Below are 54,561 nucleotides of genomic sequence, written 5' to 3' on the forward strand. Positions count from 1 at the left end.
AAATTTACTCCGTTGGAGTTTGAAACTTGCTCCAAAAGCTTAAGGCGGTGTGATATGAGCTTGTTAAAATTTACTCCGTTGGAGTTTGAAACAATGTCTGATGTCGTGCAGCCTAATTCTAGGTAGAGTTAAAATTTACTCCGTTGGAGTTTGAAACTCATTTGTGCGATATTAAAAACGACGACGAGAACGTCGTTAAAATTTACTCCGTTGGAGTTTGAAACTTTCGTCCGATATGATGGCTTTGTTTGGTCCCATTGGTTAAAATTTACTCCGTTGGAGTTTGAAACGCCCCTAAAACGGTATCGTTTCGTCGTTGTCGTATTGTTAAAATTTACTCCGTTGGAGTTTGAAACTCTATCATCGCAGTAGCCCACTCTGCGCCTCTCCACGTTAAAATTTACTCCGTTGGAGTTTGAAACTCATATCGAGAAATTAGGGAATTTGGTCTGCGAAGCGAGTTAAAATTTACTCCGTTGGAGTTTGAAACGATAAACCTCATCGTGATTGTGTTCCTTTGGCGCATGTTAAAATTTACTCCGTTGGAGTTTGAAACCTAAGTGGGAATTAAACGGTTTTGTTTTTGATAAAGGTTAAAATTTACTCCGTTGGAGTTTGAAACGCAAAGATAGCAGAAATTAAGGGCGATATCGCTAAAAGTTAAAATTTACTCCGTTGGAGTTTGAAACTTTTAAAATCTTGTATGATACCCACCTAGAAACACCCGGTTAAAATTTACTCCGTTGGAGTTTGAAACAATCTTCCGTAGTTGCTTGAGCTCTCACGACTTAGAGTTAAAATTTACTCCGTTGGAGCTTGAAACAGGCCAAAGAAGATCCGGTTCTCGTTTGGTGGGTCGTTAAAATTTACTCCGTTGGAGTTTGAAACTGGCTTGAAATAACAAAAGATACATAAGTATAAGGGTTAAAATTTACTCCGTTGGAGTTTGAAACCCCAGCCGTCCCACTCTTGCAAGCCAAACCCGCCGTGTTAAAATTTACTCCGTTGGAGTTTGAAACCTCGTGAAACACGATGCTAGGCAGGCTCTCGGGCTGTTAAAATTTACTCCGTTGGAGTTTGAAACATCTAATAGACGAAGTCAAAGAGCTGCCTGAAAAAGGTTAAAATTTACTCCGTTGGAGTTTGAAACCGCATTGGGGTTTAGATTAAAGGACGAGAAATGAATAGTTAAAATTTACTCCGTTGGAGTTTGAAACAAGACATGGGGGCAAGGCCAGCGGGGACAACGCTAGGTTAAAATTTACTCCGTTGGAGTTTGAAACTAATTTAGGAGCGACTATGGAAGAACTAGAGGCGAAGTTAAAATTTACTCCGTTGGAGTTTGAAACATTTTGTAATAATTCAAATGTGGTTTTAGAATTATTGTTAAAATTTACTCCGTTGGAGTTTGAAACAATAAGATTTCTCGTGGTCTTGGTTCTCTTGAAAGGGTTAAAATTTACTCCGTTGGAGTTTGAAACTTTCAGGGTAACCATTAAACCCCCTTTAAACCCCCAGTTAAAATTTACTCCGTTGGAGTTTGAAACCGTAGCTATGCCGGTAAGAGGTATAGACGTGCGAGAAGTTAAAATTTACTCCGTTGGAGTTTGAAACTAGCGAATACGTCCAAAGGACGGGAAAAGGCGAGAGTTAAAATTTACTCCGTTGGAGTTTGAAACTCGTATCCCCAGCTCGCCGCGCTAAGGACGCCGCCGTTAAAATTTACTCCGTTGGAGTTTGAAACAGTGATAACGAGCTTAGAGCGTGGGCAGAATATTTGGTTAAAATTTACTCCGTTGGAGTTTGAAACAATAAGATACGTTTGGTAGGTTGCAAAAATTGCCTTGGTTAAAATTTACTCCGTTGGAGTTTGAAACTCTTGCCTCATACCTACGACGTCCATCAACTTCCAGCGTTAAAATTTACTCCGTTGGAGTTTGAAACACGGGGGATAACTAGCAACGAACGAAAAAACTAAGTTAAAATTTACTCCGTTGGAATTTGAAACCGATGCTTTTCATCTGCTCTAGCGTATTCGTAGCCGTTAAAATTTACTCCGTTGGAGTTTGAAACGCATTGCGGTTACAAAAAGTTCTACGGCAGGATGAATGTTAAAATTTACTCCGTTGGAGTTTGAAACCTACATATCTTACGCGTTCTACCAGAGTCATTACACGTTAAAATTTACTCCGTTGGAGTTTGAAACAATTCAGCTATCTGCTTTGCGGTCTTTTCACGCATAGTTAAAATTTACTCCGTTGGAGTTTGAAACTACTCAAAGCTTGCGAAGTCGCGCCTAGATTTGCGTATAAATTTACTCCGTTGGAGTTTTGATGCAATCAATTTTTGCGGCTTAGTATGCTGTGCGATTGATTATAGACGGGCGACGAAATATAAAGTTGCAATAAATAATTTATGATTTTCTGTTAACTTAGCTAACAGCCTACTGACTGATTGTTTACGAGAAATTTTTCTGGCTTGCGATTTTTAAAGAATTTGACGACGTCAAATGCGATTTTGGCAGCCAAAAGCGCCAAAAAAACGTGTCTAAAAGCATAAAATTTGCCTAAATATTTATGCTTTTTCATGAGCTTTAGAGCGAGCGTTTTTATCGCTTCTATCGGCTTTTTGATTGCCTCGCCGATCATTTTGTCCTTTATCTCGTGGACGACGAGAGCGGTGATGGTTTTTAGGTATTTTTTAGTTTTGGGGGCGGGTAAATTTTGCGTCTTGGTTTCGCCGTAAACGCCATCAATCCAAGCTTCAAAATTTTGCCAAGCGTTTTTGCTTTTTAAGAGTTTTTCGCCGGCTTTGCTCATCTCGTAAATCCCGCGAGAGGTCTTTAAAATGATCCTTTTTTCTTGCGGCAAACCTTGAATTTTGGGGCTATTTGCTATGACGCCTAAAAGCGCGTCCGTTTTGTTTTGGCTCGCACCCGTTTTGCGCAATAAAAACTCCGCTATCTCCTTACGACTCGCTTTTTTTCTCTCATTTACAAACTGTGCCAATAAAAATAGTCCTTGATAATCCATCGCAAAAAACTCTCATTATTATATTAAAATGAGAATTATACTTAAAATATCTCAAAATAAAATAAAAGCCAGTATCATTTTAATTTTGGCGCGTTGAGCGATAAATCAAAATTTGAGCTTTTTACGACATTTTTCGGCATAAAACAAATGGCTTGAATTTCAAATTTGGGATTAATCTACATAAAAACGACGGTATCTACGGTAAAATTTACCAAATCGCGCAGAGTTCTAGTGCAGTCGGCGTGCTTTGGTAAATTTACAAAAGATAGCAAAATTTACAGACTAATTATACGTACAAAAGGGCGAAATTTAGTTGCCCGTCAGTCTAAATTTGAAGCTTGGGCTTTAGCAAATCAAACAAATTTAAGCCCAAAGTAGTCAGAAATTGGTGCCAAATTTAGCTAGCGAGCAAATCCAAATTTGAGATGGCAAAGGATATATCGCTAAATTTTAGCCATCAAAATTTACTGCGAAAGCAATTTTAAATTCAGCGTCAAATTTATTTTGCTGGTGAGCTTTTTAAGGCAAATTTAACTAACGAAAAACTCTTGCGCAGCCTGCTTGCCCTCAAATGGCTTCACGCAAATCTCGCGCTCGCCGATCCTGGCTCGCACCGCCGTATCTTTATCGGCTCTAGTGTAGGCAAGCGCCAGCCGCACGGCAAACTCGAGGTCGGCCTCGTTAAATTTAGCCTCCACGAGACTAGTCGCGCCCACGACGCCCTCGTCAAATTTGATCTGCGTAAATTTCGGATTATTTAGGGCTAGCAGTTTGGCGTTGTCGTTTTCGTCGCGGCCGATGACCATTTTTGTGCCGTTTGCCAGGCGCAGATGCCGCCCGATACGCAGCAGCTGCATATCTGCGCTAGTCATATCCGGGTCGAATTTGATGAAATCTTTGATTTTGTTTGAAAAGCTCTCGATCGTGAGCAAGCACCCGCCGCCGGGCGTCTCAAATTCGCTAAAGCCGAATTCCTTGGCAAGCGCGAGCTGCCTTTTGCGGTCGCGTCCGCTAATGCCTAGCAGCTTGCTGCGATCGACCCAGCCTTCGCGCTCGGGCTTTGTGGGTTTCATCAACTGCGCGGACATCGGGCGCAAGATGAGATCATCCTCGTCGCCAGCTGCGTTTTTGACCTGCGCCATCGCGTCGCGCCTCTGGCTCATCGGACGCTGGCCTATCACCTCGCCCGTAGCGATAAAGCTAGCGCCCTCCGCGCTCATCATCGCAAGCGCCGTTTTAAACATATATCCGTGGCAGTCGATGCAGGGGTTAAAGTGCTTGCCGTAGCCGTGCTTTGGCGTAAAAAGCACCTCGCGCAGGTATTCGTTTCTGATATCTACGATCTTAAACTCGGCTCCGGCTTCGTTCGCGCGTCGGCGTAAAATTTCCGCCTTTTTCTCGTCGCCGCTAAAGCCGATGTCGATATGGATCGCCGTAACTTCGATGCCCTGGCTGGTTAGAAGCTTGATAGAGATCATACTATCAAGCCCGCCGCTAAATAAAACTAATGCTTTCATTTTTTAAGTTCCTTTAAAATTTCGTTGATTTTTTTTAGTATCGGTTGCTTTTTTTCTAGCGAGATTTGCGACGCCGAATACTTTTTGTATAAATTTTTGTAAAATCTTGTTTTAAAAAATTTTAGGTTTTGTAAAATTTCCTCCTCGTTTTTAAACGCCTCGTATTTTTCAAATATTATCTCGCGCACGGACGGATCGTTCGCGTTCGCTCCCGCTGCGATCGCCTCGTAGACTGCCCTGTGGCGCGCGAAATAATCGGGCTTTAAATTTTCTAAAATAAATTTTTTTAGACTCTCGTTTTCTATCATCGTTTTTAAAATTTGGATTTCTAGCGGGTCTTTGCGTCCCAAGTTTGCGCGGAAATTTTGCGTTTCGTAGCCCTGCGCGTTTTGCTCCGTCCCGCCGTAGCCTTGTCGCATCGGCGAATTTGATCCGCGAGAAAGCCAAAACGACCCCTCGGCTATCTTTAAAATTTTAGCCACGAGCGGGACGTAGGAGTTTGCGACGATGGGTTTTAGGCTCGCGGTAAAGGCCTGGATCGCTTCTAGCGCTTTTTGCTTTTGCACGGGACGCGAGAGATCAAAGCCGCTAGCTAGATGCCTGATGTAAAATTCGCCGATCTCCGTGCCGCTTTCAAAAATTTGCCGCAGATACTCTATCTTGCCCGCTACCACCATATCGGCCGGATCTGCGCCGCCCTCAATAATGACGACGCTGCCGTCGATTTCGTTTTGCGCGAGCAGCAGGGCGGACTTTGTCGCGGCGTTTATGCCTGCATCGTCGCCGTCAAAGCACAAAATCACGCTAATCTCGCCGCGCTTTAAAAGCGGCAAGTGCTTGGTCGTAAGCGCAGTTCCAAGCACTGCTACGACGTTACCAAAGCCCGCCTTGTGCAGCATGATAACGTCCATGTAGCCTTCGGTGATGATGATCTGATTTTTGGTGAAAATTTCGCGCTTTGCCAGGTGGTAGCCGTAAAAAAGCGTTGATTTGTCAAAAACTGCGGACTGGGGCGAATTTACGTATTTAGCGGGATTGCCGCTGATCGTGCGTCCGCCAAATCCCACGAGCCGTCCGGCGTGCGTGTAGATAGGAAAGGTAATGCGGTTTATAAAACTCGCGTAAATGCCGTTTTCGTTTTGCTTTACGATACCGACTTCTAGGGCTTCTTTGGGTTCGATTTGCTCGTTTTGCAGTAGCCTTATCGTCTGTGCGCTCTCAGGCGCGAAACCCAGCTCAAATTTATCTATCAGCTCGTCTGTGATACCGCGCGAGTAGAGATACTCGACGGCTGCGGGGGTTTTATAAAGCAGCGAGCGGTAAAAGGCATTCGCGTTTTCTAGGATGTGCTTGTTTTCTTTCGCCGGTTCGCCGCCGCGCACGTAGTTTAGCGTGAAATTTTGCAGTCCTGCGATCTTTTCGACGGCTTCGGGGTAGCTTAGCTTTTCGTAGTCCATCACGAATTTGATCGCGTCGCCGCCGGCTTTGCACGAAAAGCAGTGAAATATCCCTCGCGACGGGCTCACGCTCATGCTCGGGTTTTTATCGTCGTGAAACGGGCAGACGCACACGAAGTTCGCGCCGCTTTTTTTCAGCGGCAGATAGTGCCCGACGACATCGACGATATCGGTTTGCGCCTTTAGTCTTTCTATTGATTTTGGATCGATCATAAGCGAGATTATACAATCGTTTTGCTATAATTGGCGTTAAATTTGACTTTAGAAAGCGGCATTTTGGATATATTTTTTATCGAATTTAGAGACCCGATTTTCGGTCTCGTGGTGCTAGTCGCCGCGGTGCTCGTGATCGCCGTTTTTAGCTATGCGTGGGGCGTTTTTAAGAGTAAAGACGAAAAGGCGGAGATCGCGGGGTTTTTGAAAAAATTTGGCAAATCTCAGGGTCTTAGCGACGAAAACAAGCAGCTTTTGATAAACTCGGGCGCAGATACGGCTACGATGTGTTTTTTGGCGGGGACGTTTTCAAAAAGCGGGTATTTTGAAAAGGCTATCAACGTCTATGCCGTGGCTTTAGAGCGGGCTAAAAACCGCGCGGCGAAGGAGCAAATTTTCACCGATCTTGGGCAGACTTATTTTAAGGCGGGCTTTTTGGAGCGCGCAAAGAGCGTGTTTTTAGAGGCGCTAAAAATCTCTCCGCGAAATCAAATCGCGCTAAAATCGCTAACGATAATTTTCGAAAAACTAAAAGACTATGAGGGCGCGTTGCAGGCTCTGGACGCGCTGCAGGAGCTTGGTAGCGACGTGAGAGCGCAGACGGCGTATATCAAGGCGCTGCAAATTTTAGCGGATAAAAGCAAAGACGAGGCCGCTAAAATCGGCGAAATTTTAGCGCTAAAAGATGAATTTGCGCTAGTGCGGCGTATGGCGATGGAGAGGTTAAATTTAAGCGGCTCGGCTCTTAAAGATTTTGCCGATTTCCCGCCGCTTGAGGATGTTTTGGACTTGGTTTATTATCAAAACTCGCCCGTAAATTTAACCGATCCCGAGTATAAGAGCCTGTTTTTCGTAAAAGGCATGAGCGAAGAGGACGGCGCGCCGCTGGGCTTTGAGCTAGAGGTTTTAAAGAAGCTAAAAGCGGCAAACTACGACAAAGCCGCGCTTAGCTTTAACTACGTTTGCAAGAGCTGCAAAAACGCTTTTCCGATGCATTTTTATCGCTGTCCGATGTGTAGCGAGCTAGGCAGCGTGCAAATTTTGCCTCACATCACGGAAAAATCCGATGAAAACAGTATGCCTTTTTAGCGACGGCTCGTGTCTGGATAACCCGGGCCCCGGCGGCTGGGCGTACATCCTAGAGTACGGAGAGCACAAAAAAACGGCAAGCGGCGGGCAGGCGCACACGACGAACAATCAAATGGAACTGCGAGCGGCGATCGAGGGGCTAAAAGCGCTAAATCAGCCCTGCCGCGTAAAGCTCTACACCGATAGCTCATACGTCGCAAACGCCGTAAATGCGTGGCTAGAGGGCTGGGTGAAGAAAAACTTTAAAAACGTAAAAAACGTCCCGCTGTGGCAGGAATATCTGGCCGCTAGCGAGCCGCACGAGGTCGAAGCGATCTGGGTCAAAGGCCACGCCGGGCACCCGCAAAACGAACTTTGCGACGAGATGGCGCGCGAACAAGCCGTAAAGATAAAAAATAGCTTAAAAGGCGAATAATGCGAAATTTGGAAGAGAAATTAGGTTATAAATTTAAAGACGAAAAGCTGCTAAAAACCGCGCTCACGCATAAAAGCGTAAAAGGCGGCGCAAACAACGAGAGGCTCGAGTTTCTGGGCGATGCGGTGATGGATCTGGTGATCGGGGATTATCTTTTTCACAAATTTTCGCGCCTAAGCGAAGGCGATCTAAGCAAACTACGCGCCGCGCTCGTAAATGAAAAAAGCTTTGCCGAGCTCGCCAAATATCTAAATTTGGGCCAGCTCATCAACATCTCGCCGGCCGAGGAGCACAACGGCGGACGGGCAAAAGCATCGATCCTATCAGACGCATTTGAGGCGCTGATGGGCGCGATCTACTTAGAAAGCGGCTTTGACGTCGTTCGCGCGGCTAGCCTAAAGGCCTTTGAGAGATGCTACCCCGATATAAATTTCGACCGCATGGTAAAAGACTACAAAACCGCGCTACAAGAGCTCACTCAAGCGCGCTTTGCCGAGATACCAAAATACGTGCTGGTGGGCTCAAAAGGCCCCGATCACAAGAAGGAATTTGAGATCGCGCTGATGCTAAACGAGCGCGAAATCTCACGAGCAGCGGGCAAAAGTAAAAAAGAAGCCGAGCAAAAAGCCGCTAAAACCGCGCTTGAGATTTTAGGAGAGGGCAAGTGAATACCTTTGGACGCAAACTGACGCTAACGACGTTTGGCGAGAGTCACGGATCGGCGATCGGAGGCGTACTAGACGGTTTTCCTGCGGGCGTTCGTATTGATCTAAATTTTATCCAAAGCGAGCTTGATAAGCGAAAACCGGGAGGCTCGAAATTTGCCACGGCAAGGAGCGAAGGCGACCGCGTGGAGATTTTAAGCGGCGTGTTTGAAGGCGTGAGCACGGGCACCCCGATCGGTTTTATCATCAGAAACGAAAATCAAAAATCGGGCGATTATGAAAATTTACGCGAGCTCTTTCGCCCCGGGCATGCAGACTACGCCTACTACCGCAAATACGGCATCCGCGACCACCGAGGCGGCGGACGCAGCTCGGCTAGAGAGACGGCCGTGCGCGTGGCTGGCGGTGCGATAGCTCAAATTTTACTGGGCGAATTTGGCGTCAGCGTACAAAGCGGCGTGGCTAGCGTGGGCGAAATTTCCTGCGGCGAGCGGTTAGACTTTGATCTCGCGGCGCGCTCGGAGATATTTTCGCTAGGCAACGAAGAAGCGATGAAAGAGGAAATCCTAAAAGCCAAGCGTGATCACGACAGCGTCGGAGCTAGCGTCGTCACGGTTATCCGCGGCGCGCCGGCGGGACTTGGCGAGGGGTTATACTATAAATTTGACGCAATAATCGCGGCTGCGATGATGGGTATAAACGGCGTCAAAGCCGTAGAAATCGGCGAGGGCGTAAACGTGAGCAAGATGCGCGGCAGCGAAAATAACGACTCGATGGGCGCAAAATATGCGCACGTAAATTCGGGCATGGATAACTCTACTCTTGACGGTGCGGACGAGCGGTCAAATTTAAACGGCGGCAAATTTGACGAATTTAAAAGCGAGGCGGACGGCGCGGCTTGCCGTAGCTCAAATTCGGACGAAAAATTCGGCTTCGCCTCAAATCACGCGGGCGGAACGCTGGGCGGCATGACGAGCGGACAAGAGGTCGTGATAAAGACGCATTTTAAGCCGACTCCGTCGATATTTTTATCTCAGCCGACGCAAAACGTGCGCGGAGAGGATACTCTCTGCGAACTACGCGGACGGCATGATCCGTGTATCGGAGTACGCGGTAGCGTCGTAGCCACTGCGATGGCAAGGCTGGTAACAGCCGATATGCTGCTTTTAAATTTGAGTGCAAATCTAGCAAATTTAAAGAAAATTTACGGCTAACTCCAAGATAACCGTGCCCCAAACGAAGCGTAGCAAAACGGACGCTCCGTGCGTGAAATTTGCGATGATTTTTGCGCACGTTTGGGCAAGTCGGCTACAAATTTCGACTAAAAATACGTAAAATCACGCCGTGAAATTTATAAAAAATCGGACATTTTCGCGCGCGGCAAAGACGTTTGGCGAATTTATATTTATGATATAAACGGCGAGAAAAATGGCGTAACGGACATATTTGATATAAAAAACATCTCGCGTTGCTACTTAGAAAATTTACTCGCTGACGCTATAAAATATCTAAAATTTATGCAAGAAATCATAGAAAATAGAACGCGGCGAAGAGCTAGGAGTGCACAAATTTAGACTCTTTAACCCTAACGGCAAGAAAAAGTACATCCTTAAAAAGACTTGCCAGACGGACTACGAAGCGCGAAAATCCAAGCCTTGGCACGATATTTACGCGGACGAGTCGGTTGATGGCGTTTGCAATGAATTTTATAGATATCTAAAAACATCTCTCGCGAAATAAGCCAAATTTACTTCATTTTTGCGTTTAAATTTGCGGGGTTTTAATCAAAATTTAGAGTTTTACCGCTACGCCAAGCGGTGGTAGCCCTGAGGTCAACGGCATTGCGACAAGCGTGCGTAAATATCAAATTTACTCTTGTTTTCTTGTAAAATCAATTCGGCAACTAGGCCGTATCGCATAACTCGGTCACTCATAAGGTCGCCGATAAAACAGTTAAATTTAAAGACATTCCAGTTTTAGTTTTTTGACGTTTATGCGTAAAATTCGTATAATTTATCGTCGCGCAAATGTTCAATCTATTTTACGAAACAAGGCTACGCAAAGTCAAATTTACTCATCAAACAGCCCGCGTTCAAAGCTTTTCACGCGAAAGCTGCGCCTTTGAAGCGGCGAGTCGCCAAGCCTTGCTATCGCGTCTAGATGCGCTTTCGTGCCGTATCCTTTGTGTGCGGCGTATCCGTAGCCCGTATGCACGCCGTCCCACGCCGTCATTAGAGCGTCGCGGCTTACTTTGGCTAGGATGCTGGCCGCGCTTACCTGTGCCACTTTGCCGTCGGCTTTTATCATCGTTTTTATGCCGGTGCCGTAGTTTGCATTGCCGTCGTAGAGCAGCTCGCAGCCCGCAAAATGCGACTTAAACAGCCGCAGCGCGCGCCTAAGGCACTCGCTAAGACCTAGTTCGTCGATCTCTTTGTTTGAAAAATACGCGATGAGAAATTCCGAGTTTTTGACGATCTGGCCAAATAGCTCCTCGCGCCTCTTTTCAGTCAGTTTTTTTGAGTCGTTTAGCCCCGCTATCTCGCGCTTTAGCACGCACGCGGCTACTGCCAAAGGGCCCGCTAGCGCGCCGCGTCCCGCCTCGTCGATACCGCAGATTTGCGCGTCAAATTTGTTTTTCATCAGCATGCTTTCACGTATTTTTTGGAGTTTAGGTCGTCAAATTTCGGTTTGATTCGTATCAAATTTTGCCTTCCATTTGTTCAAATTTTTTGGCGGAAAAGCTGGCTAAAACAGTCCGAAATTTTGCTTTAAATTCTCTTTGATGGGCTCAAGCGGTAGCGATATTTCGCTTTTTTTACCGCTGGCCATGTCGTCAAAAAATGTAATGCCGCTTGGCGAGAGCGTAAAATTTTCGCTCGGCGTTATCTTTTCTTTTGCGAATATCGCCGCTAAATTTGCGTCGTTTAGATCCTTAAAAACGTCGCTTAAATTTATCTTTTTTAGGTTTTTTAGCCAGACGGTTTTGCAGACTTTTCCGCTTGCGCCTAGTTCGCAGACGCTTCTTATTTTGCTGTTTTGATACTCGAGATTATTTAGCGCGTTTGCGGCGCTGTTTGAGGGGTCTTTGAGCCATGCCGATTTAAAATTTTCAAGCTTTGCGGCGAGAGATTTTTTGTTATTTTGTGCAAATTTAGGCGAGTAAAAGTCACTCGCTACGGCTTCAAACCGCGCTGCGTCTCGCCCTATCTCTTGCAGCCCGAGCGCGGCAAAATCATAGCTCGCGACCTGCTTTATCACGACTTTTCGTGCCTTGCCTCTGATCGCTAATTTGCCCGTTAGTTCGCCGTTATCCGCTTTCACGCTTAGATTTAGCCACTCGGTGACCGCGTTTACGGCCGTTATATCGGCGCCCGATCTTTCGATGCTGCCTTTACTGAAGTCGTATCTAGCGCCCTCAAAAAATGCGTGACCTTGAAATTTGGGCGGTGAAACGACGCCCTTGTCGCTAAAATTTTCAAACTCGGCCTCAAGCTCGCTGATGTAGAGCTCAAATTTACTCCCGTCCGCTTCGCCTGCAAATTTATAAATTTTGCCCTCGTTTTCGTGTCTGATCTCATAGCCTAGCGCCAAAACGCAGGCTAAAAATATCGCCGCAACCGCTCTCATAACCGCTCCTTATATACCCAGTGCCCAGCGCGAAAACGGCGCGACCTCGCACTTTATACCCTCTATACTCGTCTCGCCCGAGTTTGCCACGCTGATTGCTTGTAGCCTATTTATACCTAAATTTTTTAAATTTGCGTGCAGTTTTTTAAATTTTAAAAAGACCAAATCCGCATCGCTAAAAGGCGAACAAATGATAGCAAGTTTCCTTTTTGGCAGGAAAAAATCAAGCTCTTTTGTATAAAAAATCTGCTCGTTAAATTTGGCCAGCTCGCAAAAAACCGTGTTGTTAAAATTTTTAGCGAAGTCCTTTTTTAGACTTAGTGCGCTTTTAGACGCAAAGTCGTTAAAATAAAGCCTCTTTGCGGCATTTGGCTCGTTAAATTTCTCTACCAGGCTAACCGCGCTCATATTTTCAAGCTCGCTAAGCGCGCCGTAGACGCTATCTTTTGAGATTTTGCGGGCGGATTTTAGCGTGCTAAAAATCTCAAAAACGCTCACGTTTTGCGCCTGAGCTTTCGCACACTCTTTTAGTACGGCCAGCTGCGTGGCTGATAGCGACGATTTTAGCGCAGTTTGTAGATTTGCCGCGACGTTTTCGGCGTCATAAAAGGCCGACGCAGGGCTTCTGCCATGAAGCAAAAAGTGGCTAAAAAGCGTTTCTGGATCGATCTTTTTCGAAAAAAAAGCGATAAATTCCTCGTAGTCTAAAAAATCCAAATTTAGCTCGCTAAATCCGCTTAAATTTACGTCCCTAAATCGTGAAGCGACGACAAAATTTGATAAATTTAGCTGCAAAATCGGCTCAAATTTTTCCTGAAATCTCTGCTCGAAATCATCTATCGCTAGAATTTTTATCTGCGGATTTTGGCGTAAAAACTCGGGCAAATTTGACAAAATATCATCCGCGTCTATACGAAGGTCACCTAAATTTACGTACAAAAACTCTTTGCTCTCAAATGCCGACAAAAAGCCAGCGATCAGCGAGGTTTTGCCGCTTCCTATACCGCCTTTTATCAGCGTTTTGGGTGCGACGATTTCAAATTTTCTATTTATAAATTTGATATTTTTGGGCGGGTTTTGATAAAGCGCGCTTAGGGTTTGCATTTTTAGCCTTTAAAATTTGGAAAATTATAGCGAAATTTCCTTGTAAAGAGGAAGCTAATTAAAATTTGACGCCAAAAAACAAGGGCAAATTTAACGATTTTTAAGGGGGGGGGGGTAGAATGCGTTAAATTTTTATTTGAAAGGCGGATATTATGAAAAAAATTACAGTTTTTGGTCTAATGTTAATAAGCGCTTTGGCGATAGATAATCCGATGGCAAATATACTAAAGGACTATGAAAACAAGTGTAATACCGGAGACGAGATGGCGTGCGGCGTGGCGGGCGGAGTTTATGATTTTGCCTTTGAGGTGTACGGGGTAAAGCAAGACTACGGCAAGGCGATGAAATTTTATAAAAAGGGCTGCGATAATGGAAACTACAGACCGTGTAATAATCTGGGCTCTATGTATGACAACGAAAAGGGCGTAAAGCAAGACTACAAAAAAGCATTTGAGTTATATACTAAGTCTTGCGACATCGGAAACGACGCGCTCGGTTGTAGAAATCTTGGATTTTTGTATATCAATAAGCATGTTTCAGGCATAAATGAGAAGCAAGCGTTTTTGGAGGGATTTGGGCGTGTTAAAAAAGTTGCGACATCACGCCGGATTTTACTGCTTGCAGCTTTTTGGGCGATGTATATTTAAAAATAAATGAGAAAAACGACGCAATGAAATATTATCAAAGAGCATGCGCTGCCGGGGCTACCGACAATGTTGTTCAATCTTTTGAAGGAGGCGTTAAACTTTGGCAACTAACCTGCGCAATGTACGAGCTTTTAAAACAAGGCTCAAGGTGATTTTTAAAATTTGGACATGACTTTAAACTGTCCAAATTTATCCCAAACCAAATTTAAATATTTCGCCTCAAATTTTCAGCCAAATTTACAAAATCTTCCTTATAAAAAGGAAATAATTTTATTAAATTTCACGAAATTTGTTCAAAATATTGACTTTAAAAAGCCATTTGGATAAAATCCGAGTCTCTTACACAAGTAAGAAGTGTCGTATGTTTGCGACAAGTTCTATTCAAAGGAAAGAAACATGGAAAGAATCAGGCTTAAGCTTAAAGCTTATGACCATAGAGTTCTCGACCGCACAGTTGCAGCCATAGTAGAAGCTGTCAAACGAACGGGCGCCGACGTCAGAGGTCCGGTGCCGATGCCTACGAAGATCAAACGCTACACGGTCTTAAAATCACCACACATCAACAAAGACTCACGCGAGCAGTTTGAAATGAGAATTCACGCTAGAATGCTAGATATCGTAGCGGCTACGCCCGATACCGTCGACTCGCTAACAAAGCTTGACTTAGCCCCTGAGGTTAACGTCGAAGTCCGCGCGATGGGTAAATAAAGGCGAGGTGAAAGATGGAATATATCGTAGAAAAAATAGGCATGAGCAGAACGGTAAACAACCCGAGCATCCCTGTTACGCTTCTAAAGGTCGTAAACGCTAAAGTTTGCGAAGTGAGCGAATGCGGTAGCGCGATAGTAGCTTATGCTAAAGGTAAAGCAAAAAATAAAGCCATAGAGGGTCAGCAAAAAAAATATAGCCTAACGGCGGAATTTAATAAATTCGCAACCCTGCAAGTCGCCAATAAAGAGGCGGGCGATCTTGATTTTAGTCCGCTTAGCTCGGCTAAAATTTTAAAAGTTAGCTTCAGCTCAAAAGGTAAAGGCTATCAAGGCGTCGTGAAAAGACACGGCTTTGGCGGCGGTCCGAAAAGTCACGGTTCTCGCTTCCACAAAAGACACGGCTCTATCGGTAACCGCGAGTGGCCGGGACGCGTTCAGCCTGGTATGAAGATGGCCGGACACACCGGAAACGAAAAAGTTACCGTTAAAAACGAGATCGTAAGCTTTGACGCCGAAAACGGAATTTTGGTTTTAAAAGGTAGCGTCGCTGGCTATAACGGCGCAATGGGCAGAATAAGGATAGTAAAATGAGTAAAGTTTGCGTATTAAACGAAAAATTTGAAAAAGCTAGCGAGCTTGACCTACCGGCTAATTACGCTGAGATCAACCCGCACAACCTATATCTTTACGTTAAGTCTTATTTGTCCGGTATGCGTTCAAATTCGGCTCACACCAAAACCAGGGCTTTTGTAAGCGGCGGCGGTAAAAAACCGTGGAGACAAAAAGGTCGCGGCGGCGCTAGAGCGGGTTCAACCAGAACTAACGTCTGGGTAGGCGGCGCAGTGGCGTTTGGTCCGAGCAACGAGCGAAACTATTTTCAAAAGGTCAATAAAAAGCAAAAAAGATTGGCGCTTGAGTTCGCGCTAAACGAAAAAGCTAACGCGGGTAAAATTTTCGCGGTAGATAGTATAGAGATTGCAAGCGGCAAGACTAAAGACGCGGCTAAAATAATCAGCGCGTTAAATTTGAGAGACGCTTTGGTCGTAAAAGATCTGCTTGACGACAACACACTATTGGCGTTTAGAAATCTATCAAACTGCTATCTAATCGATGCGAGCGAGATAAACGCTTACTTAGTGGCGACTTACGGTGCCGTCGTTATCGAGAAGGCCGCACTTGAAACTATAATAAAAGAGGGCTGAAATGGCAGATATAACTGATATCAAAACGATTTTATATACGGAAAAAACTCTCGGTCTTCAAGAGCAAGGCGTGGTCGTTATACAAACTTCGCCTAAGATGACTAAAAATAGGCTGAAAGAAATTTTGAAAGAATATTTTGGGGTAACGCCGCTTCGCGTAAATTCGCTTAGAATCGACGGAAAAGTTAAGCGTTTCAAAGGAAGAGAAGGACAACGCAACGAGATAAAGAAATTTTACGTTCAGTTGCCTGAAGGCTCAAGCCTAGAAAACACGGAGGCGTAAGATGGCGATAAAAACCTATAAACCTTATACACCTAGCCGCAGATTTATGACGGGCCTATCGAGCGAGGATATCACTGCTAAACCTAGCGTGAGAAGCCTGCTTGTAAAGATCCCTGTAAGCGGCGGTAGAAATAGCAATGGTAGAATAACTTCTAGACATAAAGAAGGCGGAGCGAAGAAGCTTTATAGAATCATCGACTTTAAACGCCGCAAATTCGGTATCGAAGGTAAAGTTGAAGCTATCGAGTACGATCCGAACAGAAACTGCCGCATCGCGCTTATCGCTTATAAAGACGGCGAAAAACGCTACATCATCAGACCAAACGGACTAAACGTTGGCGATATCGTAGCAGCAGCCGAAGCAGGTCTAGACATAAAACCTGGCAACGCGATGAAACTAAGAAACATCCCGGTTGGTACTATCGTGCACAACGTGGAGCTAAAACCTGGCAAGGGCGCTCAGATGGCTCGTTCAGCCGGCGGTTACGCTCAGCTAATGGGTAAAGAGGAAAAATATGTAATGCTTCGCTTGCCAAGCGGCGAGATGAGACAAGTACTCGCAGAGTGCATGGCTAGTATCGGCGTAGTAGGTAACGAAGACTGGGCGAACGTAACTATCGGTAAAGCCGGACGTAATCGCCACAGAGGTATCCGTCCTCAAACTCGCGGTTCTGCGATGAACCCAGTAGATCACCCACACGGCGGTGGTGAGGGCAAGAAAAACTCTGGCCGTCATCCTGTTACTCCATGGGGTAAACCGACTAAAGGTGCTAAGACTCGCCGCAAAAAGGCTAGCGATAAGCTTATAATTTCAAGAAGGAAAGGTAAATAGAGATGGCAAGATCACTCAAAAAAGGACCTTTTGTCGATGAGCATGTAATGAAAAAAGTCGTTGCCGCTAAAAAAGCTAACGACAACAAGCCGATAAAAACATGGTCTAGACGCAGCACGATAGTGCCTGAAATGATAGGCCTAACGTTTAACGTTCATAACGGCAAGAGTTTCATTCCAGTATACGTTACGGAAAACCACATCGGATATAAACTAGGCGAATTTGCTCCTACGCGCACATTTAAGGGTCACAAAGGCTCAGTGCAAAAGAAAATCGGTAAGTAAGGGGATAAGATGAGCAAATCAATTATTAAATTCGTAAGATTATCTCCGACTAAAGCCAGACTAATCGCAAGAGAAGTACAAGGCATGAACGCCGAATTTGCACTAGCTAGCCTTAGCTTTATGCCAAACCGCGGCGCCAAATTTATCGCTACGGCTATCAGCTCGGCTGTAGCTAACGGCGGATTCGAGCCTGAAGAGGTTATCGTGACAAGCTGCCGCGTGGATGCGGGCCCAGTATTAAAAAGATTTAGACCGCGAGCGAGAGGAAGCGCAAGCAGAATCCGCAAACCGACTTCTCATATCTTAGTAGAAGTATCTAAACCTGAAAAGAAGGAAGCGTAATATGGGTCAGAAAGTAAATCCGATAGGTCTAAGACTAGGAATAAACCGCAACTGGGAGTCAAGATGGTTTCCTGCTAAAGGAACTTTGGCTGAAAATATCGGCGAAGACTACAAAATTCGCGCTTTCTTGAAAAAGAAACTTTACTACGCGGGCGTTTCTCAAATTTTGATCGAGAGAACCGCTAAGAAAATTCGCGTAACCGTCGTAGCAGCTCGCCCTGGTATTATCATCGGCAAAAAGGGCTCTGACGTAGAGAAGCTTAAAGAGGATATCCAAAAGCTGATCAATAAAGAGGTAAACGTAAATATCAAAGAAGAAAGAAAAGCTCAAGCTTCGGCTCAGCTAGCTGCGGAAAACGTAGCAATGCAGCTTGAAAAACGCGTTGCATTTAGACGCGCGATGAAAAAAGTTATCCAAGGCGCTCAAAAATCAGGCGCTAAAGGTATCAAAATTTCAGTTGCAGGACGTCTTGGCGGCGCTGAGATCGCTAGAACCGAGTGGTACTTAGAGGGTCGCGTTCCGCTTCACACCCTAAGAGCTAAGATCGATTACGGCGTTGCCGAAGCGCATACGACTTATGGAAACATAGGTATAAAAGTGTGGATATTTAAAGGCGAGGTTCTTCAAAAAGGCGTTCAACCTGAAAAGAACGAAGAAGAAAAAGCCGATAAAAAACCGCGCAGAGCAAGAAGAGGTAAATAATCATGTTGATGCCAAAACGAACTAAATTTCGCAAACAGATGAAAGGCAGAAACCGCGGTAAAGCTACTCGCGGCGCCGATCTTGCTATGGGCGAGATCGGAATAAAAGCCATAGAAGCAGGCCGTGTAAATTCGCGCCAGATCGAAGCGGCTCGTGTGGCTCTAACCCGCCACGTAAAACGCCAGGCTAAAACTTGGATCAGAGTTTTCCCAGATAAGCCGTTAACCAAAAAGCCTCTACAAACTCGTATGGGTAAAGGTAAAGCCGGAGTCGAAGAGTGGGTTATGAATATAAAACCAGGTCGTATAATAGTCGAAATGGCTGGTGTAGATGAGGAATTAGCGCGTGAAGCTCTAACTCTAGCTATCCACAAACTTCCGTTTAAGACTAAAATCGTAACGCGAGAGAGTGAAAATGAAATATACTGATATTAAAGACAAAAGCGTTGCAGAACTTAACGCGTTATTGAAAGAGAAAAAGGTGCTTTTATTTACTTTAAGACAAAAGCTAAAAACTATGCAGCTAAGCAACCCTAACGAGATTAGCGCCGTCCGCAAGGAAATAGCGCAAATCAACACTGCAATTAGCGCTTCAAAGTAAGGGGTGAGAAATGGCATTAAAAAGAGAAATTCAAGGTGTCGTTTTACAAAAGGCCGGCGATAAGACGGCTACGATTTTGGTTGAGAGACGCGTTATGCACCCAAGATACCACAAATTCGTAAAACGCTTTAAAAAATATATGATTCACGACGAAAAGAACGAGACAAAAGCGGGCGATACGGTCGTGGCTATCGAATGCAGACCGCTAAGCGCGAGAAAATCTTTCCGCTTAAAGACTATTTTAGCGACGGGGGTTGAGTAATGATACAATCTTTTACGAGGCTTACGGTCGCCGACAACAGCGGCGCGAAAGAGCTAATGTGTATTAAAGTTTTGGGCGGCAGCAAGAGAAGATACGCGACGCTTGGCGACGTTATCATCTGCTCAGTCAAAAAGGCGCTTCCAAACGGTAAGATTAAAAAGGGTCAAGTGGTAAAAGCGGTCGTCGTTAGAACTAAAAAAGAGGTTCAAAGAGATAACGGCTCTCTAATCCGCTTTGACGAAAACGCAGCCGTCATCCTAGATAACAAACGCGAGCCTATCGGTACTCGTATCTTTGGACCGGTCGGCCGTGAGGTTAGATACGCTAACTTTATGAAAATCGTTTCGCTTGCTCCGGAGGTGTTATAATGGCTAACGTTAAATTTAAAGTAAAAAAAGGCGATACCGTTAAGATCATCGCAGGCGACGACAAAGGTAAAACAGGTAAAATTTTATCCGTCCTAGCCAAAAAAGGACAAGTCATCGTCGAGGGCTGCAAGGTAGCTAAAAAAGCTATAAAACCTAGCGAAAAGACCCCAAACGGCGGCTTTATCAATAAAGAGATGCCTATTGATATCTCAAACGTTGCAAAAGTTGAGGGCTGAAAATGAATAGATTAAAAGCTAAATATAACGAGGTCGTAAAGCCTGCTTTGGCTAAAGAATTCGACATCAAAAATCCTATGCTAATCCCTGCGATCGAAAAGATTGTGATAAGCGTAGGCGCTGGCGAATCTGCTAAAGATCAAAAGCAACTTCAAAACATTGCTGATACTATTTCGCTAATCGCCGGACAAAAAGCCGTAGTTACCGATGCTAAAAAATCGGTTGCCGGCTTTAAAGTGCGCGAGGGTTTCCCTGTCGGCGTAAAAGTAACGCTTAGAAAAGAGAATATGTTTGCGTTTTTAGACAAACTAATCTCTATCGCGCTACCGAGAGTTAAGGACTTTAGAGGTCTTCCGAAAGACGGTTTTGATGGACGCGGAAACTATAACTTCGGCCTTAACGAGCAGCTAATGTTCCCAGAGGTTGAGTATGATAAGATTTTACGCACTCACGGTATGAATATAGTTATAGTCACGACGACAAACAGCGACAAAGAGGCATTCAAATTGCTTGAGCTATTTGGTTTGCCGTTTGCGAAAGGAAAGTAATATGGCGAAAAAATCAATGATAGCAAAGGCTGCCAGAAAGCCTAAATTTACGGTTCGCGGCTATACGAGATGCCAAATTTGCGGACGTCCGCATTCGGTTTATAAAGATTTTGGAATTTGCCGCGTATGCCTAAGAAAAATGGCTAACGAGGGACTAATCCCGGGTCTAAAAAAAGCAAGCTGGTAAGGAAGAGAAATGTTAAACGACTTAATTTCAGACGGACTAACTCGCATTAGAAACGCCGCAATGAGAAGACTCGAGACTACGAAGCTTCTTCATTCAAACGTCGTCGAGGCTACTTTATCTATCCTTGCGGCTAAAGGCTATATCGAGAGCTACAACGTCGTAGAAGAAGATAAAAAGAAATTTATAAACGTAGTTCTAAAATACGACGAGCACGGTAGAAGCGTGATTAACGAGCTTAAGCGCGTATCAAGCCCGGGTCGCCGCGTTTATAAGGGAAAAGACGAGATCAAGAAATTTAAAAACGGCTACGGAACGATCATCGTTAGCACCAGCAAGGGCGTTTTAAGTAACGAAGACGCTCACAAAGCTGGCGTAGGCGGCGAAATCCTCTGCTCTGTGTGGTAATTGTCTAAAACGCTACGGGTAGCGTTTTAGATTACCTTAAAAAGAAGCTTGAAGCGGTGAGCTTGCTGGATTTACAGCAGGGCATCGTTTTTGAATCTTTGAAATGAAATTTGACTAGGCATCTTTTCGTAGTTTATTAAAATTTACGAAAAACTTCCGCCGTCAAATTTATAAAATTTAAAATTGGAAGCTCAAATTTAAGAGAGTTCCCAAATTTAGCTCGGCTTGCAAATTTATCCAAATTTTGCCAAAGCTAAATTTAAAAAACGACGATGTCAAATTTGACGGCAAATTTTAGGAAGTAGATCCCAAAAAAAGTAAGTCAAATTTGACGAGAAAATTAAAGTGTTTGAGGCGGTTTTTTATCGCTTCGATTCATTTCTATTTTTATGGTATTGCGGTATCCATTCGTAAAAGTAGACATACCCTAGACAAGTAAAAAGGAAAAAAATGTCACGTATAGGAAAACAGCCGATAGCTATTCCAAGCGGAGTAGAAGTCAGCGTAGAAGGCAACGTCCTTAAATTTAAAAAAGGCGCTCATTTAAAAGAGCTTGACACAAAAGGGCACGTAGACGTTAAAGTCGAAGATGCTCACATAGTATTTTCTCCAAAGAGCGACGAGAGACAAGATAGAGCCTACTGGGGCACTTATAGAGCGCTTGCAAACAATATCGTCATCGGCATCACAAAAGGTTTTGTTCGCCAGCTTGAGATAAACGGCGTCGGTTACAAAGCCGCAGCTAAAGGCCAAGTACTTGAGCTTACTTTAGGATTTTCTCACCCGATAAATCACGAAGTGCCAAAAGGCGTTGAAATCAGCGTAGAGAAAAATATCATAACTATCAAAGGCGACGATAAGCAAGTGGTCGGTCAGATCGCAGCTCAAGTCAGAGCGTACAGACCGCCTGAACCATATAAGGGCAAAGGCGTTAAATACGTAGAAGAGCGCATCATCCGCAAAGCCGGTAAGACATCTAAGAAGTAAGGGATAGATAATGACAGCAAATGTATTAAAAAGAAAACTCGCTCTTAGAATCAAGAGAAAAAGAAGAATCAGAGCCAAAATTTCCGGCACTGCGGTATTGCCTAGAATTTCTATCTTCAAATCAAACAGAACTCTTTACGTTCAAGCTATCGACGACGTAGCAGCCGTAACTCTAGCGGCAGCCGACGGCAGAAAACTAGGCGTAAAAGCAAACAAAGAAGGCGCCGTAACTTTGGCTAAAGAATTTGCAAAAACTCTAAAAGCTAAAAAAATAGAAACGGCATTATTCGACAGAAACGGCTATTTGTATCACGGTGTTATAGCGGCTTTTGCAGACGCATTACGTGAAAACGGTATCAAACTATAAGGAAAATCGCTATGGAAAAATATAACAGAGAAGAATTCGAAGAAGTAATGGTTGATATCGGCCGCGTTACAAAGGTCGTAAAAGGCGGTCGTAGATTTAGATTTACGGCTCTTGTCGTAGTAGGAAACAGAAACGGCCTAGTAGGCTTTGGCTTCGGTAAAGCAAAAGAGGTTCCGGACGCTATGAGAAAAGCCGTCGACGACGCGTTTAAAAACATCATCGAGGTAAAAAGAAAAGGCTCGACTATACCTCACGACGTAGAGGTTAAATTTAACGCTAGCCGCGTTTTACTTCGCCCTGCTAGCGAAGGTACGGGCGTGATCGCGGGCGGTAGCGCTCGTCCTATTCTAGAGCTTGCGGGCATCAAGGACATCCTAACAAAATCGCTTGGCTCAAACAACTCGGCAAACGTCGTTCGCGCTACTTTAAAAGCGCTAAGCATGCTTAAAGGCTAAGGAGAAGATATGGGACTAGAAAATTTAAAACCTGCCGAGGGCTCGACTAGACAAATCAAAAGACTAGGTCGCGGTCAAGGTAGCGGTCAAGGTAAAACCGCGGGCAAAGGACACAAAGGTCAAAGAGCTAGAAAAGGCTACAACGAGAAAAGAGGCTTCGAGGGCGGTCAGCAGCCGCTCCAAAGACGCCTTCCGAAAGTAGGCTTCGCTTCTAAATTTGAAAAACCTTACGTAATCAACGTAGAAAAAATCGTTGCGGTAAAAGAGCTAAGCGAGATCACTATCGCTACTATCGCTACCGTACATAAAATTTCAAGCAGCGTCAAGAAAATCAAATTGATCGGAGTGAGCGCGAAAGATTTGGCTTCGAAAATCAAAGACGAGAACGTAACCGTTAGCGGACGTGCGTAATGAATAAGACATTGACCAACAAGATTTTAATCACGTTGGCATTTTTATTTGCTTACAGGATACTGGCATACGTGCCGGTTCCTGGCGTAAACGTCAATGTTATTAAAGAGTTCTTCGATTCGAATTCCGCAAACGCGCTTGGACTATTTAATATGTTCAGCGGTAAGGCGGCAGAGCGCCTCAGCATCATCTCTCTAGGCATTATGCCATACATCACAGCATCGATTATTATGGAGCTTTTAGCGGCTACTTTCCCAAATTTGGGCAAGATGAAAAAAGACCGCGACGGCATGCAAAAATATATGCAGATTATCCGTTATGCCACTATCGGTATCACGCTTGTTCAAGCAGTTGGTGTTAGTATGGGGCTTCAGAGTCTTCACGGTAGAGGCGGAGAGGACGCAATAATGATAGATATGAATTTATTTATCGCGATTGCGGCAGCTTCGATGCTAACAGGAACTATGCTTTTGATGTGGATAGGCGAGCAGATCACTCAGCGAGGTATCGGCAACGGCATCAGCCTTATTATCTTCGCTGGTATCGTTAGCGGCATACCTTCAGCCATCGGCGGAACGGTAAATTTGGTAAATACGGGCGAGATGAACTTCCTCGTGGTTATCGGAATTTTGCTTGTTATCTTGGTCACGGTAGGCATAGTTATCTACGTCGAGATGGGCGAGAGACGCGTACCGGTGAGCTATTCGCGTAAGGTAGTGATGGAAAATCAAAACAAACGCATCATGAACTATATACCTATTAAGGTAAATTTAAGCGGCGTTATTCCCCCGATTTTCGCCAGTGCGATTTTGATGTTCCCAAGCACCATTTTGCAGGCCAGTACAAATCCTTACATCCAAGCTATTCACGATTTTTTAAATCCAAATAGCTATTTTTTCAACTTTTTAACATTCTTGCTGGTTGTATTTTTTGCATATTTTTACGCTTCGATCGCGTTTAACGCAAAAGATATCAGCGAAAATTTAAAAAGACAGGGCGGATTTATCCCGGGTATTAGACCGGGCGAGGGCACTGCAGGCTATCTAAACGAAGTCGCATCGAGGCTAACTTTTAGCGGAGCGATTTATCTTGGACTTATCTCGACTCTGCCTTGGGTGCTCGTTAAATTTATGGGCGTTCCGTTTTATTTCGGCGGTACGTCGGTACTGATCGTAGTTTCTGTCGCGCTTGATACGATGCGAAGGATAGAAGCTCAAATTTATATGAATAAATATCAAACTCTAAGTGCGGTAGGCTTGTAATGGCTATAACCATCATGCAGCCAAACGACATAGAGAAGATGCGAGCGGCGAATAAAATCGTCGCTCAAACCCTCGACTACGTAGAAAGCGTGATCAAGCCCGGCATCTCACTGCTCGAAATAGATAAAATTTGCGAGGATATGATAAGGTCCGCAGGCGCAAAGCCGGCATTTAAGGGGCTTTACGGCTTTCCAAACGCCGCTTGTATCAGCGTAAACGAAGTAGTCATCCACGGAATCCCGAACGAATACAAACTGCAAGAAGGCGACATCGTAAGCGTCGATATCGGCTCAAATTTGAACGGATATTTCGGCGACTCGGCTAGGACCTGGGGCGTAGGTCAAATTTCGCGCGAGGACGAAAAACTAATCGCTTGCGCTAAAGATGCGTTATATTTTGCGATAGATACCGTAAAAGCGGGAATGCACTTTAAAGAGCTTAGTTTTGAAATCGAGAAATTTATAAGAGCTCGCGGATTTGTTCCGCTAACCGGATTTTGCGGTCACGGCATCGGCAGGCGCCCGCACGAAGATCCGCAGATTTTAAATTATTTAGAGGGCGGTAGCCCAAAATCGGGACCAAAAATCAAAAACGGAATGGTATTTTGCGTGGAGCCGATGATCTGCCAAAAAGACGGCACCCCCGTAATCGGTCACGACAAATGGAAAGTAACTAGCAAAGACGGGCTAAGAACCAGTCACTACGAGCACTGCATGGCAGTCGTAAACGGACGTGCGGAGATCTTAAGCCTAGCGTAAAATTTTAAAATTTACAAATCGTTCGCGCGACTTGTAAATTTTAAAATTTTAATTTGTGGTGAGTTAAAATTTTAAATCCAAATTTCTGCCAAACGGCGAAAGTAAATTTAACAAAAAGGAGTTAAGTGGCAAAAGACGACGTCATAGAGATCGACGGCAACGTCATCGAGGCGCTGCCAAACGCGACGTTTAAGGTCGAGCTCGACAACAAACACGTGATTTTGTGTCATATTGCGGGCAAGATGAGGATGCATTATATAAAAATAATGCCTGGAGACCGCGTAAAGGTGGAGCTAACGCCTTACAGTCTGGATAAGGGTAGGATAATTTACCGACATAAGTAAATTAAAAGCTAAATTTGGCTATACTCAGCCCTTTGCGACAAATTGCTGTATGAAGAATTGTTTTCAAAGCCCACCACTTGTTTTGAAAATAGTTGGTTTAAAATTTCGTTAAACCTGATGCAGCCTAAAAGTGGAATAAATTTTTAGGAGACTAGAATGAAAGTTCGTCCTTCTGTAAAGAAGATGTGTGACAAGTGCAAAATTGTCAAGCGCCAAGGCGTAGTTCGCATAATCTGCGAAAATCCAAAACATAAACAAAGACAAGGATAAAGCATGGCACGTATCGCAGGTGTGGATTTACCAAAGAAAAAGAGAATTGAATATGGTTTGACCTATATTTACGGTATCGGTCTTCACAAATCTCGTCAAATTTTGGACGCTACCAAAATTTCTTACGATAAAAGAGTAAGCGACCTAACCGAAGATGAAGCTGCGGCTATCCGCAAAGAGATCCAAGAGAACCACGTGGTTGAGGGTGACCTTAGAAAAAGCGTTGCTATGGATATCAAGGCTCTTATGGACTTAGGAAGCTACCGCGGTCTAAGACACAGAAAAGGTCTTCCGGTGCGCGGTCAAAAGACTAAAACAAACGCTAGAACTAGAAAAGGCAAGCGCAAAACAGTCGGCGCTGCGACTAAATAAGGATAAGCGATGGCAAAAAGAAAAGTAGTTAAAAAGAAAATTGTAAGAAAAAGTATAGCTAAAGGTATCGTTTATATAAGCGCGACTTTTAACAATACGATGGTAACGGTTACCGATGAGATGGGAAATGCTATCGCTTGGAGCAGTGCTGGCGGTCTAGGCTTTAAAGGAAGTAAAAAATCAACTCCTTACGCAGCCCAACAAGCAGTCGAAGACGCTCTAACTAAAGCAAAAGAGCACGGCATAAAAGAAGTAGGCATCAAAGTACAAGGTCCTGGCAGCGGCAGAGAGACCGCAGTCAAGAGCGTAGGCGCGGTAGAGGGCATAAAAGTAACGTTTTTAAAAGATATAACTCCGCTTCCGCATAATGGTTGCAGACCGCCGAAACGCCGCCGCGTATAATTAGAAAATTAGGAGAATTATTATGGCTAGATATAGAGGACCCGTTGAAAAATTAGAAAGAAGACTTGGCGTTAGTTTGGCGCTAAAAGGCGAGCGTCGCTTGGCAGGTAAAAGTGCGCTTGACAAAAGACCTTACGCTCCGGGACAACACGGACAAAGAAGAAGCAAGATAAGCGAATACGGATTACAGCTTCGCGAAAAACAAAAAGCTAAATTTATGTACGGCATTAGCGAAAAGCAATTCCGTCGCTTATTCCAAGAGGCTGCTCGTCGCGAAGGAAATACCGGTGCGCTTTTGGTGCAGCTTTTGGAACAAAGACTAGATAACGTAGTTTACAGAATGGGCTTTGCGACGACTCGCCGCTTTGCTCGCCAGCTAGTTACTCACGGACATATTTTGGTAAACGGCAAGAGAGTGGATATTCCTTCTTACAGAGTTCAAGCGGGTGCTAAAGTAGAGGTTATCGAAAAATCTAAAAACAATCCGCAAATCGTTCGCGCGATCGACCTTACGGCACAAACTGGCATCGTAGCTTGGGTTGACGTTGAAAAAGATAAAAAATTCGGAATTTTCACAAGAACTCCGGAAAGGGAAGAAGTCGTCATTCCTGTCGAGGAAAGATTCATAGTAGAGCTTTATTCGAAATAATAAGGGGTATAACGATGAGAAAAATTACCACATCAGCTTATATGCCTACCGAAATTTCAGTAGAGAGTATAAGCGAGAATGTCGCCAGAATAACCGCGTATCCGTTTGAGACGGGCTATGCTGTTACTTTGGCTCATCCGCTAAGACGACTTTTATATAGTAGTACGGTTGGATTTGCGGCTACGGGCGTCAAGATAGAAGGCGTATCTCACGAATTTGATTCAATGAGAGGCATGCTCGAGGACGTAGCGCAGTTTATTATAAATTTAAAAAACATCCGTTTTAAGCTAAAAAACGAGTCTGAGCGCGAAGTGGTTGAGTATTCGTTTAAAGGTCCAAAAGAGATAAAAGCGGGCGATCTAAAAAACGATGTTGTAGATGTCGTAAATCCAGATGCTTATCTTGCGACCATAAACGAAGATGCGGAGCTTAAATTTTCCATAATCATTCAAAAAGGTATCGGATACGTCCCAAGTGAAGAAATAAGAGACAATACCGAAGAGGGCTACATAGCTCTCGACGCTTTCTTTACGCCTGTTAAAAAAGCTGTTTATGAGCTGGAAAATGTCCTGGTTGAGGATAACCCTGACTACGAGAAGATTATTTTCACAGTTACGACGGACGGACAAGTGGGCGCGATTGAGGCGTTTAAACACGCGATCGAGGCGATGTATCAGCAGATGTCGGTGTTTAAAGGTGTTTTAAATATCGATGTTTCTGCAGGCTTAAACGCTCAAACTTCAGGCAGCGAGCATGCGAAGTTATTACAAAGCGTAGAAGAGTTAAATTTGAGCGCTAGAAGCTTCAACTGCCTTGATAAAGCTGAGATTAGATTTATCGGCGAGCTTGCTTTGATGGATGAAAACGAGCTAAAAGAGCTTAAAAATTTAGGTAAAAAATCTCTCGACGAGATCAAAGCCGTTATGCAAGAGATCGGATATCCGGTCGGCGGCGACCTAGGCGGCGGCAAAGAGCAACTCAAGAAAAAAATCGCCGACCTAAAATCACAAATGAGTGCAAAAGAGTAAAAGGAAGATAAATGAGACACGGTCACGGATACAGAAAACTAGGTAGGACGTCGGCTCACCGTTCGGCTCTACTTAAAAATTTAGCTATCGCTATCATCAAAAGCGAAAAGATAGAGACGACCTTGCCTAAGGCAAAAGAGTTGAGAAGTTATATCGAAAAGCTAATCACTAGAGCTAGAAAAGGCGACAGCAACGCCCACAGAGCAGTTTTTGCAAGCTTGCAAGATAAAGAAACTACGAATAAACTAGTAACCGAGCTAGCTCCAAAATTCGTAGGCAAAAACGGTGGATATACGCGCATCGTTAAGACTCGCGTTCGCCGAGGCGATGCTGCTGAGATGGCTTATATCGAGCTAATCAAAGAATAATTTTTAGAGAGCTTTGGCTCTCTTTTTCTTTTTAAATTTACATATTTTAGTTACCTCAAAGTCCCTTTAGTCTTTCATCTCAATTATTTTTATTTGTCCATCTGTTGCATTGTTCGCAATTTTGCATATAGGCGGAAAATAATAAAATTTGTAGCTAGTTTTATTCTGATTTCTGTCGCAGTTTGAGGTGCAAATTTGCTTTCAAAAGATTTGCTTGTACGATAGACGCTTGCCATATAAAATTTATGCATGTCTGCAAACAACATTTGGAATATTAATTACAGGTATTTCGAGTTTTGAATTACAGATTACGCCCCTGCTACTACCGTACGTTTTCATCCTTAAAGAGCTGCTAGTATCTTTTATATTTGACTTATCAACATATAGAATCGCCTCAAATTCCAAATTTATCCAAGTCAAAAATAGCGGCCAAAACGCCAAACTCATAGCGTATTTAAAATTTTATCTGCTATAATATCTCAAAAATTTAAAAAGGTTAAAAATGATCCCATTTACCGACGAAGAGCTTTTAAAGCCCGTAAAAGCCAGCCTGCAAAAGGTTTTGCCTATGCTTGAAAACGACGGCGGAGGCATGGAGCTGCTAGGCATTAAAAACGGCAAAATTTACGTCCGCCTCACCGGCCACTGCCACGGCTGCGCGGCTAGCACTACTACGCTAAAATATGGTATCGAACGCCAGTTACGTACGGACATCCACCCGGAACTTAGCGTCGTAAACATCCCTATCGGCGAGGAAGTTAAATTTGATTGATTACAAAAAGGCGGGGCTAAAAGCGTTTAACAAGGGCGATTTTGACGCCGCTGCGAGCTATTTCTCGCTCGCCTACGACAAGAAGCCCGACAAAAAGCTGCTTTTCCTTATCATGCTTTGTTCGCTCGCCAAGACTCGCCGCGACGAGGCGATGACGCTTTTTGAGATATTTAAGCTAAAAGATAAGCTCGGTATGAGCCCCGATGAGCTAGAGGAAATTTTAGGCGCACTTGAGGCGAAATTTAGTGACGACGAGAGTCTTGAGGAGCAAAATGCGATCAGCTACGCCGATTTTATGGACGCTGTTAGGCGAGGCGGATTTAAAAGTACTTTTGAGGACATCATGTTTTCCACGCGCGTGATGATCGATAACCGCGACGATTTTCTCGAGTTTTTACAAAATCTTATCAAAAACGGCTTCATCGAAATGGGGCTAAACTACATCGAGACCGCAGCCGTGATGTTTGCCGGCGACGAACGGCTAAGCGCACTGGCTCGCGAAATCAACGAAAAGGTCGAAAGTGAAAATTTACGTTAAAGAAGGCTTCATCACCGACAACTCAAACGAATGCGAAGCGGGTTGCTATTTCGTAAAGACGGCGATGAACGCCAAATTTGAAGCCGCCGCCGAGGCGAAGGGTGCTAAAATCATAAACTTGAGTGAATGCAAGCATCTGCTAGGCATCGACGAGGGTATCAAAATCATCGGCATCACGGGCACGAACGGCAAGACCACGACCGCGGCGGTTATCTGCGCTACGCTGTTAAATTTAGGCTACGGATGCGGTCTGTGCGGCACTCGCGGCGCTTTTATAAACAATGAACGCATCGACGATAAGGCGCTAACGACGAGCGAAATTTTACGCACGCTTAGCTACCTCAAAGCCGCTAGCGAGCGGGGCTGTGAGTACTTCGTGATGGAGGCCAGCTCGCACGCCATCGCGCAAAAACGTATCGAGAGTCTGGAATTCGCGATGAAAATTTTTACGAATTTGACCCAGGACCACCTTGACTACCATGGCACGTTTGAGGAGTACGCGCGGGTAAAGAGCGAGTTTTTCGCGGATGACGCACCAAAGCTTATAAATATAGACGACCAGGGTGGAATCAAATTTAACCCCGCAAACGCCCTAACTTATGCGCTTCATGCGGGCGCGGACTTTGCGCCAGGCGAGTATTCGCTAGAAGGCGGCATACACGCGGCGCTAAAAACTCCGCGCGGGCAAGTGGCGCTAAGCTCAAATTTGCACGGCGAATTTAACCTCTATAACTTAATCGCAGCCGTCTCTTGCGTAGCGACGCTGACGGATAGGCCGCTAGAGCAGATCGCGCACGCGGCGTCGAAATTTGACGGCGTCGAGGGGCGCATGGAGGTCGTTAGTCGCGAGCCGCTCGTGATCGTGGACTTTGCGCACACGCCAGACGGCATCGAAAAGGTGCTAAACGCGCTGCGTCATCGCAAGATCGTCGCGGTTTTTGGCGCCGGCGGCGATAGAGACCGCACCAAACGCCCAAAAATGGGCGCAACCGCGCAAAAATACGCGCACAGACTCGTCGTCACCAGCGACAATCCCCGCAGCGAGGAGCCTGAAAGCATCATCGCTGAGATCTGCGGCGGCCTAGATATGAACGAGGGCGTAAAATGTATCGCAAACCGCAAAGATGCGATAAAATACGCGCTTGAAAGCCTCGCGCGGGATGAAATTTTGGTGATTTTGGGCAAAGGCGACGAAACCTACCAAGAGATCAAAGGCGTAAAGTATCCGTTTAGCGACAAAGATGTCGTGCGCGAACTTTTGGACACTCACGCCTAAATTTATATATAAAACGGCACCAGACAACGGTAAATTTGAGTAAAATTTGCCTTTGTTTGTGTCTAAATTTCTATTTTACTGCCGAGCGGCGTCAAATTTGCCGCTCATCTAAACGCTGCTAATTTCAAATTTAATCACAAATTTAACTCCGAATTTTGTCGCGTTAAGCAAGCAAAAACGAATCGCTGCGGCTAAATTTATAGTATAATTTTCTCAAAAAGCACAAAGGACGACCGATGAAAATCGAAATTTTATCAAGCAAAATCCACCGCGCGCGCGTGACGGACGCCAACCTAAACTACGTAGGCTCAGTCACGATCGGACCCGAGCTCATCGAGGCTGCGGGGCTTTGCGAGTACCAAAAAGTCGAAATCCTAAACGTCAATAACGGCGAGCGCTTCGCTACATACGTGATCCGCGGCGAGAAAAAGGGCGAGATCTGCCTAAACGGCGCGGCTGCGCGCAAAGTCTGCGTCGACGACGTCGTTATCATCGTGGCCTATGCTCAGATGAGCGCCAAAAAAGCGAGAGATTTCGAGCCAAAAATCGTGCAGGTAAACGCGAAAAACGAGATCGTAAAATAACATATAGCCAAATTTGGCGCTTCTTGCACAGAACCGTTTAAATTTACGTTTTGTGACGCCTGGTCAAATTTGCGGTAAAATTTAGGCTAGTGCGGGCGCGACGGTTATTTGCAAGCAGACAAAAGGCGAATCGCCAAATATCAATTTATTTAAATTTGCTAGCGTTTAGCGTTAAATTTGACTCGGTTGGCAAAATTTGGCAAAAATGGGTAAAATTTTGCGCCTGAATTTAAAAGGATTCGCAAAATGATAGCGATTTATTTTAGCTCCACGGGCAACACGAAGCATTGCGTGGAGAGATTTATAGAGCGTCTGGGCAGCGATATCCCCGCGGTTTCGATCGAGGACGAGGCCTGCGGCGAGCTACTAAAGCACCACGATGACGTGATCCTCGCCTATCCCGTTTACTTTAGCGACCTGCCGCAGATCGTGCGCGAGTTCATTTGCGAGAACAGCGCGAATTTCCGCGGCAAAAACGTCTTTATCATCGCTACGATGGAGATTTTTAGCGGCGACGGAGCGGGCTGCGCGGCTAGGATCCTAAGGCGAGCGAGCGCGAAGATAACGGGCGGCACACACATCAGAATGCCCGCGTTTATCCTCGACGTGGCGATTTTTAGCTATTCGGCGCAGAAAAACGAGCGCCTGATCAAGGAGGCGAACGCCAAGCTGCAGCGCGCCTCGGAGGCATTTGCCGCGGGTAAGCCGCCGCAAGAGGGGTTGGGCGTGCTATGCCGTATCGCGGGGCTTTTGGGACAGCGGCTCTGGATGAAGATTTGGGACAAAACGCCATTTGCCAGGCGCAAACCGAGCCTCGATACGTCGCGCTGCAGCGGATGCGGCGAGTGCGCGAGATCCTGCCCGATGCAAAATATAAAAATCGCGCACTGTAAGGTGAGATTCGGCGAGCGCTGCACGATTTGTTACAGATGCGTAAACAAGTGCAGGCAAAAGGCGATAACGATCCTCGGCAAGGCGGTAAATCTAGAAAAATCGGTCGCGGCGGAGTTTAAAGATATCTGACGTGCGTTCGTTCCGGTGGCTCCAGCTTTCGATAGTTTATTTTGTCTCGCTTTACGTGTGGCTTTTAAATTTGCCGAAATGATCTAAATTTAGCGCCCGCCGCGCCCGCACTACCTTAAATGCTCTTTTAGCTCTGCGATTTGCCGCTTAACTTCGTCTATTATCTGCGGCAAATTTCTCAAATTTGCAAAAAAGTCCACCCTAGAAAACTACGCAGGCACGCTTGCGGTAAATCAAAACAGATCAAAACTAGCGCAGTTCATTTAAAGCAAAATTTCATAGTCAAATTTGACGGCTTTTCGGGCTCAAATTTGCTCACTCGCGCCCGTATCCGCCGCAAATTTCAAGGCGGGAACGAAACTTGCATTGCAGGCTTTAAATAAAGTAAATTTAGCTTAAATTGGCTAAAATAACGCGAAATTTGAAAGGATGTTTATGTTTGAGGGGATAGATTTTTCAAAAATGGGGCAGATGCTCGAGGAGGCGCAAAAAAAAGCGCAAGAAATCGAGCAGGAGAGTCAAAAGCGCGAATTTAGCGTAAAAAGCGGCGGCGGGCTCATCAGCGTCAGGGCAAACGGCAAGGGCGAGGTGCTCGATATCAGCATCGATGATAGCTTACTAGAGGACAAGGAGAGCTTGCAGATTTTGCTCATCAGCGCCGTAAACGACGTGCTAAAGATGATCGAGGACGACCGCAAGAACGCCGCGTCAAGGATGCTAGGCGGGTTTGCCGGCATGGGGCTATGGCAATGAAATGCGTAGCTATCTCGCGCCGTTTGGACGCGGTTTTTGGGCTCGCGCGGTTAAATTTCGGCGGCGCTTTGGATAGTACGACTGCAAATTTGAACTCAAATTTAGCTCGCAAATTTTGCTCTCCCGTTTTTGCGGTTTTTGTGATTTGCGCATTTGCCGCGTCGCTTAGAGCCGAGCCGCGCCCGACGCAGGATGATTTTAACGCCTGCTTCGAGAAAAACCTGCCTGCCATGGTAAACATCGCGGGTAACGGCGGCATCGCGATTGCGCCAAATCTAATCGCCGTGCCAAAAGGCGAAACTCCCGTGAAAAACTACGTCAAATTTGACCCGTATCTTGGCCTCTATCTGGTTGCCTCGGACGCCAAACTCGAGCCTGTAAAGATGTCTGACGATAACGCGACGAAAAAAAGCGACTGGGTCAGCGTCACGCGCGATCTAAACGCGACCGTTTACGGCCACGTAAAGGCGCAGGCGCAGGCGCTAGGCGAGCTGGACGTGCTCACGTTTGACGTAAACGGCACGGGTGCCGTGCTAAGTCCGTGCTGCAAGCTACGCGGTATCGCCGTGGGTGGGGACAAATTCGTCCCGAGCCGCTATCTAAGGCACTTTGCGGCGTATAAAGACGTTTACTACGGCGACGTCGGAGCGGTTTTTGAGGAGCGAGACGGCAAACTCTACGTAAAAGGAGTCGATCCGCTCGGACGCGGCGCAGCGCTAATGGTGGGTGATGAAATTTTGAGCGTAAACGGCGAGAAATTTGAGAGTTTGCGCGAGCTAAACGAGAGGATTTTGTTCGCCAAAAAGGGCGAGCGGCTCAAATTTGAGATCAAGCGCGGCGACGAGGTTTTGAGATTTGGCGTGGCGGTCTCTGACGATGCGGCGAAAAAAGAGCAAAAAGCGCCGACGAAAGCGGATAAAAAGGCCGCCGCTAGCGACGCAAAATCGCAGTCAACGCCGCAAAGTAGCGATACTGCGAGCGTGCAAAAGCTCTACGGCATTACCTTTGACGAGAAGCTAATAGTAAAAAGCGTGGACGCAAGCTCGGGTGCGGCCAAATTTGGCGTCAGAGTCGGCGACAAGCTGATACAAGTGGGGCAAAAGGCGGTCTCAAGCCGCAAAGAAGCGCTCGGTCTGCTCGCTAAAGGCGGAGGTCAAAATTTGCTCTTTAGACGCAACGGCTTTGACTTTTTTTACAACGCGCGGTAGTTTCGGGCGGCAAATTTAACGCCTTTGTGGGCTAAATTTGATAAATTTAGCCTGCGCCCGCCCAGTCGGCAAAAATAAAACGGAGAATAGATGCAAAATCAAAATTTAGCGGTAAAATCAAAATTCAGTGGCAACGGTCAAATTTGCGTTCAAAACGCAGAAAAGGCGTTAAATTTGAGCGAGTCGCGGGCGCTGCCGAAGGATCAAATTTTAGCTCGTAGTTCGCGCGCGAGCTCGTCCCAAAATCGCTCTCAAATTTTAAACTCGACCAAAGCCAAAACTAGCTCCGAAAATCCGACTCAAAGCCCGAAAAACCGATCAAATTTGATCTCGTTAAATGCGGCAAAAGGCTCGTGTTTTACCTCGGGCGCAAATTTACAGCCCGGCATAAATCAAACGGCTCTGAGCGCCGCCGATCAAGACGCGCTTTTGGCCGAGTTTAAGGCGTTTTTGAATGCGCATTTACCGAGCAACCCTAGCTTTCATCCGTGTTTTGACGAGGCGCTCTCATACACGCTAAAATCGGGCGGCAAGCACTTTCGCGCTATGCTGGTCGCAGGCGTCGTAGCGGCGGTGCGTCCCGAGCGCAAAGAGTCAGCGTTTCACGTCGCGCTGGCATTTGAGACAATGCACAGCTACTCGCTCATCCACGACGATCTGCCTGCGATGGACGACTCGGATCTGCGCCGCGGACAGCCTAGTTTGCACGTCAAATTTGACGAAGTGACGGCGATCCTGGCTGGCGACGCGCTAAACACCCACGCCTTTTATCAGATAGCAAAAGCCCCGCTGGATGCGGACGCGCGCATAAAATGCGTCGAGATCCTGAGTCGCAACGCCGGTATCTACGGCATGGCGCTTGGGCAGGCGGTGGATTGCTATTTCGAAAATCAAAAGCTAGGGCTTGAAGAGCTAAAATTTTTGCACATCCATAAGACCGCGCGCCTCATCGCGGCGAGCTTGCAGGCAGGCTGCGTTGTGGCGGGGCTAGATGAGGCGGAGGCTGCGCGTATCTACGACATCGGGCTTGATCTGGGGCTGGCGTTTCAGATCGCAGACGACATCATCGACGCGACGCAAAGCGCCGAAACGGCGGGCAAGCCGACGCATAACGACGGCGCTAAAAACTCCTTTACCAACCTTCTTGGCGTGGAGGGCGCGGTGCAGGCTAAAAACGAGCTCATCGCAAAGATAGAGCGCGAGCTAGGCGGCGTGCATGCGGGCATACGCGCTATCGTGACGGGCCTCATTGACAAGCATTTGCGGTAAATTCGGCTTAAATTTGCGTTTTAGGCGGTTAAATTTGAGCAGTTAAATTTGCCGTCAAATTTCGCAAATTTTATATTTAACTACAAAACTCTATCCGCTCGGTATAAATAAACCATCTCGCAAACCATGCCGATGCCGCCGTAAATTCGGCAAAATTCGGCTCTCTTTTTATGCTATAATCTTTTAAATTTACCAAAAGGAGAGATAATGAAAAAAATAGCCTTATCGCTTGCGCTTTTGTGTGCGGCGGCGTTTGCCAAAGAGTACGACTACATGCTAGCTAGCACCGCGCAAAAAACTTTTGAGGAGCCGACTTCTAGCTACGAAACCAAACAAAGCTACGACGCCAAAGCTCGCCGCCTAGAGCTGGTGAGCAGCTCCGAGCTCGCAGACGGCCTAAAGGGCAAACACAAAGAGATCAGCTACTATAACAAAGCCGGCGAGATGACGAAATTTGAAGCCTATAGCTATGATTTTACCGCGAAAAAATGGATCAAAGTAACCGAATACAAAGCCGATTATAAAAAAGGCGTTCTCACGCAGGAGTCTAGTTCGTTTATCAGAGGCGTGCCGGAAAATGCTAGCAAAATCATCACAAAGTACCTAAAAAACGCTAGCGAGGAGATCAGATACGAGCTGGTAAAAGGCAAGTGGCAAAAAGCCGCGCTAACCAAAACCGTCGAGAACGCATACGGCGATAACGAGCTCATCGTGCTTAGCGTCTGGGACGGCAAAAGATGGCAGCCTAAGTCAAAAACGCAGCTGCTCTACGGCGCGGACGGACAGACGCGCGGCTATGAGAGCTGGGATTACGAAAACGGCGCGTGGCAAAACCGCGAAAGAAGCACTGTTGCGGGAGACGTTAGGGGCAAATACGAGCAGGTAAGAAGCGTATTTGAGGGCGGCGCGTGGCACTATGACGAGATGTCAAAGCATGACTACGACGCCTCTAGCGGCAAAGACGTGACGATAAATCTCATCTGGAACGCCGAACAAAACGCATGGGAAAACAACAGCAAAAGCGTCTCGGTCGTAGGGGGCGCGGGCTTTGAAACGGCGGCTTTTTTGTGGGATAAAGAGCGCAAAGAGTGGAAGCAGGAGTACTCCAACCGCAGCATCTACGACAAGACTGGCGAGCGCTTGCTAACGCAGCGATACGACACGATCGACGGCAGCGAGAAGTTCGTCTACGGCTACAACGAACGCGGCGATAACGTGAGCGTGGATATCTACGAGCTAGCTAGCGACGAAAACGGCAAAAGATGGGTGCAAAATAAGCGCCTGGAGACGACCTTTGATCCGCATATACTAGCCGATGACGTCGGACACGGCGGCTCGCTGATGTCCTTTGAGATGCCTAGCAGATACGCGGTGACTAGCTTTAAGCAGTTTGTCGCGGCGGACGGTAAATTTAAGCTCGCTTCAGAGCAGACGTGGAAATATAAAAGGGTCAAATGATCTTTTACTAGCGGCCCAACTGCGGTAAATTTGACGCTTTGGATTTGGTCAAATTTAACAAGCGCCCGAGCGTCAAATTTAGCTCGTTAAATTTTGCTTTCGCATCAAATTTGACGCCGTTTGGGCGGCTAAATTTAAAAAGGAGCGAATGTGAGATTTTTTTGGAAAGCGGCGGCGATGGCTGTGATTTGGGCCTTGCCGCTAGCTGCGTCGGGCGAAATTTGCCTAAAAAAGACGAGCTACAAGACGGAGGGCGACGCCGTGCCGCACTACAAATACGAAACGAGCCAAGCTTACGACGCGAAGGCTCGACTACTAGAAAAAATCTACGACGAAATCAGCGATGAGGGCAGGCGCAGGACGAAAAGTATTGTCAAATTTGACGAAAGAGGCGAGCGCGAGATAGGCAGCACAGAGTACGATTGGGACTTTGGCGCCGAAAAATGGCGCAAAGCAGGGTTCTCAAAAACAGAGAGGACAAAGGACGGCGCGTTTGTTTATATTGATACTCGCGGTCAAAACGGCAAACTAAACCAAGGTCAAAAAACCATCGAAAAGCGAACGGGCGCGACGGAAATCTCTCAAAATTTCACTCTAAAAAACGGCAAATGGACGCCGACGTATCTAATCAAAAGACTTTATGACGAAAACCATAAAACTACGCTCGTAGCGACCTTTGAGTGGAATACCAAAGCAAAAAAATGGACTCCGTACGAAAAATTGATATACCGCTATAAAGGCGACGTCTACGCTAGCTCCGAGGGCTATAAATGGCGCGGCAAATGGGTGCCGCAGACGAAGCATTCGGCCTTTACGGCTGCGGACGGAATGCGCACTGAGATAAATTTTACGTGGAGCCAGGACGCGTGGCAGCCGCAGGAGAGGACGGTGCAAAAAATAGAGCCAGAGTTTAGGCGTTTTACCGATCTTAGATGCCGCTGGGACGCCGCAAAGAGCGAGTGGAACGGCTGCTACAAAAACGTGCGCGAGGAGACCGAGCAAGGTCGGCTAAAGTACTCCGCTTCGTCGTTTTGGCAGGGGGAGTCGCAGCGCTGGGGGGTTGTGTTTGAAAACGAGCTTAGCTACGACGCGCGTGGCAACCTGATAAAAAATCGCGAGATGTCTGATGGCGAGCGGCGCGAGTACGTCTACGCCTACGACGAGGCGGGAAATAACGTATCTTCGGCGCTTCGCGAGCCCGATGAGAGCGGCAAATGGCGCGAAACGCAAAAGACGGTAAATGTATTTGAACGTGAAATTTTAGCACGCGACGTCATGGACCGCGGCTTCATCGGCGACTACGTGGCCGCGGGCGAAAACGCGATCAAAAGCAGCAAGCAGTATTTTTTAGACGGCGATGAGTTTAAGCTAAACGAGACGCTCGAGTGGTTTTACGAAAAATGCGAGCCGTCTCGTGAATGAGCCGTGTATCGTTCAAATTTCGCGCGGCGACGTGATGATATTTGGCTGCGAGGCGGATTTTGGCGTCTAAATTTGACGAGCGGCGGAGTATGGTTTTAAATAAAATTTAGGAGAAAACGTGAAAAAATTGGATGAAATTTTACTCTCTTTCGATGAAAATACGCAAAAGGTTTTGGTTTTAGGATGCGCAAAACACCCCGTTTGGGACGATGCGAACGAGGTTTTCGCGCTAGCTACAAGGCAAATTTTAGATAAAAGCCTAGGGCTGCAAAAGGGCGTGGATTATAGCAAAACGCCTAAATTTTATGGCGCCCGACCGCTTGCGTTTATCGGCGTGCATGCGCAGATGATCGGGCGAAAAAGCATAGGATTTTTGCTCACGAGTCGGCATCTTTTGGTTAAATTTGACGCGTCGGCTGTAAACGTAGACGAGGTAGCCGCGGCGTTTAGGCTGGGCGAGCATTCGCCTGACGAGCTGGAAAATCTCGCGTGGCAAGAGCTAGAAAAATGCAAATTTGAAATCGAGGACGAGATGAAAGCGGCGATGAAAAGGGCGCTAAAAGCGGTCTTGCAGGCGGTTTTCGAGGAGGGCGTTAAAGCCGAGGAGCGCACGATCGCGGATAAAATTTTGGAGCTTGAGCTGGGCGAAGCGCTAAAAACGCCGCTTGACGAGACGAAGTTACTATCAAAATCGCTTAGCGTCTTTAAGCCCGTCTCGCCGATGCTTCACAGCCTTGACCGCTCGCTTTTTGGTAAGCCTTACGGCGTGATACTGGACGAGCGCGGACTTATTAGCCGCGAGCTGATGGAAGAGCCCGTTTTTAGCCCATGGAACGAAATCAGGGACACACAAATCGAAGTAAAAGAAGACGCCGTAATAATCGGCGAAAAAGAGCATAAGATACCTTTTGAGCTAAAAGATAAAAAAGAAAATTTCGCCGAGTTTTTAAAATTTACGGCGGCGTTAAAAGCGTAAAATTTAAGCCGAATTTTCGTATAATCGCATAAAAACTAAGGAGAAAAAATGCTAAAAAAGATGGCTGATACGATAAGGTTTTTGTGCGCGGATATGGTGCAGCAGGCAAACAGCGGGCATCCGGGCGCGCCGATGGGACTAGCGGACGTCATGGTCGTGCTGGCTAAATTTCTAAACCACAATCCTAAAAATCCAAACTGGCTAAACCGCGACAGGCTCGTGTTTAGCGGCGGTCACGCAAGCTCGCTCGTGTATAGCTTTTTGCATCTTAGCGGCTATGATCTTAGCCTTGATGATCTTAAAAGCTTCCGTCAGCTGGGCTCTAAAACTCCTGGCCATCCGGAGATCCACACCAAAGGCGTCGAGGTTGCGACCGGACCGCTAGGCCAGGGCGTAGCAAACGCGGTGGGCTTTGCTATGGCGGCAAAATATGCGGCTAACCTACTAAACGAGCCTGAAAACGTCGTCATCGATCATAAAATTTACTGCCTCTGCGGCGACGGAGATTTGCAGGAGGGCATCAGCTACGAGGCCTGTGCGGTCGCGGGCAACCTACACCTAGACAACCTCGTGCTGATCTACGACTCCAACAACATCACGATCGAGGGCGACACGAGCATAGCTTGGAGCGAGGACGTGAAGGCGAGGTTCGAGGCGCAGGGCTGGGACGTCGCGCGCATAGACGGCCACGACTACGATCAGATCGAGTTTGCGCTAGAACAAGCCGCCGAAAAGGAGCGCCCGTATCTCATCATCGCAAACACTCGCATCGCAAAGGGCGCAGGCGAGCTAGAGGGCAGTCACCACAGCCACGGCGCGCCGCTTGGCGAGGAGATCATAAAGGCTGCTAAAATCGCAGCGGGCTTTGATCCTGAGCGCAAATTTGCCATCGACGAGGACGTGCTGATCCGCTTCCACGCCGCGCTAGAAAAGGGCGACCTGGCCGAAGCTCAGTGGAACAAAAAGGTAGAAAATCTAAGCAGCGAGAGCAAAAGTATGCTAAACGCGCTACTAAATCCGGATTTTAGCAAGATAAATTTCCCTGATTTTAGTGGCAAAAAGCTAGCCACGCGCGACAGCAACGGCATCATCATGAACGAGATCGCGCGCGCGATGCCGGGCTTTATCGGCGGTAGCGCAGACCTGGCGCCATCAAACAAAACCGAGCTAAAAGGCATGGGCGACTTCCCTAACGGCCGCAATATCCACTACGGTATCCGCGAGCACGCCATGGCCGCGATAAACAACGCGGTCGCTAGATACGGGCTTTTCTTGCCGTTTAGCGCGACGTTTTTTATCTTTAGCGACTATCTAAAGCCGTCCGCGCGTATCGCCTCGCTGATGAGCATCAGACACTTTTTTATCTTTACGCACGACAGCATCGGCGTTGGCGAGGACGGCCCGACGCACCAGCCTATCGAGCAGCTCAGCACGCTACGCGCGATGCCGAATTTTTACACATTCCGCCCGGCCGACGGCAACGAAAACGCGCTTTGCTGGAAAGCGGCGTTAAATTTACGCGCTCCAAGCGCCTTCGTACTTAGCCGTCAAGGCCTCGCTCCGCTTGAAAAAGGCGAACTAGGCGGCGTAGAAAACGGCGCATATCTGCTAAAACGCGCGCAAAACGCCAAAATCACGCTAATAGCTAGCGGCAGCGAAGTGGAGCTTTGCGTCAAAGCGGCTGAAATCTTAGCTGCTCGCGGTGTCGGCGCGAACGTCGTCTCCGCGCCGTGCTTTGACCTGCTTTGCGAGCAGCCGCGCGAGTATGTAGAGCAGATCATAGATCCAGCGACCAAGGTCATCGCAGTCGAGGCCGCAAGCGCGCTAGAGTGGTATAAATTCGCGGGTGAGATCTACTCGATGAAGAGCTTTGGCGAGAGTGGCAAGGCGGGCGCATTGTTCGAGTATTTCGGTTTTACGCCTGAAAAGATTGCGGAATTCGCGCAAGAGTCGGCGAAGTAAAATCTAGCTTTAAATTTGACGGTTTTGGCTTGGGCCGGATCCGTTAAATTTGAGGACTCGCGGCAAGCTAAACCCGCATCAAATTTACGCGGTTTGCTCACGGTAAAATCAAAATTATAAAAAGGGAAATATTGCAAAGATATAGGCAAAAAACAGGGCGATTCGCCGACGAAAACTTCATCTTAAATTTAGCTCGCGGCGCAGGTAAATTTGACGCGCAAGAAGGCGAAAATGAGCAAATTTGCGCTAAAGATAAAATCAAATTTATCGCACAAAATTCGTTTAAATTTAACCAAAAGGCTACGTGATGGAGCTTTCGCATATCATAGTTTTGGCCCTAGTTCAGGGCATCAGCGAGTTTTTACCGATCTCTAGCTCGGCTCACCTCGTACTCGTGCCAAAGCTGCTTGGATGGGCGGATCAGGGGCTTGCCTTTGACGTCGCCGTTCACGTAGGCACGCTGGCGGCGATACTTTTTTATTTTAAAGACAGGCTGGCTGGGCTCGTGCGAGATTTTTTCGCGTCTATCGCGCGGCGCGAGAAGGTCGGCGACAGCACGCTCGTATGGTCGGTTGGCTTTGCGACCGTGCCTGTGGGGCTTTTTGGCCTAGCGTTTAACGACGCCATTGAGCAGTACGCTAGAAACGGGCTCGTGATCGCGGCGATGACGATGATCTTTGGTGTCGCGCTCTATGTCGCGGATAAAAAATCAGGCCTAAAAACCGAATACGAAATGACGATCAAGCTCGCTCTTATCGTGGGTCTAGCGCAGGCAATCGCGCTGATACCCGGCGTTTCGCGCTCGGGCGTGACGATGACGGCGGCGCTGATGCTTGGCTTTAGTCACAGCGCAAGTGCAAATTTCTCGTTTTTGCTCTCGATCCCCGTGATCGTGCTAGCAGGCGGACTGGAGGCGGTAAAGCTGATAAAAACTCCCGACGCACTGCCTTGGAGCGACCTTGCTATCGGGGCGGCTATTAGCGGCCTTAGCGCGTATCTTTGCGTGCGGCTGTTTATGGCGCTGATCGCGCGCGCGAGTATGTTGCCGTTTGTTATCTACCGTATGATTTTGGGCGTGTTTTTACTGACGGTATTTTTATAAAATTGGCGCGACGAGGTTAAATTTGTCGTTTCAAGCAGCAAATTTTACTCGTTCAATTTTTTTTCTACGAGCTTTTTGATTGCCGTTTCGATTTCCCGGCCTTGCTCGCTTGTCAGAGCGCGGATGAGGTAAAATCTTTTTATAAATTTTGATTTTCTCTTTATAATCAGTGTTTCGCCAATGAGCCACGATATCCCAAAGTTCGAATTTACCGTGGTACAGATATCTTTTGCATTGATTCGTAGGCTTCCAAATAGGCGGTAAGTTATCTTTATTTCGTCTTGAAATATTTCTAGATTCTTAAATAAAACGCTCGAAAATAAAACATAAAGCAGTAAAATCCATAATACAAAAAGTAGCGCAAACATCCAGCCGTCTGAGTAAAAAGTCGGAAAATAAAGCATAAATAGCATGAATATATCGCAAATAAACGTTGCTGAAGTATAAAAAGCGTTTCTTTTGTTTAAGTGGTATAACAAGGTTGGTTTGTGGCTCATTTTGGTGTTAAATTCAGAAAATAGTGGCAGATGGGAAGGGATTTGAACCCTCGAAAGCTTGCACTTTACACGCGTTCCAGGCGTGCTCCTTCAACCGCTCGGACACCCATCTATGAAGCCTGGATTATAGCTAAAATTTAATAAGCACAAACTTATATTTGAGTTTGATTGCGTTTGATGGAGGCGTCAAATTTGAGCGCGCATAGCGTTTTAGCGTCATAAAGGTGCGGGTTAGGACGCAAAACCATCAAATTTGCCGCCAAATTTAGCTTAAATTTGAGCGAATTTACCCGCGCTTGCCCAGAGCGAAAACAAATATCCTGCACGCCTCGCGAAACGGTTTTATGTGACTAAGCATGCGCGCGATAAGCCCCCAGCGGTGTTTGTACATGTTTGTCATGGTGCCGATTTCTAGGCACTTGATGCGCTCTTTATCCCACGCCTCGACCTCGTCTGCACCCTCTACGCTCATCTTAAATTTCACGTCTCCTTTCATAAATTTGAGCACGTCGTGCTTGCGCGTGTTTGATTTTGCGGCAAATTTGTTTATCAAATCGGTGAGCAAAAGCCCCTCGAACCGCTCGCTCAAATTTAGCACAAACTCGCGAAATACCGCTTTTTCAAAATACATCGCCACGCCCTCTAGCACGAAAACGAACTTCGCGCCCGCGTGCTTTCTTGCTAGCTCGTCCATCCACGCGGTTTCTAGCATCGAGCACGCTAGGCTGTAGTTTCGCGGCGCTTTTGACACGAGCTTATCGCGAAGTGCGATGACGTCAGGCAAATCAAGGTCGTAAAAGGTCGCCTCTGGGCAGAGCGGAGCAGCCGCAAAGGCCTGGTATCAAGCCCAGCACCTACTTGAACGATGACGGCGGCCGGGTGCTCGCTGGTAAATTTAAGTATGCAGTCATCAAAAAACCTCGCGCGTATCACCGTGCCGACCCTGCTTAGCGTTGAGCGGTCAAATTTGGCGAAATCATAATCGATCCTGCTCGCGACGTCGCCTGAAAATTCGTCTTTTAGTATGGGCTTGGCCTCCTCATTTTCCTTACTTCTAAAGTATAAATTTATAAGTAGCGTTTCGGAGACGATATCCGCAAATGCGATCTTTTCCATCTCGTTTTTCCTTTTTATTTTGATAATCTTTATAGAAATTGTAGTGCAAACGGCTTTAAAATTTTATAAAATTTAGCGTTTAACGCGCCGTTAATGCAATGTCGTTTATAATACGGCTTTTAAAAACGAAAAAAGGCAAAAAATGAAAAAAATCCTTATCATCGCAGGCTCGTGCAGCAACGGCGGCGCGGGACTGCAAGCCGACATCAAGGCGTGCGCGCACTTTGGCTGTTATAGCGCGACGGCGGTCACGGCGCTAACGGCCGAAAACACGGACAAGATCAAAAATATCGTCTCGCTAGATTCGTCCTTCATCGCCGATCAGCTCGAGATGCTCGCAGCAGAGTTTAGCTTCGATGCCATCAAGATCGGCATGCTCTTTAACGAGCCCATCATGGACGTCGTGCAGGGTTTTTTAGAAAAAAACTCTGCTCCTGTGGTGCTAGATCCCGTCTGCGTCTCTAAAATGGGGCACAAACTCATCAAAGATAGCGCCATCGAGCGACTAAAAGAGCTGATGAAATTTGCCGCCGTTACGACGCCAAATTTGCGCGAAGCCGACGTGCTTTTCGGCGATGATTTTACGAATTTGCCGTGCGACGTGATCGTGAAAAAGCATATCGTCGCGGGTAAGAGCATCGACACGCTCTACCGCAAGGACGGCAGCGTCCAAAACTTCGAGACGCCGCTGGCTGATCCGCTCGTTATCATCGGCGCTGGCTGCACGTTTTCCAGCTCGCTAGCCTGCCTGCTCGCGCGCGGTGAGAGCCTAGAAAGCGCCATCCAACAAGCCAAAGAGTACATCTACAACGCCATAATCACCGGCATCGACACCAATCTAGGCGTAAGAAAACTGTTAAATCACGGGGTTAAATTTTAAATTTAGCTTGCTTGACGCCGTAAAATTAGACTAAGAATAAAAGAATTTGCGAGGATTTATGAGTATAAGCTACAAAGCGTCTTTTATTATTATTTTTCTAATTGCGGCGACGGCCGTCTACTTAAATTTATACGATGGACGGGAGCTGGCGCGAAACTACGAAAAAAATCGTATCGAGATTTTAGCATTGCGCGATTTTGCGCGCGAGATTAGGCCTCGCGGAGTTTGGTTTGACCTGCGCTTAGACGGAGCCCTGGTTGAGACGTTTAGAGCCGTGAGTGTCGATAAAAACCAAACCGCGAGCTTCATCCGCGTAGATAAGCGAACGAGCCTGCAGGAACCACTGCGGATACTGGGCTGGGACGAACAGACTTTTGGCAAACTAAAAGCCAAACTAAAAAGCGCAAACGTCATAGGCATAAGAATCTGGGGCAACGAGGTGTTTGGAGGTGAGCGCAAGACGACGATTTATTATCGTAATGAGGGCTTTGGAGGCGCGTATTACGAGATTTTCGATGACGCTTCGGACGAGATACTGCGAGGCGACAAAGAGGCGGGCTGCGACGATAGATTTCATTCAGACGGCGTAGCTTTGATTTATGACGGCGGGGCTACCGTGGATTTTATGTGCGTAAATAAAGACGGCAAAAATATAAAACGTAGATAAAAATCTAAATTTTAGATTTACGCTTTAAATTTGGGGTTTGATTTGGCGGCTAAATTTGACCCGAAGCGAGGAGAGATAAATTTACGGGCGGTTTTGTTAAATTTGACTACCAGCAAGAGCCTTTTCGTCTGATGTAATATTTTTATCATAAAGGTCATATTTTTGACCATCTATCCATATAGTTGTTTGCATTTTTATACTTTATTTATTAATTTCGTCTGGAGGTATTATCCAAAATATCTTTCTTTGTATATCACAAGCTTGATCAAATGTTAAGCTTTCCACCGCATAAACTCTATATAAAAATATTTTCTCTTTTTTGCTATCCATGCTTGTGCCGGAAAAAACGGAAACATGGAATAAGTACGACAATGCGCTAAATCCTCGCTTTTTATAACCGTATCGCCGAAAATATATCTGTTTACGACAATCCTATCTCTGTAAATTTCAATGTAGTTAAAAAATATGAGTTTGTATAAAAGCCTACCCAAAAACAAAGAACCCAAGATGCCCAGCATCTGCCAACTAGCCTCTGTAATATATCGCGGTAGGCAAGGCGGGTACGAGCAGGAAACAGCTGTACGAGATAAAGTCGATCAGCACCATGAGCGGATTTCGTTTGTCTAGTCTGTAAAGTAGCTGCGGCTCTTTATTTTCTTTGCCTATACTTTCATTCATATCATCCGCCTAAAGTCAAATTTTAAATTTATCCAGCCTAGTTTTATGCAAACGGCGAGCGGTTAAAATCGTCAAGTTGCGCTACCGTTCAAATTTACGCCGTTCTTTAAATTTGATCCAAATTTACGCTCAAATTTGCTCGCTTTTTCAGTCAAATTTAACTCGCAACTACCTGCTAGTCGCCGTCAAATTTACCTAAAACTTATCTGCACGTCGTCCGTGCCGTCTTCGAGCGAGATATTGTAGCCGCCGGTATTTGGCGGGCGTTTATAGATATCTTGCGGGCGGATATCCAGCACCTCGTCGCTGAAAAACACGCATTCGCGCTCGCCCGTATCCACGTCGCGCACCCAGATTTTGCCGTCGTCGACGATCTCCTCGTCAAACTCTATCACGCGGTTTTCGTAGATTTTGCCCAGCAGTCGCTCGTGCAGGCGATTTTCGCGCTCAAACTCCAGCTGCGCTTGCAGACACTCCGCCTCATCGATGAAAATCGGCTCTAGCGCGATCTTGTCGCCCTCTAGCACGCATTCGAATTTCTCCAGCGTCGAGCAGTCCACCTCGCTGCCGCCCAGCCTCACGACGTCCTTGTTGCGCATGAAGTAGCGGTTGGTGAGGTTGCCCATCAGCGCCTCGTACGCCGTGCCGCCGATCGCGCGCTTAAGCAAAAATTCGTTTTGAAACGCCAGCACCAGCTCCACCTCGCACTCGCGTAGGATCTCCTCGTTTAGCTCGGTGTTTTCGCTCAGCAGCTTCGCCGATTCGTCGAGAAATAGGCTAATGGGTCTCTTTTGCTTCATCGTTACGCGCTTTAAAAGCTCGGGCAGAAAGCTGTTTAGCAGGAAGCTCAGCGCGCTTTTGTCGCAGCTTGCGGCGTTAAATATCACGATCTTGCCGCTATTTAGCAGTTCTGCGATACTCGCGTCGCCCGCAGTGCCTTCGCTGTCGCCGTTTAGCGAGTCGTCGTTCATGAGGCCTAGAAACGGCGACATCATCATCGAGTAGTTGCGAAAATCATCCCTCGTGCGCTCGTCGCCGATGTCCTTGTAGCGGCTCGTCGCGTCTAAAAACTCGTCCGCAGTCGCTATAAACGCGCGGTTTATCATTATCGTTTCGCGGGTGAAATTTAGCGTCGAGGAGTCGAGATTGTCGCAGATGAGGCTCAGCGCGTCTTTAAACTCGAGCATCTTTTCTAGATCTTGCGAGAGGCGCAGTATCGTCGCCATGTCAAAGGTAAAATCCCGCGCGAGCGTGCGCACGTCGGCATAAAAGGCGTCCCCGTAGCAGTCGCTTAGCGGCGTGATTTTTTTAGCGAAAATTTTAAGCGCCTTTAGCACCTTAAAAAACTCCGTCGCGATGCTCGAGCCAAACTCCTCCCAAAACTTCTCTCTTGATTCCATCGGCTTTTTCACGCAGTTTTTAAAGTCCCGCGGCTTCATCGAGGCGATGAGATTTATCGGCGCGTCTAGTCTCGCGCCTACGCTCACGACGTCTTTTAGGCGGCCCGCTCTGCGCGCTAGAGCCTTTATTTTGGCGCTCTCGCCGCCCTTATAATCCACGGCAAATACCGCATAGCCGTTTTGCATGCGGTCAAGCAAATTCGGATATATCATCGCCGTCGTCTTGCCGCTGCCCGTCTCTCCGATGATGGCTGCGTGCGTGAAGTCGCTAGGTATCAGCGTGCCTTTTTTCTCCGCGTTCTCCCGCGTTCTCGTAAATCCCATTATTTTTTGCATATTTTTCCTTATCGGGGGCGATTGTAACGAAATTTGGTTTAAAGATTTAAATTTAGCGGAGCGGCAAGCGGATTAAATTTGCTGCGGGGACGGGATGAGAATCTAGCCTGCAAAACCCGCACCGCAAAAATGCTAGATCAAATTTAAGCTTTAAGTAGAGCAGGGCGGGTCATGCCGAAATTCGGCTCAAATTTGCCGCAAGCGGGCGAAACTACTCCGCTTTTTTGCAAACGGCGGCCGAGTGCGTGAGCAGATCGTGCAAATTTAGCGCGTCCTTGCGAAAAAAACAGAGGCAAAGTCCGACGATGCTAACGCCTGCAAGCAAGAAGCATGCGTAGCGTAGCAAAACACACGCGAAACTAAGCTTGCGGCCGCTGTGTAGGTCGATGAGGTAGATATTTTGCGAGCGGTAGCCGGGCGTCTGGGCTTTGATCGCAAAAAAGGCGCAGCAGATGAGAGCGACTGCGAGATTTGCCCCGAATATCGCAGCTTGGTTGTGCAAAAAGTCGTCTTTGCCACCTAAAAAAACATAGGTCGTGAGGTAATAAATCGGCATCCCGATCAAAAAAAGATCGGTGATAAAGGCCTTTACTCGCGCGCCGATGCCAGCCAGTTGCGCTTTTTGTTTTGCCAAATTTACTCCTTTTTATTTTCGGGCGCATGTTTTGGATTTGAGCGTCAAATTTGCTCGCGAGCGCCTAAATTTATACTCTTTTACTTTTGTTGCGGCAAATTTACGTCTGCTTGTACTGCCGCTTCGGTACGGTAAATTTACAGCTCGTTTCCGGGTGTCGCTTGCGCCGTCTTAGCCAGCCGGTCTTGCTCAGCTCATAAACGGAGCTTTAGTTGCGGCCGAATTAATTTATTTTCTCGGCACAATTTTTAAGGGTTCCGACCGTCTTTGTTTGCTTTTGGCGGCGTACCGGTTTGCGATGATCAATAAAATTTTCGTTTCGCGCATTTTTTGTCAAGCCTACTTGCGCTTGATTTATCGCAGCTCCGTAAAATTTATCAAGTGCTGGTTTCAAATTTACTGCGTTTATCTCACGCCAAATTTTAAATTCGTAAATTTAAAGACGCTTTTTCGCGTGCGTAAATTGATCTAAATTTGACGGTTACCACTAAATGCTCAAGACGACGGCACAAATTCAATTCCGTCCGTGAGCTACAAAACGCAGTTGTCGTCAAATTTATCGCCTAAAATACCGCACAACCTAGTCAAATTTGATCTATGCTTGGTTTGCTTTGGTTGGCACCTGCAAAATCCGTCCAAATTTGCACGGCTATATCAAGCCAAGCCACGAAATTTGAAAATTTAGTTGCCTCTGCTGCCGGGCTTTATCGCCTTGCTTCCATCAGCGCAGAGCGGGCAGTTTGCAGGCTCATAAATCTCAAACTCAAAGTTTCCAAGCGCAAAAAACGGCTTGTCGGCAGGCAGTTTGGCGCTGGGTTTTGCGACGCTGCCCGCTAAATTTGCGACCTTGCAAAAGCCGCGATTAGCAAGTGCGGTAAACGCCACGACCTTGCCGCCTAGGCTCTCGATCACGCGCGCTGCCTCTAGCGCCGAGCCGCCCGTGGTGATGATGTCCTCGCAGACGACGAATCGTTCGCCCTCTCCCACCTCAAAGCCGCGTCGTAGGCTCATTACGCGCTCGACTCGTTCGGTAAAGATAAAGCGTTTTTTTGCCGCGCGAGCTAGCTCGTAGCCCGCTAAAATGCCGCCTAGAGCGGGCGAACAGACGCTATCAAACTCTACGCCCGATTTTTCGATGACGGCGGCTAGCTCGTCCGCTAGAGCGCCGGCTAACTGCGGATCCTCGAGTACTTTGGCGCTTTGCAAGTAAAACTGCGAGTGGTTGCCGCTGCTAAGCAAAAAATGGCCCTGCAAAAATGCGCCCGCATCCTTGTAAATTTTCTCTAAATCCATCGTTTTTCCTTTGTAAAATTTGAGCGAATTTTACCCTAAGCGCGCTTAAGCTACTATTTTTTGAGCTTTTCACGTCTTGCGATTTTACGTTATCATAAAACTACGTCAAGTCAAAAGCGGCTAGCAATTTTAAATTTGGATATAAATTTTGGTAAAAGCGAGCATGGCGTGATAAATTTAAAATTTGGGCGAAATAAATAAACGCGTTTTGGGGTGTAGCAAAAGCGGACTAAAATTTATGCTAAATAGTGGAAGGTTTTATAAAAAAACGGCTCGTCAAATTTAACAAGCCGCATACAGATTTAGACTTTTAAAAGCTCGCTCTCTTTTTCTTTTACGAGCGAGTCGATCTTTGACGTGTAGCTGTCGGTGATCTTTTGGACTTCGTCTTGTCCTTTTTTGCTCTCGTCCTCGGTGATTGTTTTATCTTTTTCTAGCTTTTTAACCTCGTCGTTAGCGTCTTTTCTGATGTTTCTGATACTAACTTTCGCCTTTTCGCCAAATGCTTTGGCGTGCTTGGCGTTTTCTTGGCGCTGCTCGACCGTCATCGGAGGGAAAAATAGTTTCACGCTTTCGCCGTCGTTGTTCGGATTTACGCCGATATTTGCCGCAGAGATTGCAGCTGTGATGGTTTTTAGCATCGGTTTTTCCCACGGCGTGATGCTTATGGTACTCGCATCGCTCGTTAGCACGGTGGCGACTTGGTTTAGCGGGGTTTGGCTACCGTAATAATCCACGTAAATATTATCGACTATGCTTATATTTACCTTGCCCGTGCGAAGCGTGGTAAAGTCGCGTTTTAGGCCCTCGATGCATTTGTCGCTATGCTCTTTTTGTTTTTTGTAAATTTCATTCAGCATTTATATCCTTTACTAAAATTTTGGTCGTCGTTTTTCCGTTTACTTTGAGGCTCATTCTCACTTTATAGCGGTCGATCGGCTTGTTAAATTTAAGCGTCATCTGTCCGTTTTCAAGCTTTACTTTTTTTGTTTTTTGTCCCGTCATTGAGAAGTAGCCGTGCGTCGCGTTCTCATCGGTTTTGATGATAAGTTCGCTAATCTTATTATCTTTCGGATAGTCTTGCGGAAGTATCCATTCGGCTTTTAGAAATTTACTAGCAAGCGCGGACGGCAGGTGTGTGCCGTTCATCGCAGGGATCCTATCTAGTTCGTGCAGATCGCTGTTCGCCGCGACTGCACCCGAGTTTTGGCTTAGTATCACTTCGATGCCGTGCTCTATCGCGACGTCACGCACCCTATCGTTATATTCGCCGAAAGGATATGCAAAATATCGCGGTTTGTAGCCCATATTTTTTTCGAATTTACCTATGCCGTCCTCAAAGTCGTTTTTTAATTTTTCCTCGTTAAGACCGACCATGTGTAAGTGACCGTAGGAGTGATAGCCGACTTCGCCGTATTTTTCGATCTCTTTGATCTGCTCAAAGGTCATAAAGTCGCCGTATTTTCGTGCGGTGGCCTCGACGTAGATCATTAGCGCAAACGGATATCCGTACTCTAAAAATATCGGCAAGCCTTTTTCATAAAAGCTCTTGTAGCCGTCGTCTACGGTTAAAACGACCCAGTTATCAGACACCGGCTCGCCGTTTTTGATCGCGTCGACGAGCTTTGAAAGTGGGATGACCTCGTAGCCTTTTTCTTTAAAATACTCAAACTGTTCGCGTAAATTTTTGCTAGAAATGTTGGTGCTAGGGTGCCTGTCGTCGTCAAATCTGTGATAGTTAAAGATATGCGCGTCTGCGAGCGCAAGCTGCGCCGCTGCAAAAAATGCGAGCACGGAAACTAATTTTTTCATTGACGCTCCTTATTTTTTCTCGCTTACAGGAGCCGTAGGAGCGCTAGGAGCTTGCGGAACGACTGCTTCTGGAGCTGCAGGTAGCGATGAAGTATCGACGCTATCTATTAGAGATTTGCTGCTTTGCGTGTTGTAAACGTAGCTTAGCGCTAGGGTGTTTAGGATAAATAAAACGCCCACAACGAAGGTAAATTTAGCCAAAAATCCGGCCGGTCCTTTTGCGCCAAATAGGCTTTCGTTACTGCCGCTATACGCGCCTAGTCCGATAGAGGAGCTTTTCTGAAGCAAAACGGCGATCGTTAAAACTACCGCGAAAATAAACTGCAATACTAAAAAAAGCGAATCCATTAAAAATCCTTTTAAATTTTTAAAATTAGTCGCGATTATACTAAAAAAGTTTTGAATTTGGGTTAAATTTCTTTTTCTATCTCATAAAGTTCGTAGCGCACGGTTTTAAAAATCTCGGAAATTTTAACGTCGATGAGCTTAAAACACTCCTCTAAAACCCTTGCGCTTTCTTGCGCGCGTTTGATGTTGGCAGTTTGCAAATCGTCCAAATTTAGGCGAATTTGTTCGTCTTTTAGGCTCGGTTTTAGCACGTCGTTTGCAGCGTCGCGAAATTTTAAGAATTCTTTTTGCGGGATTTTTGCTTTGTGGCGGAGGTTTTTGATTTTTTTAGCGAGGGCTAGGTCGTCAAAGCCGTAACGTCTGATGTCCTCGACGACTCTAAGCCCTTCTTTTAAGCGGTTTAAATTTGCGTCTATTACGCGGTAGAGCCGCTCCTCGTTAGTCATCTCTACTAAAAATGCCTAAAATTTGAAGTAAAGAAACGAACAAATTCACAAAATCAAGATAAAGAGCGACTGCACCCTCGATTGGAGTTTCGTAGTTGCCGCGGATGATATTTTGCGTATCATAAAGGATATATGCGCTAAATAAAACCGCGCCCACGCTAGCGATGCCGAGCTGTAAAACCGGGCTGTGGAAAAATATATTTATAATCGCAGCCACGAGCAAAACGATAAGCGTGATGAAAAGCATCTTGCCCCACGTCGTAAAGTCGCGTTTGGTGTTCATCGCAAATACGCTAAGTCCGCCAAATGCTACCGTCGTAAGCGTAAAGGCCTGAGCTACTATCGCTGCGCCTCCGGGCATCGCAAAAGTGCGCCCCAAAATAGGCGTAAGCGTAAGTCCGCTAACGAAAGTAAAGGCAAAAAGCAGAATCAAATTTAAGCCCGCCTTGCGTTTGGCAAACATTAAACCGACCAAAAGTCCTAGCTCAAGTATCACAAATAGCCAGTAGTTGCCCGCTACCGTAGCTCCCAACGAGCTATAAAGCCCGACGTAAGCTCCGACGCTGGCGGCTAAAAGCGAAGCCGCGAAAAGCTGATAAGTTTGCTTGATAAACGTGCTAAGCGCACTTTGCGAATATTCGCTCGCAACCTCGTGCTCGCTTGAGCTTGCATAGTTTCTGTCATATAAACTCATGTTCTCTCCTTTTTAATTTTTGATGCAAATTTAGCCAAAAATAGGTAAATAAAATATAAAAAATCGCTGAATTTGGCGCGTAAAAAGCAATTTAAAAAATTTTAACGAAGTTTGAAACGTTTTTGATATAATATTTTAAAAAATTATTCGGGAAAATACAATGCAAGAAATTTTAGACGGCGCCGTTAAATTTATGGAAGAAGATTTTTTAGAACACAAAGAGCTTTTTGAAAGCCTAGGCGAGAAACAGACGCCGCATACTCTTTTTGTCGGCTGTATCGACTCGCGCGTCGTGCCTAGCCTCATAACAAACACGGTTCCTGGCGACCTCGTCGTCGTGCGAAATATCGCAAATATCGTGCCTCCGTACCGCAAAAGCGAGGAGTTTTTGGCTACAACGTCGGCGATCGAGTACGCCTTGCAATCGCTAAACGTAAAAAACGTCATCATCTGCGGGCACAGCAACTGCGGCGGCTGCGCGGCTTTGTGGATGGATGAGGCTAAATTTAGCAAAATGCCAAACGTAAAGCGCTGGCTTGATCTACTAGAGCCCGTAAAAAAGCGCGTACAAAAGCTTTTTGGCGACAATATCGCAAAAAGAGAGTGGATAACCGAGCGACTTAGCCTTGTAAATTCGTTTGAAAATTTACTGAGCTATCCAGACGTCAAGGCTAAATTTAAAGACGAGGAGCTAAAAATTTACGCCTGGCACTACATAATAGAAACGGGTGAAATCTACAACTATAACTTCGTAACAAAGAGCTTTAAGCTGCTAGGAGTCGAGAAATGAGAAAAATTTTAGCCGCCGTTTTTGCGCTGTGCTTTAGTTTAAATTTGCTCGCAGATACTTCAAGCGACGATCTAAACGCGACAGGCATCCTAAACGTCGTAAATCAAATCAACGAAGCAAACGCGCAGATCGCAGTTATCAAGGCGCAGTCTGCCGAAAATAACGAAACCGCCGATAAAAACGTGCTTTTTAGAACGGTCTTAGAGAAAAAAGAAAAACTGATCGA

Annotated in this window: 70 protein-coding genes, 1 tRNA gene and 1 CRISPR repeat array (1 of these 72 only partly in view); of the genes, 53 read left to right on the forward strand and 18 right to left on the reverse strand. The window is 46.3% G+C overall.

Annotated elements, in window-relative coordinates:
* A CRISPR array of direct repeats spans positions 1-2,336; the repeat unit is 26 nt; unit sequence AAATTTACTCCGTTGGAGTTTGAAAC.
* Between the two features lie 99 nt (positions 2,337-2,435).
* The 3 genes from Q0386_RS08740 to dnaG all read right to left on the reverse strand — a co-directional run bounded on the left by Q0386_RS08740 (position 2,436) and on the right by dnaG (position 6,219).
* Positions 2,436-3,008 (reverse strand): restriction endonuclease, encoded by a 573-nt coding sequence (locus tag Q0386_RS08740; protein WP_299029888.1) that lies wholly within the window; start codon positions 3,006-3,008, stop codon positions 2,436-2,438.
* Between the two features lie 554 nt (positions 3,009-3,562).
* Positions 3,563-4,549, reverse strand: a complete 987-nt coding sequence (locus Q0386_RS08745; protein WP_299029891.1) for an argininosuccinate synthase domain-containing protein — start codon at positions 4,547-4,549, stop codon at positions 3,563-3,565.
* Positions 4,546-6,219 (reverse strand): DNA primase, encoded by a 1,674-nt coding sequence (gene dnaG, locus Q0386_RS08750; protein WP_299029894.1) that lies wholly within the window; start codon positions 6,217-6,219, stop codon positions 4,546-4,548. The genes Q0386_RS08745 and dnaG overlap by 4 nt, the downstream gene beginning before the upstream one ends.
* Positions 6,220-6,282: 63 nt before the next feature.
* Between dnaG and Q0386_RS08755 the strand changes: the two genes are divergently transcribed.
* The 5 genes from Q0386_RS08755 to Q0386_RS08775 all read left to right on the forward strand — a co-directional run bounded on the left by Q0386_RS08755 (position 6,283) and on the right by Q0386_RS08775 (position 10,128).
* Positions 6,283-7,308, forward strand: a complete 1,026-nt coding sequence (locus tag Q0386_RS08755) for a hypothetical protein (protein WP_299029897.1) — start codon at positions 6,283-6,285, stop codon at positions 7,306-7,308.
* Positions 7,286-7,723: a ribonuclease HI gene (gene rnhA, locus Q0386_RS08760; RefSeq protein ID WP_299029901.1), complete on the forward strand. Its 438-nt coding sequence runs from the start codon at positions 7,286-7,288 to the stop codon at positions 7,721-7,723. Before Q0386_RS08755 ends, rnhA begins: the two co-directional genes overlap by 23 nt.
* Entirely contained in the window at positions 7,723-8,391 is a 669-nt protein-coding gene (rnc, locus tag Q0386_RS08765) for a ribonuclease III (RefSeq protein ID WP_299029904.1), read from the forward strand. Before rnhA ends, rnc begins: the two co-directional genes overlap by 1 nt.
* Positions 8,388-9,602, forward strand: coding sequence for a chorismate synthase (aroC, locus tag Q0386_RS08770; protein ID WP_299029907.1), 1,215 nt, complete (start codon positions 8,388-8,390; stop codon positions 9,600-9,602). The genes rnc and aroC overlap by 4 nt, the downstream gene beginning before the upstream one ends.
* 346 nt (positions 9,603-9,948) lie before the next feature.
* A complete protein-coding gene (locus Q0386_RS08775) occupies positions 9,949-10,128 on the forward strand; it encodes a hypothetical protein (RefSeq protein ID WP_299029910.1) in 180 nt (59 codons plus the stop codon).
* A gap of 330 nt (positions 10,129-10,458) precedes the next feature.
* Here the strand turns inward: Q0386_RS08775 and Q0386_RS08780 are convergent, their stop codons facing one another.
* The 3 genes from Q0386_RS08780 to Q0386_RS08790 form a co-directional block, all read right to left on the reverse strand.
* The gene (locus Q0386_RS08780) at positions 10,459-11,028 is read right to left on the reverse strand and encodes a ribonuclease HII (RefSeq protein ID WP_299029913.1); all 570 of its coding nucleotides are present in this window, start codon (positions 11,026-11,028) and stop codon (positions 10,459-10,461) included.
* 105 nt (positions 11,029-11,133) lie between these two features.
* Positions 11,134-12,015 carry a hypothetical protein gene (locus tag Q0386_RS08785; protein ID WP_299029916.1) on the reverse strand — a complete coding sequence of 294 codons (882 nt, stop codon included), beginning with the start codon at positions 12,013-12,015 and terminating at the stop codon, positions 11,134-11,136.
* A gap of 9 nt (positions 12,016-12,024) precedes the next feature.
* Positions 12,025-13,119, reverse strand: coding sequence for an ATP-binding protein (locus tag Q0386_RS08790; RefSeq protein WP_299029919.1), 1,095 nt, complete (start codon positions 13,117-13,119; stop codon positions 12,025-12,027).
* A 152-nt stretch (positions 13,120-13,271) separates the two neighbouring features.
* Between Q0386_RS08790 and Q0386_RS08795 the strand changes: the two genes are divergently transcribed.
* From Q0386_RS08795 to Q0386_RS09010, 44 genes are all read left to right on the forward strand, one after another.
* The gene (locus Q0386_RS08795; RefSeq protein ID WP_299029922.1) at positions 13,272-13,766 is read left to right on the forward strand and encodes a tetratricopeptide repeat protein; all 495 of its coding nucleotides are present in this window, start codon (positions 13,272-13,274) and stop codon (positions 13,764-13,766) included.
* A gap of 396 nt (positions 13,767-14,162) precedes the next feature.
* Entirely contained in the window at positions 14,163-14,474 is a 312-nt protein-coding gene (rpsJ, locus tag Q0386_RS08800; RefSeq protein ID WP_002947121.1) for a 30S ribosomal protein S10, read from the forward strand.
* Positions 14,475-14,488: 14 nt separating this feature from the next.
* Complete coding sequence (gene rplC, locus Q0386_RS08805; RefSeq protein ID WP_002943472.1) at positions 14,489-15,067, forward strand: 50S ribosomal protein L3; 579 nt, start codon at positions 14,489-14,491, stop codon at positions 15,065-15,067.
* The gene (gene rplD / locus Q0386_RS08810) at positions 15,064-15,678 is read left to right on the forward strand and encodes a 50S ribosomal protein L4 (RefSeq protein ID WP_122867136.1); all 615 of its coding nucleotides are present in this window, start codon (positions 15,064-15,066) and stop codon (positions 15,676-15,678) included. The genes rplC and rplD overlap by 4 nt, the downstream gene beginning before the upstream one ends.
* Position 15,679: 1 nt before the next feature.
* Entirely contained in the window at positions 15,680-15,961 is a 282-nt protein-coding gene (locus tag Q0386_RS08815) for a 50S ribosomal protein L23 (protein ID WP_002953664.1), read from the forward strand.
* A gap of 1 nt (position 15,962) precedes the next feature.
* Positions 15,963-16,793, forward strand: coding sequence for a 50S ribosomal protein L2 (rplB, locus tag Q0386_RS08820; protein ID WP_002947117.1), 831 nt, complete (start codon positions 15,963-15,965; stop codon positions 16,791-16,793).
* 2 nt (positions 16,794-16,795) lie between these two features.
* The gene (rpsS, locus tag Q0386_RS08825; protein ID WP_002947116.1) at positions 16,796-17,077 is read left to right on the forward strand and encodes a 30S ribosomal protein S19; all 282 of its coding nucleotides are present in this window, start codon (positions 16,796-16,798) and stop codon (positions 17,075-17,077) included.
* Positions 17,078-17,086: 9 nt separating this feature from the next.
* Positions 17,087-17,419 (forward strand): 50S ribosomal protein L22, encoded by a 333-nt coding sequence (gene rplV, locus Q0386_RS08830; protein WP_002947114.1) that lies wholly within the window; start codon positions 17,087-17,089, stop codon positions 17,417-17,419.
* A gap of 1 nt (position 17,420) precedes the next feature.
* The gene (gene rpsC / locus Q0386_RS08835) at positions 17,421-18,122 is read left to right on the forward strand and encodes a 30S ribosomal protein S3 (protein WP_009494829.1); all 702 of its coding nucleotides are present in this window, start codon (positions 17,421-17,423) and stop codon (positions 18,120-18,122) included.
* 2 nt (positions 18,123-18,124) lie between these two features.
* The gene (gene rplP / locus Q0386_RS08840) at positions 18,125-18,550 is read left to right on the forward strand and encodes a 50S ribosomal protein L16 (protein ID WP_122867138.1); all 426 of its coding nucleotides are present in this window, start codon (positions 18,125-18,127) and stop codon (positions 18,548-18,550) included.
* On the forward strand, positions 18,537-18,722 hold the full coding sequence (rpmC, locus tag Q0386_RS08845; protein ID WP_002953667.1) for a 50S ribosomal protein L29: 186 nt from the start codon (positions 18,537-18,539) through the stop codon (positions 18,720-18,722). Before rplP ends, rpmC begins: the two co-directional genes overlap by 14 nt.
* A 10-nt stretch (positions 18,723-18,732) precedes the next feature.
* The gene (rpsQ, locus tag Q0386_RS08850) at positions 18,733-18,984 is read left to right on the forward strand and encodes a 30S ribosomal protein S17 (protein ID WP_009494830.1); all 252 of its coding nucleotides are present in this window, start codon (positions 18,733-18,735) and stop codon (positions 18,982-18,984) included.
* Positions 18,984-19,352, forward strand: a complete 369-nt coding sequence (gene rplN / locus Q0386_RS08855; protein WP_002947105.1) for a 50S ribosomal protein L14 — start codon at positions 18,984-18,986, stop codon at positions 19,350-19,352. The genes rpsQ and rplN overlap by 1 nt, the downstream gene beginning before the upstream one ends.
* Positions 19,352-19,588, forward strand: a complete 237-nt coding sequence (rplX, locus tag Q0386_RS08860; protein ID WP_002943173.1) for a 50S ribosomal protein L24 — start codon at positions 19,352-19,354, stop codon at positions 19,586-19,588. The genes rplN and rplX overlap by 1 nt, the downstream gene beginning before the upstream one ends.
* Before the next feature lie 2 nt (positions 19,589-19,590).
* Entirely contained in the window at positions 19,591-20,136 is a 546-nt protein-coding gene (gene rplE, locus Q0386_RS08865) for a 50S ribosomal protein L5 (RefSeq protein ID WP_002947103.1), read from the forward strand.
* Position 20,137: 1 nt separating this feature from the next.
* Positions 20,138-20,323: a type Z 30S ribosomal protein S14 gene (locus Q0386_RS08870; RefSeq protein ID WP_002943090.1), complete on the forward strand. Its 186-nt coding sequence runs from the start codon at positions 20,138-20,140 to the stop codon at positions 20,321-20,323.
* Between the two features lie 9 nt (positions 20,324-20,332).
* Positions 20,333-20,728 carry a 30S ribosomal protein S8 gene (rpsH, locus tag Q0386_RS08875; RefSeq protein ID WP_299029932.1) on the forward strand — a complete coding sequence of 132 codons (396 nt, stop codon included), beginning with the start codon at positions 20,333-20,335 and terminating at the stop codon, positions 20,726-20,728.
* Positions 20,729-21,178: 450 nt separating this feature from the next.
* Positions 21,179-21,715, forward strand: a complete 537-nt coding sequence (gene rplF / locus Q0386_RS08880; RefSeq protein WP_002943347.1) for a 50S ribosomal protein L6 — start codon at positions 21,179-21,181, stop codon at positions 21,713-21,715.
* 10 nt (positions 21,716-21,725) lie between these two features.
* Positions 21,726-22,082: a 50S ribosomal protein L18 gene (gene rplR, locus Q0386_RS08885; protein WP_295141345.1), complete on the forward strand. Its 357-nt coding sequence runs from the start codon at positions 21,726-21,728 to the stop codon at positions 22,080-22,082.
* Between the two features lie 11 nt (positions 22,083-22,093).
* Positions 22,094-22,537, forward strand: coding sequence for a 30S ribosomal protein S5 (gene rpsE / locus Q0386_RS08890; RefSeq protein ID WP_002943402.1), 444 nt, complete (start codon positions 22,094-22,096; stop codon positions 22,535-22,537).
* Positions 22,538-22,546: 9 nt separating this feature from the next.
* Positions 22,547-22,948 (forward strand): 50S ribosomal protein L15, encoded by a 402-nt coding sequence (gene rplO, locus Q0386_RS08895; RefSeq protein ID WP_002947096.1) that lies wholly within the window; start codon positions 22,547-22,549, stop codon positions 22,946-22,948.
* A complete protein-coding gene (gene secY / locus Q0386_RS08900; protein ID WP_299029935.1) occupies positions 22,948-24,210 on the forward strand; it encodes a preprotein translocase subunit SecY in 1,263 nt (420 codons plus the stop codon). Before rplO ends, secY begins: the two co-directional genes overlap by 1 nt.
* Positions 24,210-24,968, forward strand: coding sequence for a type I methionyl aminopeptidase (map, locus tag Q0386_RS08905; protein ID WP_297936713.1), 759 nt, complete (start codon positions 24,210-24,212; stop codon positions 24,966-24,968). Before secY ends, map begins: the two co-directional genes overlap by 1 nt.
* Positions 24,969-25,093: 125 nt before the next feature.
* A complete protein-coding gene (gene infA, locus Q0386_RS08910; protein WP_002943098.1) occupies positions 25,094-25,312 on the forward strand; it encodes a translation initiation factor IF-1 in 219 nt (72 codons plus the stop codon).
* 156 nt (positions 25,313-25,468) lie between these two features.
* Positions 25,469-25,582 (forward strand): 50S ribosomal protein L36, encoded by a 114-nt coding sequence (gene rpmJ, locus Q0386_RS08915; protein WP_002947091.1) that lies wholly within the window; start codon positions 25,469-25,471, stop codon positions 25,580-25,582.
* A 3-nt stretch (positions 25,583-25,585) separates the two neighbouring features.
* On the forward strand, positions 25,586-25,954 hold the full coding sequence (gene rpsM / locus Q0386_RS08920) for a 30S ribosomal protein S13 (protein ID WP_124851311.1): 369 nt from the start codon (positions 25,586-25,588) through the stop codon (positions 25,952-25,954).
* Between the two features lie 9 nt (positions 25,955-25,963).
* Positions 25,964-26,356 (forward strand): 30S ribosomal protein S11, encoded by a 393-nt coding sequence (rpsK, locus tag Q0386_RS08925; RefSeq protein ID WP_002947090.1) that lies wholly within the window; start codon positions 25,964-25,966, stop codon positions 26,354-26,356.
* Between the two features lie 22 nt (positions 26,357-26,378).
* On the forward strand, positions 26,379-27,005 hold the full coding sequence (gene rpsD, locus Q0386_RS08930; RefSeq protein WP_002943554.1) for a 30S ribosomal protein S4: 627 nt from the start codon (positions 26,379-26,381) through the stop codon (positions 27,003-27,005).
* Positions 27,006-27,019: 14 nt separating this feature from the next.
* Entirely contained in the window at positions 27,020-28,033 is a 1,014-nt protein-coding gene (locus tag Q0386_RS08935; RefSeq protein ID WP_299029944.1) for a DNA-directed RNA polymerase subunit alpha, read from the forward strand.
* Between the two features lie 11 nt (positions 28,034-28,044).
* On the forward strand, positions 28,045-28,401 hold the full coding sequence (gene rplQ, locus Q0386_RS08940) for a 50S ribosomal protein L17 (RefSeq protein WP_002943070.1): 357 nt from the start codon (positions 28,045-28,047) through the stop codon (positions 28,399-28,401).
* 502 nt (positions 28,402-28,903) lie between these two features.
* Entirely contained in the window at positions 28,904-29,173 is a 270-nt protein-coding gene (locus tag Q0386_RS08945; RefSeq protein ID WP_297936701.1) for a NifU family protein, read from the forward strand.
* Positions 29,166-29,711, forward strand: a complete 546-nt coding sequence (locus Q0386_RS08950) for a histidine kinase (RefSeq protein WP_299029947.1) — start codon at positions 29,166-29,168, stop codon at positions 29,709-29,711. The genes Q0386_RS08945 and Q0386_RS08950 overlap by 8 nt, the downstream gene beginning before the upstream one ends.
* Entirely contained in the window at positions 29,695-30,987 is a 1,293-nt protein-coding gene (locus tag Q0386_RS08955; protein WP_299029949.1) for a UDP-N-acetylmuramoyl-L-alanyl-D-glutamate--2,6-diaminopimelate ligase, read from the forward strand. Before Q0386_RS08950 ends, Q0386_RS08955 begins: the two co-directional genes overlap by 17 nt.
* Positions 30,988-31,223: 236 nt before the next feature.
* Positions 31,224-31,571, forward strand: coding sequence for an aspartate 1-decarboxylase (panD, locus tag Q0386_RS08960; RefSeq protein ID WP_299029951.1), 348 nt, complete (start codon positions 31,224-31,226; stop codon positions 31,569-31,571).
* A 246-nt stretch (positions 31,572-31,817) separates the two neighbouring features.
* Positions 31,818-32,594, forward strand: coding sequence for an EFR1 family ferrodoxin (locus Q0386_RS08965; RefSeq protein WP_299029954.1), 777 nt, complete (start codon positions 31,818-31,820; stop codon positions 32,592-32,594).
* A 435-nt stretch (positions 32,595-33,029) separates the two neighbouring features.
* Positions 33,030-33,347, forward strand: coding sequence for a YbaB/EbfC family nucleoid-associated protein (locus tag Q0386_RS08970; protein WP_299029957.1), 318 nt, complete (start codon positions 33,030-33,032; stop codon positions 33,345-33,347).
* Positions 33,344-34,555 (forward strand): PDZ domain-containing protein, encoded by a 1,212-nt coding sequence (locus Q0386_RS08975; RefSeq protein WP_299029960.1) that lies wholly within the window; start codon positions 33,344-33,346, stop codon positions 34,553-34,555. The genes Q0386_RS08970 and Q0386_RS08975 overlap by 4 nt, the downstream gene beginning before the upstream one ends.
* A 90-nt stretch (positions 34,556-34,645) precedes the next feature.
* The gene (locus tag Q0386_RS08980; RefSeq protein WP_299029963.1) at positions 34,646-35,824 is read left to right on the forward strand and encodes a polyprenyl synthetase family protein; all 1,179 of its coding nucleotides are present in this window, start codon (positions 34,646-34,648) and stop codon (positions 35,822-35,824) included.
* Positions 35,825-36,031: 207 nt separating this feature from the next.
* Positions 36,032-37,282: a hypothetical protein gene (locus tag Q0386_RS08985; protein WP_299029966.1), complete on the forward strand. Its 1,251-nt coding sequence runs from the start codon at positions 36,032-36,034 to the stop codon at positions 37,280-37,282.
* Positions 37,283-37,432: 150 nt separating this feature from the next.
* Positions 37,433-38,704, forward strand: coding sequence for a hypothetical protein (locus Q0386_RS08990; RefSeq protein WP_299029968.1), 1,272 nt, complete (start codon positions 37,433-37,435; stop codon positions 38,702-38,704).
* A 118-nt stretch (positions 38,705-38,822) separates the two neighbouring features.
* On the forward strand, positions 38,823-39,680 hold the full coding sequence (locus Q0386_RS08995; RefSeq protein WP_299029971.1) for a hypothetical protein: 858 nt from the start codon (positions 38,823-38,825) through the stop codon (positions 39,678-39,680).
* Positions 39,681-39,728: 48 nt separating this feature from the next.
* Complete coding sequence (gene tkt / locus Q0386_RS09000) at positions 39,729-41,642, forward strand: transketolase (protein ID WP_299029974.1); 1,914 nt, start codon at positions 39,729-39,731, stop codon at positions 41,640-41,642.
* Positions 41,643-41,773: 131 nt separating this feature from the next.
* Positions 41,774-41,950 carry a hypothetical protein gene (locus Q0386_RS09005; RefSeq protein ID WP_299029977.1) on the forward strand — a complete coding sequence of 59 codons (177 nt, stop codon included), beginning with the start codon at positions 41,774-41,776 and terminating at the stop codon, positions 41,948-41,950.
* Positions 41,950-42,744 (forward strand): undecaprenyl-diphosphate phosphatase, encoded by a 795-nt coding sequence (locus Q0386_RS09010; protein WP_299029980.1) that lies wholly within the window; start codon positions 41,950-41,952, stop codon positions 42,742-42,744. The genes Q0386_RS09005 and Q0386_RS09010 overlap by 1 nt, the downstream gene beginning before the upstream one ends.
* Positions 42,745-43,265: 521 nt before the next feature.
* On the opposite strand, the gene Q0386_RS09015 is transcribed toward Q0386_RS09010, so the two are convergent.
* The 3 genes from Q0386_RS09015 to Q0386_RS09025 all read right to left on the reverse strand — a co-directional run bounded on the left by Q0386_RS09015 (position 43,266) and on the right by Q0386_RS09025 (position 44,357).
* Positions 43,266-43,353 (reverse strand) — tRNA-Ser (locus Q0386_RS09015).
* 174 nt (positions 43,354-43,527) lie between these two features.
* Entirely contained in the window at positions 43,528-44,025 is a 498-nt protein-coding gene (locus Q0386_RS09020; protein WP_299029983.1) for a hypothetical protein, read from the reverse strand.
* Positions 43,962-44,357: a class I SAM-dependent methyltransferase gene (locus Q0386_RS09025; RefSeq protein WP_299029988.1), complete on the reverse strand. Its 396-nt coding sequence runs from the start codon at positions 44,355-44,357 to the stop codon at positions 43,962-43,964. The genes Q0386_RS09020 and Q0386_RS09025 overlap by 64 nt, the downstream gene beginning before the upstream one ends.
* A 142-nt stretch (positions 44,358-44,499) precedes the next feature.
* Here Q0386_RS09025 and Q0386_RS09030 point away from each other — a divergent pair, with 142 nt between their 5' ends.
* Positions 44,500-45,237, forward strand: a complete 738-nt coding sequence (locus Q0386_RS09030; RefSeq protein ID WP_299029991.1) for a hydroxymethylpyrimidine/phosphomethylpyrimidine kinase — start codon at positions 44,500-44,502, stop codon at positions 45,235-45,237.
* Between the two features lie 58 nt (positions 45,238-45,295).
* Positions 45,296-45,904, forward strand: a complete 609-nt coding sequence (locus tag Q0386_RS09035; RefSeq protein ID WP_299029994.1) for a hypothetical protein — start codon at positions 45,296-45,298, stop codon at positions 45,902-45,904.
* Positions 45,905-46,429: 525 nt separating this feature from the next.
* Here Q0386_RS09035 and Q0386_RS09040 read toward each other — a convergent pair.
* The 9 genes from Q0386_RS09040 to Q0386_RS09080 form a co-directional block, all read right to left on the reverse strand.
* Entirely contained in the window at positions 46,430-46,582 is a 153-nt protein-coding gene (locus tag Q0386_RS09040; RefSeq protein WP_299029996.1) for a hypothetical protein, read from the reverse strand.
* A 191-nt stretch (positions 46,583-46,773) separates the two neighbouring features.
* A complete protein-coding gene (locus Q0386_RS09045) occupies positions 46,774-48,318 on the reverse strand; it encodes a type IV secretory system conjugative DNA transfer family protein (protein WP_299030000.1) in 1,545 nt (514 codons plus the stop codon).
* 211 nt (positions 48,319-48,529) lie between these two features.
* A complete protein-coding gene (locus Q0386_RS09050; protein ID WP_299030003.1) occupies positions 48,530-48,952 on the reverse strand; it encodes an RDD family protein in 423 nt (140 codons plus the stop codon).
* 681 nt (positions 48,953-49,633) lie between these two features.
* Entirely contained in the window at positions 49,634-50,245 is a 612-nt protein-coding gene (pyrE, locus tag Q0386_RS09055) for an orotate phosphoribosyltransferase (protein WP_299030006.1), read from the reverse strand.
* Between the two features lie 302 nt (positions 50,246-50,547).
* Complete coding sequence (gene frr / locus Q0386_RS09060) at positions 50,548-51,105, reverse strand: ribosome recycling factor (protein WP_299030009.1); 558 nt, start codon at positions 51,103-51,105, stop codon at positions 50,548-50,550.
* Entirely contained in the window at positions 51,095-52,057 is a 963-nt protein-coding gene (locus tag Q0386_RS09065) for a polysaccharide deacetylase family protein (protein WP_298057669.1), read from the reverse strand. The genes frr and Q0386_RS09065 overlap by 11 nt, the downstream gene beginning before the upstream one ends.
* Before the next feature lie 9 nt (positions 52,058-52,066).
* Complete coding sequence (gene secG, locus Q0386_RS09070) at positions 52,067-52,405, reverse strand: preprotein translocase subunit SecG (protein ID WP_298057671.1); 339 nt, start codon at positions 52,403-52,405, stop codon at positions 52,067-52,069.
* 62 nt (positions 52,406-52,467) lie between these two features.
* Positions 52,468-52,851 (reverse strand): thiamine-phosphate pyrophosphorylase, encoded by a 384-nt coding sequence (locus Q0386_RS09075; RefSeq protein ID WP_299030014.1) that lies wholly within the window; start codon positions 52,849-52,851, stop codon positions 52,468-52,470.
* On the reverse strand, positions 52,844-53,545 hold the full coding sequence (locus Q0386_RS09080; protein ID WP_299030017.1) for a Bax inhibitor-1/YccA family protein: 702 nt from the start codon (positions 53,543-53,545) through the stop codon (positions 52,844-52,846). Before Q0386_RS09080 ends, Q0386_RS09075 begins: the two co-directional genes overlap by 8 nt.
* 160 nt (positions 53,546-53,705) lie before the next feature.
* Here Q0386_RS09080 and Q0386_RS09085 point away from each other — a divergent pair, with 160 nt between their 5' ends.
* Positions 53,706-54,335: a carbonic anhydrase gene (locus Q0386_RS09085; RefSeq protein WP_299030020.1), complete on the forward strand. Its 630-nt coding sequence runs from the start codon at positions 53,706-53,708 to the stop codon at positions 54,333-54,335.
* A protein-coding gene (locus Q0386_RS09090) for a mechanosensitive ion channel domain-containing protein (RefSeq protein ID WP_299030023.1) crosses the window boundary here: on the forward strand, positions 54,332-54,561 show its beginning. 1,618 nt of this gene lie beyond the right edge of the window; only the first 230 of its 1,848 coding nucleotides appear in the window; it begins with the start codon at positions 54,332-54,334; the stop codon falls past the right edge of the window. Before Q0386_RS09085 ends, Q0386_RS09090 begins: the two co-directional genes overlap by 4 nt.

The organism is uncultured Campylobacter sp. (genome assembly GCF_938045625.1).
In the GTDB taxonomy this organism is placed as follows: Bacteria; Campylobacterota; Campylobacteria; order Campylobacterales; family Campylobacteraceae; genus Campylobacter_A.

Bases quoted from the DNA above. Each gene is read 5' to 3' on its own strand.
- Q0386_RS08745 (WP_299029891.1), bottom strand. From the start codon at position 4,549: ATGAAAGCATTAGTTTTATTTAGCGGCGGGCTTGATAGTATGATCTCT.
- dnaG (WP_299029894.1), bottom strand. From the start codon at position 6,219: ATGATCGATCCAAAATCAATAGAAAGACTAAAGGCGCAAACCGATATC.
- rnhA (WP_299029901.1), top strand. From the start codon at position 7,286: ATGAAAACAGTATGCCTTTTTAGCGACGGCTCGTGTCTGGATAACCCG.
- rnc (WP_299029904.1), top strand. From the start codon at position 7,723: ATGCGAAATTTGGAAGAGAAATTAGGTTATAAATTTAAAGACGAAAAG.
- Q0386_RS08780 (WP_299029913.1), bottom strand. From the start codon at position 11,028: ATGAAAAACAAATTTGACGCGCAAATCTGCGGTATCGACGAGGCGGGA.
- Q0386_RS08785 (WP_299029916.1), bottom strand. From the start codon at position 12,015: ATGAGAGCGGTTGCGGCGATATTTTTAGCCTGCGTTTTGGCGCTAGGC.
- Q0386_RS08790 (WP_299029919.1), bottom strand. From the start codon at position 13,119: ATGCAAACCCTAAGCGCGCTTTATCAAAACCCGCCCAAAAATATCAAA.
- Q0386_RS08795 (WP_299029922.1), top strand. From the start codon at position 13,272: ATGAAAAAAATTACAGTTTTTGGTCTAATGTTAATAAGCGCTTTGGCG.
- rpsJ (WP_002947121.1), top strand. From the start codon at position 14,163: ATGGAAAGAATCAGGCTTAAGCTTAAAGCTTATGACCATAGAGTTCTC.
- rplC (WP_002943472.1), top strand. From the start codon at position 14,489: ATGGAATATATCGTAGAAAAAATAGGCATGAGCAGAACGGTAAACAAC.
- rplD (WP_122867136.1), top strand. From the start codon at position 15,064: ATGAGTAAAGTTTGCGTATTAAACGAAAAATTTGAAAAAGCTAGCGAG.
- Q0386_RS08815 (WP_002953664.1), top strand. From the start codon at position 15,680: ATGGCAGATATAACTGATATCAAAACGATTTTATATACGGAAAAAACT.
- rplB (WP_002947117.1), top strand. From the start codon at position 15,963: ATGGCGATAAAAACCTATAAACCTTATACACCTAGCCGCAGATTTATG.
- rpsS (WP_002947116.1), top strand. From the start codon at position 16,796: ATGGCAAGATCACTCAAAAAAGGACCTTTTGTCGATGAGCATGTAATG.
- rplV (WP_002947114.1), top strand. From the start codon at position 17,087: ATGAGCAAATCAATTATTAAATTCGTAAGATTATCTCCGACTAAAGCC.
- rpsC (WP_009494829.1), top strand. From the start codon at position 17,421: ATGGGTCAGAAAGTAAATCCGATAGGTCTAAGACTAGGAATAAACCGC.
- rplP (WP_122867138.1), top strand. From the start codon at position 18,125: ATGTTGATGCCAAAACGAACTAAATTTCGCAAACAGATGAAAGGCAGA.
- rpmC (WP_002953667.1), top strand. From the start codon at position 18,537: ATGAAATATACTGATATTAAAGACAAAAGCGTTGCAGAACTTAACGCG.
- rpsQ (WP_009494830.1), top strand. From the start codon at position 18,733: ATGGCATTAAAAAGAGAAATTCAAGGTGTCGTTTTACAAAAGGCCGGC.
- rplN (WP_002947105.1), top strand. From the start codon at position 18,984: ATGATACAATCTTTTACGAGGCTTACGGTCGCCGACAACAGCGGCGCG.
- rplX (WP_002943173.1), top strand. From the start codon at position 19,352: ATGGCTAACGTTAAATTTAAAGTAAAAAAAGGCGATACCGTTAAGATC.
- rplE (WP_002947103.1), top strand. From the start codon at position 19,591: ATGAATAGATTAAAAGCTAAATATAACGAGGTCGTAAAGCCTGCTTTG.
- Q0386_RS08870 (WP_002943090.1), top strand. From the start codon at position 20,138: ATGGCGAAAAAATCAATGATAGCAAAGGCTGCCAGAAAGCCTAAATTT.
- rpsH (WP_299029932.1), top strand. From the start codon at position 20,333: ATGTTAAACGACTTAATTTCAGACGGACTAACTCGCATTAGAAACGCC.
- rplF (WP_002943347.1), top strand. From the start codon at position 21,179: ATGTCACGTATAGGAAAACAGCCGATAGCTATTCCAAGCGGAGTAGAA.
- rplR (WP_295141345.1), top strand. From the start codon at position 21,726: ATGACAGCAAATGTATTAAAAAGAAAACTCGCTCTTAGAATCAAGAGA.
- rpsE (WP_002943402.1), top strand. From the start codon at position 22,094: ATGGAAAAATATAACAGAGAAGAATTCGAAGAAGTAATGGTTGATATC.
- rplO (WP_002947096.1), top strand. From the start codon at position 22,547: ATGGGACTAGAAAATTTAAAACCTGCCGAGGGCTCGACTAGACAAATC.
- secY (WP_299029935.1), top strand. From the start codon at position 22,948: ATGAATAAGACATTGACCAACAAGATTTTAATCACGTTGGCATTTTTA.
- map (WP_297936713.1), top strand. From the start codon at position 24,210: ATGGCTATAACCATCATGCAGCCAAACGACATAGAGAAGATGCGAGCG.
- rpmJ (WP_002947091.1), top strand. From the start codon at position 25,469: ATGAAAGTTCGTCCTTCTGTAAAGAAGATGTGTGACAAGTGCAAAATT.
- rpsM (WP_124851311.1), top strand. From the start codon at position 25,586: ATGGCACGTATCGCAGGTGTGGATTTACCAAAGAAAAAGAGAATTGAA.
- rpsK (WP_002947090.1), top strand. From the start codon at position 25,964: ATGGCAAAAAGAAAAGTAGTTAAAAAGAAAATTGTAAGAAAAAGTATA.
- rpsD (WP_002943554.1), top strand. From the start codon at position 26,379: ATGGCTAGATATAGAGGACCCGTTGAAAAATTAGAAAGAAGACTTGGC.
- Q0386_RS08935 (WP_299029944.1), top strand. From the start codon at position 27,020: ATGAGAAAAATTACCACATCAGCTTATATGCCTACCGAAATTTCAGTA.
- rplQ (WP_002943070.1), top strand. From the start codon at position 28,045: ATGAGACACGGTCACGGATACAGAAAACTAGGTAGGACGTCGGCTCAC.
- Q0386_RS08945 (WP_297936701.1), top strand. From the start codon at position 28,904: ATGATCCCATTTACCGACGAAGAGCTTTTAAAGCCCGTAAAAGCCAGC.
- panD (WP_299029951.1), top strand. From the start codon at position 31,224: ATGAAAATCGAAATTTTATCAAGCAAAATCCACCGCGCGCGCGTGACG.
- Q0386_RS08965 (WP_299029954.1), top strand. From the start codon at position 31,818: ATGATAGCGATTTATTTTAGCTCCACGGGCAACACGAAGCATTGCGTG.
- Q0386_RS08970 (WP_299029957.1), top strand. From the start codon at position 33,030: ATGTTTGAGGGGATAGATTTTTCAAAAATGGGGCAGATGCTCGAGGAG.
- Q0386_RS08975 (WP_299029960.1), top strand. From the start codon at position 33,344: ATGAAATGCGTAGCTATCTCGCGCCGTTTGGACGCGGTTTTTGGGCTC.
- Q0386_RS08980 (WP_299029963.1), top strand. From the start codon at position 34,646: ATGCAAAATCAAAATTTAGCGGTAAAATCAAAATTCAGTGGCAACGGT.
- Q0386_RS08985 (WP_299029966.1), top strand. From the start codon at position 36,032: ATGAAAAAAATAGCCTTATCGCTTGCGCTTTTGTGTGCGGCGGCGTTT.
- tkt (WP_299029974.1), top strand. From the start codon at position 39,729: ATGCTAAAAAAGATGGCTGATACGATAAGGTTTTTGTGCGCGGATATG.
- Q0386_RS09010 (WP_299029980.1), top strand. From the start codon at position 41,950: ATGGAGCTTTCGCATATCATAGTTTTGGCCCTAGTTCAGGGCATCAGC.
- Q0386_RS09025 (WP_299029988.1), bottom strand. From the start codon at position 44,357: ATGGAAAAGATCGCATTTGCGGATATCGTCTCCGAAACGCTACTTATA.
- Q0386_RS09030 (WP_299029991.1), top strand. From the start codon at position 44,500: ATGAAAAAAATCCTTATCATCGCAGGCTCGTGCAGCAACGGCGGCGCG.
- Q0386_RS09035 (WP_299029994.1), top strand. From the start codon at position 45,296: ATGAGTATAAGCTACAAAGCGTCTTTTATTATTATTTTTCTAATTGCG.
- Q0386_RS09040 (WP_299029996.1), bottom strand. From the start codon at position 46,582: ATGAATGAAAGTATAGGCAAAGAAAATAAAGAGCCGCAGCTACTTTAC.
- Q0386_RS09045 (WP_299030000.1), bottom strand. From the start codon at position 48,318: ATGCAAAAAATAATGGGATTTACGAGAACGCGGGAGAACGCGGAGAAA.
- pyrE (WP_299030006.1), bottom strand. From the start codon at position 50,245: ATGGATTTAGAGAAAATTTACAAGGATGCGGGCGCATTTTTGCAGGGC.
- frr (WP_299030009.1), bottom strand. From the start codon at position 51,105: ATGCTGAATGAAATTTACAAAAAACAAAAAGAGCATAGCGACAAATGC.
- Q0386_RS09065 (WP_298057669.1), bottom strand. From the start codon at position 52,057: ATGAAAAAATTAGTTTCCGTGCTCGCATTTTTTGCAGCGGCGCAGCTT.
- secG (WP_298057671.1), bottom strand. From the start codon at position 52,405: ATGGATTCGCTTTTTTTAGTATTGCAGTTTATTTTCGCGGTAGTTTTA.
- Q0386_RS09075 (WP_299030014.1), bottom strand. From the start codon at position 52,851: ATGACTAACGAGGAGCGGCTCTACCGCGTAATAGACGCAAATTTAAAC.
- Q0386_RS09080 (WP_299030017.1), bottom strand. From the start codon at position 53,545: ATGAGTTTATATGACAGAAACTATGCAAGCTCAAGCGAGCACGAGGTT.
- Q0386_RS09085 (WP_299030020.1), top strand. From the start codon at position 53,706: ATGCAAGAAATTTTAGACGGCGCCGTTAAATTTATGGAAGAAGATTTT.